Origin of the sequence: Pseudoalteromonas sp. P80D2 (assembly GCF_036680945.1) — a bacterium.
GTDB lineage: Bacteria > Pseudomonadota > Gammaproteobacteria > Enterobacterales > Alteromonadaceae > Pseudoalteromonas > Pseudoalteromonas shioyasakiensis.
The window spans coordinates 230,686-288,356 of sequence record NZ_JAZDAR010000037.1 but is presented as its reverse complement, the minus strand read 5'-3'; the positions used below and the strand labels follow the sequence as shown (position 1 = coordinate 288,356).

The 57,671-nt window shown below is 43.0% G+C and carries 41 protein-coding genes and 1 tRNA gene (2 of these 42 only partly in view); 19 read left to right on the top strand and 23 right to left on the bottom strand.

What is annotated here, in order from left to right; translation table 11 throughout:
* From VRK28_RS11515 to VRK28_RS11495, 5 genes are all read right to left on the bottom strand, one after another.
* A protein-coding gene (locus VRK28_RS11515; RefSeq protein ID WP_332393963.1) for a multifunctional CCA addition/repair protein crosses the window boundary here: on the bottom strand, positions 1-289 show its 5' end (the start). Its footprint begins 968 nt before the window's first position; the window shows 289 of its 1,257 coding nt (coding positions 1-289); it begins with the start codon at positions 287-289; the stop codon falls past the left edge of the window.
* A gap of 15 nt (positions 290-304) precedes the next feature.
* Positions 305-1,333: an RNA 3'-terminal phosphate cyclase gene (gene rtcA / locus VRK28_RS11510; RefSeq protein ID WP_332393962.1), complete on the bottom strand. Its 1,029-nt coding sequence runs from the start codon at positions 1,331-1,333 to the stop codon at positions 305-307.
* A gap of 2 nt (positions 1,334-1,335) precedes the next feature.
* Positions 1,336-2,562, bottom strand: coding sequence for an RtcB family protein (locus tag VRK28_RS11505; protein ID WP_332393961.1), 1,227 nt, complete (start codon positions 2,560-2,562; stop codon positions 1,336-1,338).
* Positions 2,563-2,590: 28 nt separating this feature from the next.
* Positions 2,591-3,745 carry a slipin family protein gene (locus VRK28_RS11500; RefSeq protein WP_062566370.1) on the bottom strand — a complete coding sequence of 385 codons (1,155 nt, stop codon included), beginning with the start codon at positions 3,743-3,745 and terminating at the stop codon, positions 2,591-2,593.
* 233 nt (positions 3,746-3,978) lie between these two features.
* A tRNA-Ser gene (locus tag VRK28_RS11495) sits at positions 3,979-4,049 on the bottom strand.
* Positions 4,050-4,298: 249 nt separating this feature from the next.
* Here VRK28_RS11495 and rtcR point away from each other — a divergent pair.
* Positions 4,299-5,891 (top strand): RNA repair transcriptional activator RtcR, encoded by a 1,593-nt coding sequence (rtcR, locus tag VRK28_RS11490; protein ID WP_244269409.1) that lies wholly within the window; start codon positions 4,299-4,301, stop codon positions 5,889-5,891.
* A 96-nt stretch (positions 5,892-5,987) separates the two neighbouring features.
* Here the strand turns inward: rtcR and VRK28_RS11485 are convergent, their stop codons facing one another.
* From VRK28_RS11485 to VRK28_RS11475, 3 genes are all read right to left on the bottom strand, one after another.
* Positions 5,988-9,203 (bottom strand): S41 family peptidase, encoded by a 3,216-nt coding sequence (locus VRK28_RS11485; RefSeq protein ID WP_332393960.1) that lies wholly within the window; start codon positions 9,201-9,203, stop codon positions 5,988-5,990.
* 157 nt (positions 9,204-9,360) lie between these two features.
* Entirely contained in the window at positions 9,361-10,746 is a 1,386-nt protein-coding gene (locus VRK28_RS11480; protein WP_332393959.1) for a 5-methyltetrahydrofolate--homocysteine methyltransferase, read from the bottom strand.
* 28 nt (positions 10,747-10,774) lie between these two features.
* Positions 10,775-13,189, bottom strand: coding sequence for a TonB-dependent receptor (locus VRK28_RS11475; protein ID WP_332393958.1), 2,415 nt, complete (start codon positions 13,187-13,189; stop codon positions 10,775-10,777).
* A gap of 138 nt (positions 13,190-13,327) precedes the next feature.
* Between VRK28_RS11475 and VRK28_RS11470 the strand changes: the two genes are divergently transcribed.
* From VRK28_RS11470 to VRK28_RS11460, 3 genes are read left to right on the top strand one after another with little or no spacing between them, the layout of a single operon-like run.
* Positions 13,328-13,831: a ZrgA family zinc uptake protein gene (locus VRK28_RS11470; protein WP_062566365.1), complete on the top strand. Its 504-nt coding sequence runs from the start codon at positions 13,328-13,330 to the stop codon at positions 13,829-13,831.
* On the top strand, positions 13,828-14,295 hold the full coding sequence (locus VRK28_RS11465; protein WP_055198507.1) for a Fur family transcriptional regulator: 468 nt from the start codon (positions 13,828-13,830) through the stop codon (positions 14,293-14,295). Before VRK28_RS11470 ends, VRK28_RS11465 begins: the two co-directional genes overlap by 4 nt.
* Positions 14,296-14,340: 45 nt before the next feature.
* The gene (locus VRK28_RS11460; protein WP_054563008.1) at positions 14,341-14,742 is read left to right on the top strand and encodes a MerC domain-containing protein; all 402 of its coding nucleotides are present in this window, start codon (positions 14,341-14,343) and stop codon (positions 14,740-14,742) included.
* 60 nt (positions 14,743-14,802) lie between these two features.
* Here VRK28_RS11460 and VRK28_RS11455 read toward each other — a convergent pair whose 3' ends face one another.
* A complete protein-coding gene (locus VRK28_RS11455; RefSeq protein ID WP_171037140.1) occupies positions 14,803-15,048 on the bottom strand; it encodes a DUF3297 family protein in 246 nt (81 codons plus the stop codon).
* A gap of 85 nt (positions 15,049-15,133) precedes the next feature.
* Complete coding sequence (locus VRK28_RS11450) at positions 15,134-15,598, bottom strand: energy transducer TonB family protein (protein ID WP_054563006.1); 465 nt, start codon at positions 15,596-15,598, stop codon at positions 15,134-15,136.
* Positions 15,599-15,777: 179 nt separating this feature from the next.
* Here VRK28_RS11450 and VRK28_RS11445 point away from each other — a divergent pair, with 179 nt between their 5' ends.
* Both VRK28_RS11445 and VRK28_RS11440 read left to right on the top strand, forming a co-directional pair.
* Positions 15,778-17,862: a TonB-dependent siderophore receptor gene (locus VRK28_RS11445; RefSeq protein WP_332393957.1), complete on the top strand. Its 2,085-nt coding sequence runs from the start codon at positions 15,778-15,780 to the stop codon at positions 17,860-17,862.
* Positions 17,852-18,997, top strand: coding sequence for a DUF1624 domain-containing protein (locus VRK28_RS11440; protein ID WP_332393956.1), 1,146 nt, complete (start codon positions 17,852-17,854; stop codon positions 18,995-18,997). Before VRK28_RS11445 ends, VRK28_RS11440 begins: the two co-directional genes overlap by 11 nt.
* A gap of 63 nt (positions 18,998-19,060) precedes the next feature.
* Here VRK28_RS11440 and VRK28_RS11435 read toward each other — a convergent pair whose 3' ends face one another.
* From VRK28_RS11435 to VRK28_RS11415, 5 genes are all read right to left on the bottom strand, one after another.
* Complete coding sequence (locus VRK28_RS11435; RefSeq protein WP_332393955.1) at positions 19,061-24,007, bottom strand: S8 family serine peptidase; 4,947 nt, start codon at positions 24,005-24,007, stop codon at positions 19,061-19,063.
* 160 nt (positions 24,008-24,167) lie between these two features.
* Complete coding sequence (locus VRK28_RS11430) at positions 24,168-25,352, bottom strand: ATP-binding protein (RefSeq protein ID WP_332393954.1); 1,185 nt, start codon at positions 25,350-25,352, stop codon at positions 24,168-24,170.
* 6 nt (positions 25,353-25,358) lie between these two features.
* A complete protein-coding gene (locus tag VRK28_RS11425) occupies positions 25,359-26,069 on the bottom strand; it encodes a response regulator transcription factor (RefSeq protein WP_062566360.1) in 711 nt (236 codons plus the stop codon).
* Complete coding sequence (locus VRK28_RS11420) at positions 26,069-26,452, bottom strand: DUF3019 domain-containing protein (protein WP_165385111.1); 384 nt, start codon at positions 26,450-26,452, stop codon at positions 26,069-26,071. The genes VRK28_RS11425 and VRK28_RS11420 overlap by 1 nt, the downstream gene beginning before the upstream one ends.
* Positions 26,452-27,339, bottom strand: a complete 888-nt coding sequence (locus VRK28_RS11415) for a MipA/OmpV family protein (RefSeq protein WP_332393953.1) — start codon at positions 27,337-27,339, stop codon at positions 26,452-26,454. The genes VRK28_RS11420 and VRK28_RS11415 overlap by 1 nt, the downstream gene beginning before the upstream one ends.
* Before the next feature lie 354 nt (positions 27,340-27,693).
* Here VRK28_RS11415 and tkt point away from each other — a divergent pair, with 354 nt between their 5' ends.
* Positions 27,694-29,694 carry a transketolase gene (gene tkt / locus VRK28_RS11410; RefSeq protein ID WP_130167334.1) on the top strand — a complete coding sequence of 667 codons (2,001 nt, stop codon included), beginning with the start codon at positions 27,694-27,696 and terminating at the stop codon, positions 29,692-29,694.
* A gap of 119 nt (positions 29,695-29,813) precedes the next feature.
* On the opposite strand, the gene tal is transcribed toward tkt, so the two are convergent.
* On the bottom strand, positions 29,814-30,767 hold the full coding sequence (tal, locus tag VRK28_RS11405) for a transaldolase (RefSeq protein ID WP_062566356.1): 954 nt from the start codon (positions 30,765-30,767) through the stop codon (positions 29,814-29,816).
* A gap of 231 nt (positions 30,768-30,998) precedes the next feature.
* Here tal and VRK28_RS11400 point away from each other — a divergent pair, with 231 nt between their 5' ends.
* From VRK28_RS11400 to VRK28_RS11370, 7 genes are all read left to right on the top strand, one after another.
* On the top strand, positions 30,999-32,651 hold the full coding sequence (locus VRK28_RS11400; RefSeq protein ID WP_130167335.1) for a ribulokinase: 1,653 nt from the start codon (positions 30,999-31,001) through the stop codon (positions 32,649-32,651).
* The gene (locus tag VRK28_RS11395) at positions 32,648-33,343 is read left to right on the top strand and encodes an L-ribulose-5-phosphate 4-epimerase (protein WP_063528078.1); all 696 of its coding nucleotides are present in this window, start codon (positions 32,648-32,650) and stop codon (positions 33,341-33,343) included. Before VRK28_RS11400 ends, VRK28_RS11395 begins: the two co-directional genes overlap by 4 nt.
* Before the next feature lie 23 nt (positions 33,344-33,366).
* Entirely contained in the window at positions 33,367-34,866 is a 1,500-nt protein-coding gene (gene araA / locus VRK28_RS11390) for an L-arabinose isomerase (protein ID WP_062566354.1), read from the top strand.
* 136 nt (positions 34,867-35,002) lie between these two features.
* On the top strand, positions 35,003-35,587 hold the full coding sequence (locus VRK28_RS11385; protein ID WP_130167336.1) for an HAD family hydrolase: 585 nt from the start codon (positions 35,003-35,005) through the stop codon (positions 35,585-35,587).
* A 215-nt stretch (positions 35,588-35,802) separates the two neighbouring features.
* Entirely contained in the window at positions 35,803-36,870 is a 1,068-nt protein-coding gene (locus VRK28_RS11380; protein WP_240701511.1) for an aldose epimerase family protein, read from the top strand.
* 12 nt (positions 36,871-36,882) lie between these two features.
* Positions 36,883-38,832 (top strand): RICIN domain-containing protein, encoded by a 1,950-nt coding sequence (locus VRK28_RS11375; RefSeq protein WP_240701512.1) that lies wholly within the window; start codon positions 36,883-36,885, stop codon positions 38,830-38,832.
* A 144-nt stretch (positions 38,833-38,976) separates the two neighbouring features.
* On the top strand, positions 38,977-39,126 hold the full coding sequence (locus tag VRK28_RS11370; RefSeq protein WP_165385112.1) for a hypothetical protein: 150 nt from the start codon (positions 38,977-38,979) through the stop codon (positions 39,124-39,126).
* Positions 39,127-39,607: 481 nt separating this feature from the next.
* Here VRK28_RS11370 and VRK28_RS11365 read toward each other — a convergent pair whose 3' ends face one another.
* The 5 genes from VRK28_RS11365 to VRK28_RS11345 all read right to left on the bottom strand — a co-directional run bounded on the left by VRK28_RS11365 (position 39,608) and on the right by VRK28_RS11345 (position 46,453).
* Positions 39,608-40,003, bottom strand: coding sequence for a DUF4019 domain-containing protein (locus tag VRK28_RS11365; RefSeq protein ID WP_332393952.1), 396 nt, complete (start codon positions 40,001-40,003; stop codon positions 39,608-39,610).
* A gap of 173 nt (positions 40,004-40,176) precedes the next feature.
* A complete protein-coding gene (locus VRK28_RS11360; RefSeq protein ID WP_332393951.1) occupies positions 40,177-40,611 on the bottom strand; it encodes a DUF4019 domain-containing protein in 435 nt (144 codons plus the stop codon).
* Positions 40,612-41,166: 555 nt separating this feature from the next.
* Positions 41,167-41,664, bottom strand: a complete 498-nt coding sequence (locus tag VRK28_RS11355) for a hypothetical protein (protein WP_332393950.1) — start codon at positions 41,662-41,664, stop codon at positions 41,167-41,169.
* 52 nt (positions 41,665-41,716) lie between these two features.
* The gene (locus tag VRK28_RS11350) at positions 41,717-45,136 is read right to left on the bottom strand and encodes a LamG-like jellyroll fold domain-containing protein (protein ID WP_332393949.1); all 3,420 of its coding nucleotides are present in this window, start codon (positions 45,134-45,136) and stop codon (positions 41,717-41,719) included.
* Between the two features lie 354 nt (positions 45,137-45,490).
* Positions 45,491-46,453, bottom strand: coding sequence for a glycoside hydrolase family 43 protein (locus VRK28_RS11345; protein WP_054562986.1), 963 nt, complete (start codon positions 46,451-46,453; stop codon positions 45,491-45,493).
* Between the two features lie 598 nt (positions 46,454-47,051).
* Between VRK28_RS11345 and VRK28_RS11340 the strand changes: the two genes are divergently transcribed.
* From VRK28_RS11340 to VRK28_RS11325, 4 genes are all read left to right on the top strand, one after another.
* A complete protein-coding gene (locus VRK28_RS11340) occupies positions 47,052-49,868 on the top strand; it encodes a TonB-dependent receptor (protein WP_063528794.1) in 2,817 nt (938 codons plus the stop codon).
* 272 nt (positions 49,869-50,140) lie between these two features.
* Positions 50,141-51,478 (top strand): MFS transporter, encoded by a 1,338-nt coding sequence (locus tag VRK28_RS11335; RefSeq protein ID WP_054552279.1) that lies wholly within the window; start codon positions 50,141-50,143, stop codon positions 51,476-51,478.
* Positions 51,479-51,555: 77 nt separating this feature from the next.
* A complete protein-coding gene (locus tag VRK28_RS11330; RefSeq protein WP_332393948.1) occupies positions 51,556-54,000 on the top strand; it encodes a glycoside hydrolase family 127 protein in 2,445 nt (814 codons plus the stop codon).
* Between the two features lie 10 nt (positions 54,001-54,010).
* On the top strand, positions 54,011-54,436 hold the full coding sequence (locus tag VRK28_RS11325) for an FKBP-type peptidyl-prolyl cis-trans isomerase (protein WP_054562982.1): 426 nt from the start codon (positions 54,011-54,013) through the stop codon (positions 54,434-54,436).
* 84 nt (positions 54,437-54,520) lie between these two features.
* Here the strand turns inward: VRK28_RS11325 and VRK28_RS11320 are convergent, their stop codons facing one another.
* Positions 54,521-55,495, bottom strand: a complete 975-nt coding sequence (locus VRK28_RS11320; RefSeq protein WP_233999108.1) for an arabinan endo-1,5-alpha-L-arabinosidase — start codon at positions 55,493-55,495, stop codon at positions 54,521-54,523.
* Between the two features lie 133 nt (positions 55,496-55,628).
* Here VRK28_RS11320 and VRK28_RS11315 point away from each other — a divergent pair, with 133 nt between their 5' ends.
* Entirely contained in the window at positions 55,629-56,657 is a 1,029-nt protein-coding gene (locus tag VRK28_RS11315; RefSeq protein WP_332393947.1) for a glycoside hydrolase family 43 protein, read from the top strand.
* Positions 56,658-56,700: 43 nt separating this feature from the next.
* Here VRK28_RS11315 and VRK28_RS11310 read toward each other — a convergent pair whose 3' ends face one another.
* A protein-coding gene (locus tag VRK28_RS11310; protein WP_332393946.1) for a sodium:solute symporter crosses the window boundary here: on the bottom strand, positions 56,701-57,671 show its 3' portion. Its footprint extends 658 nt past the window's final position; 971 of the gene's 1,629 nt are visible here — the last part of the coding sequence; its start codon lies beyond the right edge, outside the window; it ends in the stop codon at positions 56,701-56,703.

The following is a 57,671-nucleotide window of genomic DNA, read 5'->3' as shown; positions in this document are numbered from 1 at the left end:
CTCGTCGCGCAAGGTCGTCTTCTAAAGTTACGCTGGTACTGGCATTCACCGTGAACCCTTTGTAGCCACGACCTTGCTTTCGTTCAGTGCGAGCGAGGGCATATTCTTGCTTGGTGGTTGGATGTAAAAATACTGGAAAATCACTACCAACAGTTTCAAAGCCTAGGGCTAACATGGTTTCTGGTGTTTCACCCACAACAACAAAGTCTTGATCCGCTGCCGCTCTGTTTAGCAATTTGTCGCGAACTGCACCACCGACTAAATAAACATGTTTTAATGTGTTTTCCATTGCCGATCATCCTAATTAGGTATCAGTTAATGATACCTGCCATAGGTTATCATCAAGCTGAGTAAACGTTATCTCTACATGCAAAAGCGTTTTGATGACCTCTGCATTGGTTAAGCTGTGCAAGCTTGGTTCACTGGTTTTGAACTCGCCTTTACCGGCTAAAGCTAATGGCAAGAGCAACTGATCTGCCAGATGTTCTTCTACTGCCGCTGCTGATTGGGTAAATTGTTTAACCTGCTTTACCGCTTTGAGAGCCACCTTTTGTGCTGCAACGCCATGTTGACCAATAACTTCAAAAATACTGTTATGAGTGTCTGATGTTATATGTAGCTGCAAGCTGTTTCCAGCTCCTATACTTTCTACACGAGTTATCGTGGTTTCAGCGCCTGTCCAATCAAGGTATTGTTTTACAGTGCTAATTTCACGCTTCGCAACATGCCCCGGTAACTTGTTAACAAGTACTTTAATCGCCTTTTTGGCATCCTTCGTTGGCTGTGCAAAATGCGCAAAGGGCTTTAATGTTTCACACGGGTAAATGGTTAACTGCCATTTGCCACCACCGGCAGGGTAAAAGCCATACTTGGTAACAGTGAGCTCACAATACACCCCCATTTTTGCTAAAGCTGGCAAATAACAGTGCTCAAAAAAGCACAGTGAAGGTGACATGCCATTATGTGTGCCACCTTCAAAGGTTATGGTAGAGGGCTGCTTTGCTGTCGCTAATGCCAGTAATACAGTTTGGCATACAAGCGTTGTACTGCCTGCTGTGCCAATCGCAAAGTGATAATCACCCGCTTTTATTTGTTTAGGCGCAAAGCGAATATGGTTTGAGCCTAGTTCAACTCCTGCTGTTTCGGCATTACAGATTTGTTGTGCTGCTAACACACAGGTTAGGTGCTGGCGTAACAGGCCAGGCTTTTTTCGCTTGGCCCGAATATTAACAACTTCAATGGCTTGCTTGGTTAACATTGATAAGGTGAGGGCGGTGCGAAGTACTTGCCCTCCGCCTTCACCTTGTGCTCCATCGATTATTAAATAGTTCATTATCATCCTTTTACGCAGACTATTTGCTTTAGTGTATGTACAACCTCAACCAAGTCTTGCTGTGCTGCCATAACCTTTTCAATATCCTTGTACGCATGCGGAATTTCATCAATCACCGCGGCATCTTTGCGGCATTCTATCCCTTGGGTTGCCGCTATTTGATCTTGAATATTAAAGACCTTTTTAGCTTTTGTACGAGACATGACTCGGCCGGCTCCATGACTACAGCTATTAAAGCTATCTGGGTTTCCTAAGCCGCGAACAATAAAAGAGCGCGCTCCCATACTTCCGGGAATGATCCCCATTTCACCTTTTTGTGCACGTACAGCTCCTTTGCGTGTTACAAAACAATCTTTGCCAAAGTGATGCTCACGCGAGATATAGTTATGATGACAGTTAACAGCAAGCTCCGCGGTTTCAAAAGCGATAGGTATTTGCTTTTTAAGCGCTTTGATAGCGTTAAACATCATGATCTCTCTGTTTTTAGCTGCAAAATCTTGCGCCCATTCTACAGCCTCAACATAGTCATCAAAGTATTCGCTTCCTTCTTTCAGATACGCAAGATCCATATCAGGTAAGTTGATTTGATGACGCTCCATCTCTTTTTTAGCCAGCTCGATAAAGTAAGTACCTATGCGGTTACCAACTCCTCGGCTACCTGAGTGCAGCATGACCCAAACAGCATTGTTTTCATCTAGGCAGAGTTCTAAAAAATGATTGCCTGTGCCCATCGTACCTAGGTGATTTACATGATTGCTGTTTTTAATTGCAGGGTGCTTAGCGCAGATTTTTTCAAATCGCTTCTCAAGTTTTTGCCACTCACCTGCAACAAAATCAGGAATATTATGCCAAGCACCTCTGTCGCGAGCCCCTCTACCTCGGCCCGTTCGACCATGTGGTACCGCAGCTTCAAACGCATGACGAATTGCCGCTAGATTATCTGGCAGTTGCGAAGCCGTTAACGTTGTTTTAGTTGCAACCATGCCGCAACCAATATCAACACCTACCGCTGCGGGGATCACTGCATCTACAGAGGGAATGACGCTACCTATTGTGGCGCCTTTGCCCATGTGAACATCTGGCATGACCGCGATATGAGAATGAACTAGCGACATTTGCGCAATATTATTTAATTGAGCAATAGCTGCATCTTCAAACGGTACGCCTTTTGTCCATGCCTTTATAGGTACCTGTCCTTGTTGTTCGATTGTGTTGTAGTTATTACACATAATTTGATTCCTTACTCGTCCTAGCCTGTTAGGCTATTTTTACGACCCCGCTCATTAGCCCTTCAAGGCCGCCATAAACAGTTAAGTTATTTATTTTTTCTGCGACTTTCTCTAATGCCTCTAACTCTTTAAGGCGCATTAGCGTCGGGTTGTTCTCAATTACTTTCGCGGTGTTGTGTAAGCTGCGTGTTGCTGATGTTTCTTCACGTCGCTTTATTACATTTGCCTCAGCTGCTTTTTGCGCTTCGACTACTTGATTTAAAATGGCTTTCATCTCGCCCGGTAAAATAATGTCTTTCACACCAACGCCAGATAGAGCAATACCAATCTCCTTCAGCTGTTCAATCACCAGCTCTTTCACTGTTTCATTGATATACAACTTATCTAATAAGATATCATCGAGCGTTTTTGTACCAACCGCTTCTCTGAGTGCTAGTTGTAGAGTTTTGTAGATGAATTCATCCAATTTATCTACGCTCTTTGCTGCAAGCTCAGCATCCATCAGCTTGATATTGGCAGTCAAATTAATGCGTAGGCTAACACGGTCTTTGCTGAGAATTTCTTGCCCAGATACTTCTACGCTTTGTGTTCTACAGTCATAACATTTCACTTCAATATCATGGTTAAATTGCCAATAGGCATGAATACCAGGCTGCAACTTCCCAATAAAATGGCCGTTAATGTAAAGTAAGCCTACATGCTCTTTCGCGACTTTAAACTCGGCGATCGGTTTGATTGCGACTGTTTTTTCGCTTCTAATTAAGCGAGTTGCGCTATTTGCACCAGCTCGATTAACTAAATTTAATAATTGCTCAGGCACCGCTTGAGTGCTGTTGAGAGTAATTCTTTCAAGTTTTATAGCCCCTGCATCTTGCCAAATATATAAGTGCTCACCAGGAGCGACGATCCCTTGTAGTAAATCATCAACATACAACATACCTAGTTCGTTGTTCTCAAGTTTCCAATGACTTATATGCTGTTGCAAGATTGGATTATTGCGGTACAAACGTTCAGTATTTCGCTCTGAGAAATACAGTGAGTTAATATCAAAGGTGACAAACTCAAGCTGCTTCTGAAAATCCCAATAACGATGCTTTCCTGGCGTTAACACGTCTGTTAGTTGCTGGTCTTTAAAAACGAGCACTCTTTGGTTCTCTGCTACTAATTGTGTTTTTCTTAACATGTTCTATTTCCTTATTGATTGTTAGCAAGTGTGTATTTGTTATCTGAAAAAGGCTTTGGGCGTCGCAATAACAGGGAGCATCCGGCTTGCTGTTATCGTTCATGCTTAAGCGTTTATCAGTCAGCGCAAACAACGACTTACTAACATTTAAAGTTACGATTTTGACTAAGGCGGGATTTGAACCCGCAACATCCAAATTGGTTTTGGTGCTCTACCTGTTTGAGCTACTTATGGTATTAAGATGGGAATCGAACCCATGACCGACGAAATCATTTCGCTGCTCTACCTCTGAGCTACATTAATAGTTTTGTGATTAGGCATACGTGTTCACAGTGTGTAACGCACCAGGGTGATATTTGAATCACTCCTAATTAATCACACTTCTCTATTCCAAGAGCTGTGCCACAACTAAAAAAGAGTGTTTTTTAGTTTCTAACGCACTGATTTTTATGTTTTTATTATATTTTTGTAGTTTGTGTTGGGTGATGAGGTACTTGACGATAGTGTTACTTGGTATTTAAATAGATACAGTTTCTATCTATAAGGATATATTTTGAAAAGTACGATTGTGGTGAGTATTCTCGGAACTCAATTAGACTATGTGGGTAAGCGTGTTGATCGTTGGGCAAGATGGCGACCCAATGTCAGTTTATGTAGTCAAGAAGAGTTCATCGTTAATAAGCTGTATATGATGCATGATACTCATAGCTCGCGTTTAGCGAATAATGTTGCAGTAGATATTGAGTCAGTTTCCCCAGAAACCACGGTATGCCTTGAAAATATTAACTTTATAGACCCTTGGGATTTTGAAGAGGTTTACGCCAAGCTTTATGATTGGTGCCATCAACAGCGTTTTGATGCTGATCAGCACGATTACTTTTTTCATATCACGACTGGCACCCATGTTGTGCAGATATGTATTTTCTTATTAACCGAGAGTGGTCATTTTCCTGGGCGTTTAATTCAAACATCACCCAATAAGCATAATCAAAATAAAGCGACAGGTAAGATTCAAATTATTGATTTGGACTTATCTAAATATGATCAACTTGCCACTCGTTTTGATAAAGAGCATTTAGAAGGTAATGCATTTTTAAAAGGCGGTATTCAAACTAAAAACAGTGCATTCAATAAGTTGATTGCGCAGATTGAAGTTGTGGCTATTCGTTCAGATGATCCTATGCTTCTGACGGGTCCTACGGGAGCTGGTAAAAGCCAGTTGGCAACGAGAATTTATAAACTGAAAAAGAAGCGCGCCATTTTAAAAGGTGAGCTTGTGTCGGTTAACTGCGCCACATTACGTGGTGAAAATGCCATGGCTGCTTTGTTTGGCCACACAAAAGGAGCTTTTACAGGTGCTCAAAAAGAGCGAAGCGGTTACTTACTCACTGCAAATAATGGTGTGCTGTTTTTAGATGAAATTGGCGAGCTTGGTTTAGAAGAGCAAGCAATGCTGTTACATGCCATTGAAAATAAGACCTTTCATCCAGTGGGCAGTGATCAAACTGTTGCGAGTGATTTTCAACTCATAGCTGGCACTAACAAAGATTTAAAAGCCGAAGTCGAAAAAGGGCTGTTTCGTGAAGATTTATTAGCGCGTATCAATTTGTGGAGCTATCAGTTACCGGCATTAAAAGACAGAAAAGAAGATATACCTGCCAATATTGACTATGAAATGGGTTTATTTGAGCAAAAAACCGGGCAGCGAATTCAATTCAATAAAGAAGCAAAGCAGTTGTTTGAGCAGTTTGCTATGTCGAAGCGAGCGGTATGGCGGGGAAACTTTCGTGATTTAAGCTCTGCAATTACTCGTTTATGTACTTTAGCGAGCTCTTCGCGTATTACCGTGACTGATGTTAATGACGAAATCGCACGGTTACAAGACTCATGGCAATCTAATGTGCAACCTAAAGCGTCTAATCGCCTTGCTCACTATTTGTCAGAAGAGCAAATAGCGAATTTAGATCAGTTTGATATTGCTCAGTTAAATTATGTGCTTAGTATCTGTGAGCAGCATTCAAGCATGGCCTCAGCTGGTCGTGAATTATTTGATGTGAGTCGTACCAAAAAAGCACAAGCCAATGACTCAACTCGATTACAAAAATACTTACGTAAATTCAATTTAGCATGGTCTGACTTAGCTTAAATTATTTGTATATACAAGTTAAATGGTAGTTCTTTTAATTAAAAATAAACCCCGCATTGCTGCGGGGTTTTTTGTTTTTTAACAACCAGTTAAGAATTAAAAGTCAGTCGGTGCTGGTGGCACGGTGAGTGGCTTTTTCGGGTTGTCTTTTAGCTCTTTTAATAGCTCTTCTACGGCACGTTCAATCGATGGATCTTTACCTTGGTAGATTAGCTCTGGGCGATCAACCACCTTGATGTCTGGGGTGACACCTTCGTTTTCGATGATCCAGTTGCCATCGTTATCTAAAATGCGGAATGTTGCCGCGATAACTTGGCCGCCATCTACTAGGCTTGGGTTACCCGAAATACCAATTAATCCACCCCAAGTACGGGTACCAATAAGCTTACCTAACCCCGCTTGGCGGAAGTAGTAAGGAATAGCGTCACCGCCTGAACTTGAGTAACCATTGATCAGCATGGCTTTTGGACCATCATGAGCAAATTGTGGTGTTTTCGTAGGCTCAACACCGCGGCGCTTCCAGTAGTTAAGCGGTTTACGAGCAAGCCAAGTGATCATGTGCTCAGGAATAAAGCCGCCGCCATTGTATCGGTCATCAATAATCATGGCGTCTTTGGTGGTTTGCGGCATGTAGTTTTTGAACATGGCGCGGTTACCTTCGTAGGCTGTATTTGGTAAGTGAACATAACCAATACGGCCATTTGATAGCTTATCAACGTAGGCTGCACGAGAGTTAACCCAGTCTAAATAACGCAAACCTTGCTCGCTGGCTACAGGCTTAACGGTAACTTGCCATGCACCTTTGCTGCGCGGCTTACTGTTAAGGACTAGCTCAACTTGCTCACCTTGAGTGTTCTCTAGTAATTCGTAGAAGTTAGCGACGTCTTTTACTGAGCGGCCATTTACGGCAATGATGTAGTCGCCGTTATGTGCTTTTACCCCTGTTGTGCCAAGTGGTGAGCGGAAGTCTTCATGCCAGTTTTCACCTTGGAAGATTTGCTCAATTTTTACGTATCCAGATGGATCGCTGGCAAGTTTTGCACCCAATAAGCCGTGCTTTTTACGCTCTGCTTTAGGCATATCACCCGACTGTACATAAATGTGGCCTGAGTTAATTTCACCTGCGATTTCACTGAGAATGTAATCTAGGTCACTACGGTGTGAGATTGCATCAGCCATAGGTTGATACTTAGCTAAAATTGCGTCCCAATCTTGGCCGTGATGGTTTTCATCGTAGAACCAATCACGTAATGTACGCCAGCCTTCAACATACATTTGCTGCCATTCAATTTGTGGCTCAATTTTTAAGGTCATGTTACTAAGATCTAGCTTATTCGCTGCTAGGTCTTGTTTTGCTTTTGGCTCAATTAAGCTGTAATCGTTACCCACATGTACTAACAGGTGTTCACCGTTGCTCGAAATAGTATAACTACGAACCCCTTTAGCCACGGTTTCAAGCTCGCTGTCGTGAGCTGTGCCTATCAATTGTAGGCCGCCATTAGCCAGTGTTAGCACGCCATCCTTTACAGCCGTTAAACCGCGATAATCTCCAGCCGGCGCATTTAAAGCGGTAACGCGCTGCATAAAGTCGCTGCTTTGCAGGGTATTTTTCGCTTTCTTGTCGTCATCTTTTTGTTTATCGCTTACGATTGCTGTTTCATCACTTTGTAGTGCGATAAGTGGTTTGATGCTGTCATTTACGGCTGCGGCATAAATACGCGTTGCACGATTAAACATGTAGTCAAACTCGTAGCTGCTAAAGGCTAAGTTAAAGTCGCGCTCAGAACTAAAATACAGGTATTGACCATCAGGAGAGAAAGTTGGGTTTTGCTCATTGGTCATTTCATCCGTTAAGCGAGTCACTTTCTTTTTATCAACATTGTAGTGCCACAGCGAGGCATAGCGGTTTTCATTGTTTTTTACATACACAATGTCTTCGCTATTTGGCGACCAAGTATATTGGCGAATGCCTTCTTCATCGTAGATGCTGGTATCAATTTTGTGTTGTTTACCTGATTTTGCATCTATCCACCAGAGTGTGTGGTTTTTATCTGCAAATAACAGTTTTGAGCTATCTGGTGACCAAATAGGTGTAAAACGCCAAATAGTTCCGTTGCTGGTTAGCTGCTTGGTGGCATTATTTTTACTGCGGTCTTTTAAGTAAATTTCGTATTCGCCACTTTCATCGCTCATATAAGCAATATAGCGGCCATTTGGCGACCAACTTGCGTCAATTTCGCGGCCTTTTGCTGTGTAAGATAAGTTACGTGTTGGGCCTTGTTTAACCGGTACGCTAAATAGCTCACCGCGGGCAGTAAAGAGTGCACGTTTACCATCATGAGAAATCGACATTGAGTCGATAAAGTCACTCACATTTTTTGTGTACGGCATTGCGTATTGACGCACACCAGCAATGTTAATACTTAGCTTGCTACTTTTTTGAGTTTTTGGGTCAAAGCGATAAAGGTAACCACCATTTTCATAAACAACAGCATTTGGGCCAGCTGATGGCCACAGTACGTCAAAGTCTTTATGGTTGGTTAGCTTTTTCGGCTCAGCGCCTTTTTGGTATTGATACAAGTTAAGGGTGTAATCTCGGTCAGATACAAAGTAAATGTTGTCGCCAACCCAGGTTGGTTGCTGATCGGTAGCGCGGTTAGTGGTTAGCTGCTCTGAGGTATTGTTTTTTAGATCGTAAACCCAGACATCTTGTGCACGACCGCCACGGGTGCGTTTCCAAGTACGAAATTCACGGTCAATTGGCGTGTAAACATATTTACTACCATCTGGCGAAAGCATACCGCCGCCGGTTTCTGGAATAGCCAGAGCCTGCTCAAGGCCTCCGTCAGCAGGAACCATGTATGGACGACCCATACGCTTACCCCACGGTGTGCGGTTAGCACGAAATACCACATTTTTACCATCTGGTGTCCAATCGAGAACACGATAATCAAAACCGCCGCGTGGTGGCATTGGGCCAACATCGTTGTAATAAGTCAGTTGCTTTAAGCCAGAACCATCGCTGTTAATTACATAAATTTGGCGGCTGCCATTGTACTCGGCTGCAAAGGCAATGCGTTTACCGTCAGGTGAAAACTTAGGGAAGGTTTCAAAGCCAATATGGTCAGTTAAGCGTTTGCTTTCGCCTGTTTGCGTATTAGCAATGTAAATATCGCCACCGTACACAAAGGTAACGTTTTGGTTATGAATATCTGGAAAACGCAGTAAGCGTGTGTCTTTTGTTTCGTAAGCTGATGCCCAAGGTGCCAGTGTCGCAGCCATGGCCAGTGCCAACGTTGTTAGTTTTTTCATGGGATTACATCCTATTTTGGGAACTGTTACATCATAACTATTCAGTTTCAAATAGCGATGCTGATGCGATGAAAGTCTGTTACAAAATATGAATAAAAAAAGGTTGGCAGTAAATGCCAACCTTTGCGAGCTATGTCATACCATAAAACATAACTTCTTAGTGGTCGTGATCGTCACTTTCTTCTGCGATACCTAACCAAGTGATGGCGCTTGGTGCAAAAGTCATTTCAAGATCACCTTCAATTTCAAGGTCTTCGATATGTACTTTAAGTACGTGCTGAGCGATAGGGTCAGCAACGTAAGCAAACTCACTATTTTGTGACACAGTCATGCTGAAGTTCATGCCCTCTGGCATCATTGTTACGTCTTCTTCAGTGATATCTACTTTACCGGCAAGTTCCCAGTGCATGTGGCCGTCGTGCTCATGGGCTTCAAGCACGTTTAAAAAGCCTAAGCTATCAAGTACTAAAAAGTGCTCACCGCTTGCTGAGAATGAGTAAGATACAGCACTTGCGCCTTCATCAAGTTGCCACTCAAGTACTTCCATTTCAGCTTCGCTTGGATTGATATTTACAAAAACTGCGGCTCCGCCACCATGGCCTGATGCAACGCCAATAAAGCTGTCGCTTGCTTCATGACCATATAAAGTACCGATCCTCAAATCGCCAACCGCTTCAATATTTGCGATTTTTTCTGCATGGTATTCATCGTCATGTTGGTGGGCTACCAGTACACCGTCACCACAACCAAATGCTACATAATCATGGTTTTGCGCTGCACCGTGTAAATCTGGGCAAGTAACTTCAAATGTTTGTTCAAGCTCATATTCACCGTCATGAAGATGGAAAACACCCACTTGATCCGGCAGGATTTTAGCGTTTGAAGTGCTTTCGCTATCAGCACGACGCAAGGTTGCAACTAGGTGCTCGCCACGTGGCTCTGCAACACCGTGCATATTGATGTCGTACTGAATACCAGTAAGTGTCGCGGTTTCGTTTGTAATATCGTTATCAGTTAACACTTCTACAGAGGCAACTGTACCTGCATCGGCATTACCATCGTAAAACACGGCCATTTGACCATCATGTTTAACTATGTGAGTAGGGCGGCTGCCCGTTGTTAGCTCGTAGTCACTAAATGCAGGGCCTTGTTTATAATCATGTAAATGCTCGCCATGATCTTCACGCCATAAACCGCCATCGATAAAGCCTAAGTAATCTTGGCTGCGGTTAGCAATAACTGCATAACGGTAGCTTGGTGAAACATTTAGTGAGCTTGAATCATGGATAAGCGAAAACGTTTCTAGTAATGAGTCGTCATCTAAATCAAAGATATTCGCTTCGTTGCTATCAGCTGCTAAAACCGCTAAACGGCCCATTGAGTCAATGGTATAACCGTCATCATGATCATGGTCATCACCACTGTCGTCTGGAACCTCGATAGGGTCTTTCTCAACAATATTTGTTTCTGCGTCACCACATGCGGTGATCAGGGGGCTACTAATTGCCAGTGCCAATAGTTTTAATCTAAATAAATGTGTCATGTAGGTTTCCTTTATTTGTAATCTTGTTTTAGAAGTAGCCGCGAACACCAAGCGCAAAACTACGCCCAGGACGTGGTGCAATATTTTTTAAGAATGAGCTATGAACGCGGGCTTCTGTGTCCGTTAAATTTGTGCCTTTTAAATAAAGCGATAGGTCTTGGTTCAATACCGATAAGTCATAAGAAATACTGGCATCAACAAGGGTATAGCCGTCTGTTGTGGTTTCTTGTTGTGCTATGCGGTCTTGTTCTTGGTAGCGCGTAACGTGAATATTTGCCGTTAGATTTTCGGTTTGATAGCTAAACTCAGTACCAAAACGCAGTGGTGGAGTGCGTGGTAAATCTCCACCGTCTTTTAATCGCGCGCGTACATAATCAGAGAATAAGTCGACTTTAAATTCGTCGCTTAGCTGCCAAGCAACTTGCGCTTCAAAACCATGCAAAATCACATCGTCTGTTTTAAATAAATAAACCGGTAGTTCAGATGAATGATCGTGCTCTTCTTCGTGATCATGTTCGTCGCCATGGTCGTGATCATGACCGCTTTCAGCGTATAGGCCTGTGTTGATCTGGTAATAATAGTTATCTACTTGGTTGTAAAAGGCATTGAAGATAAAGCCAACATCACCCTCGGTTTTACGGAATGTCAGGTCGATATTGTTTGCCGTTTCTAAGTCGATAGCCTCTTCTGATAGCTCAAAATGACCATCATGAGTGTCGAATAGCGCACCAACTTCATAAGTTGCAGTACCAATGTGTGGGCCAAAAGATAACAGCTCAGAAGCAGACGGAGCGCGCTCAGAACGCGATACCGATAAACCTAGGTTATAACCCGGTGTAAAATCCCATACCACACCTGTTGATAAACTGACCGGTGTAAACTCTTGGGCAACATCAAATACACGTGTGTAACCGGATTCTTCGTGGTCATGATCATGGTCGTGCTCATCACCGTCTTCATCATGTGCATGGGCATCGATCTCAGGTAACAGCACATTGTTAGCATCAATAGTAACTCGCTCAACACGGCCACCTAATTGCACTAAAAAGTCGCCAAAATGCTTTTCTTCCATAATTGCAAAAGCAATACTTTCAGTAACAGAAGGAGGGGTGAATGCTTCAGAACCTTGTGCTTCTACATCACTTTTTTTGTAATGAAAGCTAACGCCACCATTCCACTCATCAAATTGGCTATGCAAAATGTCAACGCGCAGCTCATTGGTTTCGTTTTTGAAAGTTGTGCCTACAGCACCGTGCTCGATTTCAGCGTGTTCGTAGTCAGTGTGGCCTGCACGTAAGTTAATTTTGCTTAGCCACTCACTGTCGATATTGTATTCACCAAGTAGCTGGACTTTGGTTTGTTCAAGATCAGCAAAAACAGCTTCTTCTTCGCTGTGCTCCTCTTCGTGATCATGCTCTTCTTCTTCACCATGAGTATGGCCAGGAATACCGTATTGGCGGTTAAATTGCTCAACCGCAACACCAAGGTAACCTTGCTCAAATAAGTAGCTAGTACCAACAGTAAAGCCATCTGAGTCTTCATTACTGTTTTCTACTACGTACTTTGAGCTGTGCTCTGTGTCGTCAATATCGGCGGCAACAGGTACTTCGTAATCGTCTGATTCACGCCAGAATGCATCAGCATAAAAGGCAAATGACTCTGTCCCTGTGGTGGCATTAAACGAAGCAACTTTTTGCTCATCTACAGAGTTATGTTCTAGGTTCCACTCACCGCGTGTTGTGCTATCTGTTGGTACTCGGCTGTCAACTACGTTGACGACACCACCAATTGCACCGCTGCCATAAAAAAGAGTTGCTGGGCCACGTAATACTTCAATTTGCTGCGCTGTTGATGCTTCCGATGCCACTGAGTGATCAGGGCCAACACGTGACACATCACTTACATCTAAGCCATTTTGCGTAATTAAAACACGTGGGCCGCTCAAACCACGGATCACAGGCGTACTGGCAACCTTGGCATGAAAGTTTGTGTTAACGCCCGGCAGCTTTTCGAGGCTATCGCCAAGCGTTGATGCTTGTTGGCGTCTTAATTGTTCGCCAGATAACACACTAACAGGTGAGGCAGATTCCATTGCCGACATATGAATCGGCGTTGCTTCAACATCAATCACTTCAATCGGTGAGCGTTTTAGATTAAAGGTTGCGCTGTGGTCTTGGTCATTGGCAAGTGTGATATCTCGATGTAAGTGAGCATAACCTGGCGCTGAAATATGTAGCTCTTTTAAGCCGTTATTTAAGCCGCTGATTTCAAACTCACCTTTGTCGTTAGTTGTTACTTTTTGATCAGACCCTTCAAGGTCAACTGTGGCATTAGCCACCGCTTTACCTTGGTTATTTAAAACAACGCCTTTGATCGATTGTGCCAAAACACTGGCTGGTAATAACGCTGCTATGACGACAGCCACTCTTGAGATGTTATTCATTATTCACCATTATGGATATGTTATAATGTATCAATTGTGCTTTAATTGTTATAATGTATCAAGTGTGAATCAATGAATGAGTTTTATTCTTTTTTGTAACAGCATGTTTAAAGTGAGGTAAATGGAGTGATTGGGGTTATGAAAGCAGCAAAATTAGCAGTGATATGCTTTATGGTTGGATGTATCTTTTCAGCTCAAGGGCATCAACACCATCATCATTCACATGGTGAGGGAGTGCTTTTTGTGGTTCATGATCAAGACAAGTGGCAGGTTAAATTCATTTTACCGGCTGGAGATATTTTTGGCTTTGAGCATCAGCCCGAAACAGCTGAGCAAAAGCAAACTATTAAACAAACGTTAGCCCAATTAGCAAATTCACAGCAGTTAGTGACATTTAACGGCGAATGTAAGCTTACTCAAGCAAATTTTGAAAACCCATTTGAGCATCACACTCATCATGCACATCAAGACTTAGAAGTTGAATACTCGTTTAGCTGTGATAAGCCCGTCTCTAAAGTCACAGTTACTTTATTTGCATGGGCTGAAGCAATATCTGTTATCGAAGCACAGTGGATCACAGAGCAAGCGCAAGGGATAGCAGAGCTGACAGCAACAAAACCTTATATTGAGTGGCCGCTATGAATAAACAGCGATTAACCAGCACACTTAATAAAGCGAAGCAGGTTTGCCTTGAGCATGGCAGAAAGTTCACCATTCAGCGCAAGCAAATACTGCAAATATTACTAACCACAGACGTGCCGCTATCGGCCTACGAATTGGCCAGTTGCTACAAGCTGCGCACAAGTTCAAGTGTATCTGTTATGTCTGTTTATCGAATCTTGAGCTTTTTGGAGTCGGTAAACCTTGTTCGCAGGCTTAATAGTGCTAACAAATATATCGCTTACGGTACCGACAGTGAGGTTTTTAAGCGTGAGACTTCTTTGTTTTTAATTTGCCGTCATTGCCAAAAAGTTGAGACTTTAGCGGTTTCACACAGTGATGTTGCAAAGCTTTTCCCGCATTTTGATGATGCAGGTTTTACCTCACAAACAAAGCAATTTGAAATGTTGGGAGTATGCAATGAGTGCCAAGCAAAACTTGCTTGATGCACTTTTTATAATTCATGTGTTCAATTTTGTAGGAATTATTCAGTGAAATTACAAGAAATAATGGACAAGTTTGCCATCGGGTTATCAGCTATGTGTGCTATTCACTGTTTAGCTGTGCCTGTGTTATTGGTTTTATTACCAAGTGCTGCAGCACTGGGTTTAGGTAACGAGCAATTTCATTTTTGGATGTTAGTTGCGGTACTGCCAAGCAGCTTATTAGCACTATTTTTAGGGTGTAAAAAACATAAACGTTATCGATTATTGATGCTAGGTGGTGCAGGGCTGGTGTTGTTGTCTGCAGCGGTGCTGCTTGGCGAAAATGTTATTGGTGAGGCTGGCGAAAAAGTACTTACTTTATTGGGTTCGCTCTTTGTAGTCACCGGGCATTGGTTTAACTTTCGCTTGTGTGGGAAAAAACGAGGGGCTGAGTGTCTAAGCTCGTAAAGATATAAACTTGTTGACCAACCATTGTGTTGGCCAACAAGCTAATTCAGCAAAACTGAATTACTTGTAGAATACTTCTACAGTGCCTTTTACTTTTAATAGTAAAGGTTGGCCGCGGCGATCAAGTGCTTTTGGAGAAGCGACTTTGATCCAGCCTTCGCTGATATTATATTCTTCAACGTCAAAACGCTCTTTGCCGTTAAGTTTTACACCAATTTCATGCTCGAAAACTTCTTCCACATAAAATTTACTACGTGGATTGATAGAAAGTTGGTTTGGTAATTCTGGTTTTTGTGTATCAGTCATAGTTGCGATCTGCATTGAATAAATTGTGCGCCATTGTAGGCAATAGCTGGCATTGGCTCAAGTATCTACACGGCAAATTTATTGTTTACTCGCAGGCTTGTTCTGAATGCTCAACGCACATGGCAACGGCTTCACTCTTTTTATCGAAGTCGTGCGTTAAGCAGTAATCAAAACGCATGGTTAACTCAATTACTTGTTCATCCGTGCGCTCTGGCCATTGCCAGTCTCTCACTATTTGCCTTGCTGCCTTTCTAACGTCTTTACTAAAGCGCTTAGGTGCTGAATTTTCAATATTTAAGTTTTTCACATCGCCTTCTGGCGTTACCTGAAAGTTGACAATAGCGCAGCCACTGCCTTGTCGATTTAGCAGCCCTGTCGGGTATTGTACATGGTGCATTGGTGGCAGCCGTTGCCAGCTAGGCTTATCTGTAGTGGTATCGAGTACCTGCGCTTGAATATCAACAAATGGAAATTTACGTGATAAATCAGGGTTTGCGAATGAGCTGATTGATGCGCATACGAGCGTTAATGCTAAAAGTGATTTATACATAGTTTTCCTTAACTTGTTTGTTTTTTAATCTACCCCAAATTTAGCGTTAAAAATTATCTTTGTAAACTAGAGGCTTGGCTAAAATTTAAGGGATAAATGTATTGTTATACTATAACCTATTTTTTATTTATGTTATTTTATAACAAATCATTTCTCTTAACTTTTTACAATCAGACCTTATGAAGTACTCAACTCTTAGTTTAGCCTTAGCTGCGGCGTTTGCAGCGAATACACACGCAGCTGATAACAGCGATATCGAAACGATCACCATTGAACATAAACAGGCGTTTCGTGGTGATATTCCAACAAAAGATTTACCGCAATCGATCACTACATTAAGTAAAGACATGATGACTGATAACGGTATTACAAAGTTTCGTGATGCACTGGATTTTTCTGCCAGTATTACTCGTAAGAATAATGGTGGAGCACTGTGGGATAGCTATTCAATTCGTGGTTTGTCAGGTAACGAAAATATGCCGTCTGGGTACTTAGTTAACGGTTTTAGTGGTGGTCGCGGCTTTGCAGGCCCACGTGATGTATCAAACATTGAATACATCGAAGTATTAAAAGGACCTGGCTCGGCACTCTATGGCCGTTCGGAGCCAGGTGGTACAGTAAACATTATTACTAAAAAGCCACAGTTTTATCAGCAAGGGCAACTTCAAGCTGAGTTCGGTAGCGATGATCACAAGCGTATTCAAGGTGATTACACTAATGGTTTAAGCGATGATTTAGCATTTCGTATCAATGGCGCATGGCAAGACAGTGACAGCTTCAGAGACTATGTACACCACGACAAATTCGTGATTACGCCTTCGCTTTATTATCAAATCAACGATAACTCATCGCTGACTTATGAGTTTGAGTATGTTGATCAACAGCAAATGTATGACCGCGGTATTGTGGTGTTAAATGGTGATTTTGATACCGTGCCTGAGTCACGCTTTTTAGGTAACCCAAATGATGCACCAACCAAAGTGCACTCACGCGGCCATCAATTAAATTACAGCAACGACCTTAACCAAGATTGGAGCTTGTTATTAGGTGCTAGTTACCGTACTGCAACGTTAACGGGTTATTCGTCAGATGCTGAGCTTTCACCATCGCGTCAGTCATTATTTGATGATGGCAGAACTTTAACTCGCCAGCACAGATACCGTGACTATGAGTCTGATGATTTATCGCTGCGTTTTGAATTAAGCGGTCACTTTGATGTTGCCGGTATTACTAACCATGTATTGATTGGTGTTGACGGTTACGACTATGAGCTGCGCACTGGGCTTTATCGCTACCGTGGTGGTAATGGCACTTACACCATTGATATTTATGATCCAGAGTACAGCACTACAGAAGGCCCTGAAGTGGGCATGCAGTACGAAAATAACGAACAGCAAAATGCGTACGGTATTTACCTGCAAGACCAACTAGATCTAACCGATAACTTAAAAGTGATGTTAGGTCTGCGTTTTGATGAAATTGAGCAAGATATCTTTGAAACTAAGTCTGGTGTGGCATCAAACAGCAAAGAAAACCGCATTAGTCCACGTTTTGGTGTGGTTTACGCACTTAATGACGACATTAACCTTTACTCAAGCTATTCAGAAGGCTTTTTACCACTGAGTGGCACCGATGCAGAAGGTAATCCATTCGGTTTTGAAGAAAGTGACTCGTTTGAAGTGGGTGTTAAATTTAGCTACGCCAATATCAGCGGTACGCTTGCTTATTTTGATGCAAGCAAGAGCAACATGCTGGTGGCAGACCCAGTAAATGTGGGTTATTCAACACCTGTAGGTAAAGCAAATAGCACAGGTTTTGAGTTAGATTTAACAGGTTCATTGGATGACAATACCGAGTACAACCTATCTTATGCCTATGTTGATGCCGAGACTGCAACAGACAGTCTAAATGTTGATTGGTTAGTGCCAATTCCTAAGGGCAGTCCACTTGTGAACGTACCAAAGAATAACCTTTCGATTGGCTTAAACCATGACCTAAATCTATTCGCACAAGACATAAAGATTGGTGGTCATTATCAATATGTGTCTGACCGTTTGGGCGACCCAGCTGATCTTACCTTCCGTTTACCGAGTTACCAAACTGTTGGTTTATTTGCTAAATGGCGAGCGACTGAACGTACTACGGTATCATTAAATGTCGATAACGTGTTTGATGAGCAGTATATTGCTAGTTCTTACAATGCATTGTGGGCCTACCCAGGGGCGCCGACGCAATTTAAACTTGGCGTAAGTTATGACTTCTGAGCAAGTTAAAAGCCGTATTCACAGTATCGATATCATGCGTGGTGTCGTTATTCTGCTGATGCTACTTGATCATGTGCGAGAGCGATTTTTCTTGCACATGCAGGTGGCCGATCCCATGGTGGTTGATACCACTTCGCCAGGGCTTTTTTGGAGCCGCTTTGCTGCGCACTTTTGTGCGCCAACCTTTATCTTTTTAACCGGTTTGTCGGCGTGGCTTTATAGTCATCCAGCAAGTGGCGTGGCGCGCTCAGCACGAAGCTTTTTAATCAAGCGAGGGCTTTTTTTAATCGCCCTCGAAGTGACCCTGATTTGTTTTTCGTGGATGGGTTACTACCATACCATTTGGCTACAAGTGATGTGGGCGATTGGCCTTTGTATGCTGGTGTTAGCAGCATTGATTAAGCTGCCACGCAACCTATTGCTGGTGCTTGGTTTAGTTATTGTATTTGGTCACAACTTACTGACTCCAATCAGCTTTACTCCCGATGAGTTTGGCTACTCGCTGTGGACGATTTTGCATGACCGAGGCTATCTATCACAAGGCGGTTTAATCGACGTCAAAATTAGCTACCCAGTGCTGCCTTGGATTGGCGTAATTTTGTTGGGTTACTATGCAGGTCCTTTATATGCACACACTCAATCGGCAGATTCGCGTAAACGAGCATTACTACTGTTAGCCCTGTTATGTGTGGGATTATTTGCGCTGCTGCGTGGTTTTAATATCTATGGTGAAACCTTGCCGTGGCAAACGTTTAGCACTACAACCGAAACCATGATGTCGGTGTTTAACGTGACTAAGTACCCACCGTCACTGAGCTTTTTGCTGATCACGTTAGCAGGCATGTTTGTTGGCTTATGGTTATTTGAAAGACCATTAAACCGCTTTACTAATGCGCTACGTGTATATGGCTCTGTGCCTATGTTCTTTTATATTTTCCACCTCTATGTACTGCTATTTATGTATCAAATAGGCATGCTGATCTGGGGGGCAAATCAAGGACAATATTTAGGAGTCAGTGATATATCAGGTATTTGGTTTATTACTTTGTTGTTGGCAGTAGGGCTTTATTGGCCAACCAAGAAGTTTAGTGAATACAAGCGTAAGGCTAACAAGGCTTGGTTAAAGTATTTATAACGAAAAATGCCGATATGCTAAGCATATCGGCATTACCTACTTACTATCCTAATTAACTAGTCCTTAGTTAATTCGAGATTTTTTACGACGAAGTGCCATCAGTGGTGCAACAGCTAGTAGTAACCAGCCGAATGAACCGCTTGATGATTTCTTGTCTTTTTCAATCTCAGCTTCTGGAGTCACTGCCTCAGGGAAAGTACAGCTACCATCATCAGTATTGGCGCTTTCATCATAGTTAGATGCTGAACTGTCAGTACAGCCAAGCTCTTCACCATCAGACATCACCGATAATACAAATGAACTCATTGCTGCATCAGTTGGGTTAACGCTGTCGCTAACTTTTACTGTTACATCAATATCACCATGGAAGTGCGCCGCTGGCGTGATAGTCACAGTGCTACCTGATGTGTGACCAGATACTTCATAAGTGAAGTTTTCGCCTAACACTTCGATTTGGTTGCTCACTTGGTTTTCGTCAGCATAAAGCACGTCAAAACTAATCGTTTCGTTCTCTGCCACCGACATATCAGTTAAGGCTGCCATTTCTAGGTTACCGATAACTTCTAGGTCAAGGGTGATGGTTTCATCATCTGCGCCAACTAAACCATTTGTAAGTGATAGTTGATGCGTTTGATTCGCCGCTTGCTCACCAATGTACGCTTGGAATTTCACGTCAAACTTAGAAATCTCAGGACCTGTGTAGTCAAGACACACAACCAGTTTGTCGTGTAGTACTTCGTCCATATTGTCGAAGCCGTACTTGTTACCGATGTTTAAATCGATTGGAATATCACCACTGATAAAGCCACGACCATCAGCAGCTTTCAAGCCGATAGAACCTTGTGCATCAACTAAGCTTAGGTTGTCGTAAGCAAATAGTAGCTCGTATTCACCTGGCTCATAGTCAATGCCCATACGCATGAACATTTCAACATCAACTGATTGGCCTTCAGTTCTTGAGCGCTGGATATTATCCCACTCAAGTACTAACCACTCACGCGATACCGTGTAAGTTGGTGTGATACCGGCGTTGGCGTCATAGTTACCGTAACCACCATCAACACGCTCTGGGATAGTGTTGTCACCAACCCAGAATGGTGCGATTAGGTAAGGCGGCGGTGGCGGCTGAGTGTAACCTTCTGGCAGTTCAACGTGGAATGGCGTTGTACGGCCTTGCGAACCAAATGTGACTAAGCCAGCTGGGTTAAGTTTAATTGAGTCAAAGTGGTACTTATTAAAGAATGGGAATGACACATCAAGGTTAGTGTTCATGATTTCTTTAAATGTGTACTCAAACTCGTTGTAGTAACGACCTTCAACACCTTCTAGTGTACGCCAGCCAAGCTCACGTAGTTCTAGGTAGTGAGGATCTGGTGAATGCGCCGATGTTAATGAACACATTTCGTCTGTGATGTTGGTGGTAATGTTATAATTACGCTCAACATTTTTAGTCGTCTCTTGAACACCAACTAGTGCTAGAGCGTTGCTATCTAACATTGGTGTTACTGGCGTTGAGTTAGATGCGACAATGCTGTCAGGAACAATGTCTACGCCCGCAGGAAACTCAGTGTTTAGTGCAAATTGACGCGCTTCATCTTCGTTATTAGCAATAACGCTGATTTCGAAGTCAACTAAATCACCCACAAATGCTTTGTCTTTGTTAGCTGTAAAGGTCACGTCTTTATCAACTTGCTCGATGATCACTGGCACAAAACCAAGATTACCCGCATCTTCTGGGTTGCTACCAATATCAAAGCCACCAAAGTAGATATCGCCAACTTCCATATCAGGTAGGTTATAAGCAAGGTCAAGCTCAAGCTGGTCATAACCCGGTACGCTGCTTGGGCCTGTTACGGTTAATGAACCATTGTCTTCAGTGGTCACCGCTGTCGCAAATGATACTTCGATACCTTCATCAACTTCACCATACGATAGAGTCTGTAGGCTCATGTATAGCGTAAAGTATTCACCCGCTTCAGGGTCAACAATATTACAGAAGTTAGTTAGGGTGTAGCTCGTTGACATACATAGCGTTTCTTCATAAGACGCAATGCCATCACCGTTACTATCTTTACCCATGAACACAAGTACACGTGACGTGTCGTTCATCACGCTTGCGCTTAGCATTTTTGCGCCTTCTGGCACTGTCGTCCACTGAATGTGGTTGTTGTTCACAGCTTCGCCTTCACCTACAACCTCTACGCTATCGAATGGGTCGCCTGGTGTGGTGTCGTTAAATAGGTGTACTGTTTCAACTTGGCCTTTTACTAAGCCGTACGATTGTGTGGTTAGGTTGCTAATTTCATCAGTATTGAATGGACCCACTTTCATCGTTGCAGAACGGCGGTGAGCATCAATTTGAATATACTCAGGTAAACCGGTATCACCAGCGAAAGTCCATACAGGCATTTCTAAAATTGGTGATTCAGGATTGCTTGAGGTCATTACGATTTGACCTTGGTTACCTGTGTAATCAACAATTTCTTGTGGTGTTGCTTGTTGGCTTGCTTCAACCGTAACAACAATGCTTTGTGTCTCACCTGCTTTAATATCAAAGTTGCTTGGCTCAACACTAATTTTGCTATTACCAATCCAGTTTTCTGTATGAAGTGTCCAGCTTGCGTCTTCTGTCGCCGTAAAGGTTCTGATAAACGTACACTTAAAGCCACAGTCATTATCAACCATGTAAGCTGTGTTTAGTGCTTTTTCACGGCCACCAAGGCTTGGGTTAGCAGCACTCATGTTAGCAATGGTTTCATCAAGCAATAGGCCTGCTTTATCAGCACGCTCAACTTGCATTTTACCCGAACCCATTTCAGCAAGGGCAGCATCAAAGCCATCATCGGTGTAGTTGTTTAGGTACTGTGCTAAAGCAACTTGATTGTTTGCAGTTAACATCAATGCTGATTGAATTTGCATTGGTGTCCAATCAGGATGAGATTGTTTTAACAATGCTGCCGCACCCGCAACGTGTGGGCTTGCCATTGATGTACCAGACATAGATTGCCAGTCTGAAGTTGCAGGGTTGCTAGTAAATGGTTGATCGTCAGATGATGGCGCATAGATATCAACACCCGGAGCCGCAACGTCTACAAGTAAGGTGTCAAAACCAAAGTATGATGGGCCACGGCCAGAGAAGTAAGCAATGCGGTCTTTATCTACAGCATCTACAGTACCTTCGGTTGCTTCAATGGTACCCATGTGGCTGTCGCCTGTGCTTAGCCAGTCAAGTAAGCTCGTACCATCGACGTTTTTAATGTGAATGGTAGGGATAGGGTAAGTGACTGAAGGAATCGTGTAGCGATCGTAGAATGATACATGGTTATAAATAATTAAACCTTCAGCACCACCTGCCTCTACGTTTAGCGATTTAGAGTACAGCGGGTAAGAACTACGTTTACATACGACAATCACATCTTGCGCACTTTCGTCGATAGCGGTTGCTGGGTCATCAACTAAATCAAATGTCCCTTCAGGGAATGGCTTGTCACAGTTGGCAAGCGCATAGCTTGAGCTTTCATTTGGATTTTCAAAGTCAGTTGCGGCAACGATTAAACCTGTTAGCTCGTTAAAGTTTACACCTGCACCAGCAAATGGTCCTGGCGCTGCAGTATCGCCACCAGTTAGGTTTTTAAGTTGTTTGTTACCAAAATTGACTTTAGTTGAAGGCGTATGAGCTGCAACTGTGGTTACCCAAGGTGAAGAGTGGTCAGCCGTTGAATATTCAGGGCCGCTGTTACCTGCCGCTACCGCCACAAATACACCGCTTTCAGCCGCATTCATGAACGCTTGCTCAATTGGGTCGCTCCATGGATCTTCTTCAAGGCCACCTAATGAAGCATTCAGTACGTCAACATTATCAATCGCTGCTTGTTCAACAGCAGCTAAGATTGCGCTTGTTGGACAGCCTGCATAAGGGTCACCAGAACCACCCGGCCAACATACTTGGTATGAAATGATATTAGCATGTGGCGCCATACCTGATACTTGCGGGAAAGTTACATTGGTTTCTAAACCAGATGATTGGCTTTCATACTCAGTCAGTTTGTAAGGAATATCGTAAAGGATATTACCTGCCGCTGTACCTGCAACGTGTGAACCATGGCTATGATAGTCTTCACCATTTTCTGGGCGAGTCTCTTCAAATACAGAATCCACATAAGCTGCGGTGATCTCAGGGTATGAGTACACACCAATTAGCTTGTCGTTACACAGATCAGCAAATTCAGCGGTTGCACAGTCACCTAGGTACTTGTCGCCTAGAGGGTTGGTGTGAGTGTAGCCATCGCCGCCTACTGCTGCGAATGATGGGTGATCGGTATTGATACCCGTATCGATGATACCGACAACCGTGCCTTCACCTTTGTTGCTACTAGGGTTGCTAGCACTTGCGCTCCAAAGAGCAGAAGCACCGGTTTGCTCAATGGTATTAAAAGTATTTAGGCTGTAGATTTTTGAGCGAGTGATCTTCTTAACACCAGCCACTTTAGCAAGGCGCTTCGCTTCATCTTGTGTCATTTGGGTGGTGAAACCGTTTAATGTCACATTGAATGTGCGCTCAACATTTAGCTGTAAGCCTTGCTGACTCATCGCAGTACTCAGTACTGATTGGCGCTTACTTGCTAGGTGGTTAGCGTAAGTTGCGATAGCAGGCTGCGCCATATTAAGCGTTGAGCGTGTTGTTGCTTGTTGCGTCTGCATTACCACATCTTTAGTGCTCGCAAGCCCTTTAACACCACCTTGGTAAGTTGAAATTGGTGCATCGTCCAGTTGCACGATATAAGTTTGAATACCACTAATATCTTTCTCTGGTGTGAAAACGCGGCTTTGTTTTTTAACTGTGTTATTAACCTTGTCTTCCCACACAAATTCATTGGTAACGGTTTGCTTTGGCGCATAGCCTGCTGGCTGTTCTGGCCATGCCTGGTCATTTAGCGCAGCAGCAGACGTACCTACACCTAAGTAAAGTGCAGATGCGACCATCACTGATACTTTTTTCATATTGAACATGTGATCTAACTTCCCTCGAAGGATTATAATTATGAGCTCGCGCTAGCGGCGAACGGTTGTAATCAGTAGGGATAGTGTTGAGTTGTGACTATAACATCAATGAAATGTAAACAATTGGCACACACTGTTACAGCTTGGTACATTTTTACCGAAAAACTGTTTATCGAAACAAGATGCTTGCTCTTGCTCCGCTTAAGGTTTGTGCGTTATCTAGGCTAAACTTTGCGTTATTCCATAGGCACAGTTGCTTAACTATTGATAAGCCAAGCCCAACACCTTGGTAGCCTGTTTGGTGCACCGAAGCGGTTTTTGAAAATGGCTGCATGAGGCTGGCGCGCATGTGTTCTGGGATCCCTGGGCCATCATCTTCAATCACTAGCAAAGTGCCGTTTTCGCATTGTGAAAGCCTGATATGAATTTGCGTTTTAGCAAAGCGAACCGCGTTGCCGAGTAAGTTTTGCAATAAGCGTTGAAAGCTTTGTTTATCAACGCTTATTGCTGTTAATTCGCAGTCAAGACGAATAGCCAAAGGGCTATAGCTTTTAAACTTAGTAATGCAGGGCTGTAATAGCTCTTCTGGGCAGTAGTCTTTCACTAACAAGGTGGGTTCGCATTGTTCAAGCTCGGCATAGGTTAAAAACTCTTCGACTAAAAGCTCAAGTTCAATAATGTCTTGCAACACACTGTGCCGATAAGCGTTGTTATCAACGACTGCTTCGAGGGCGAATTTAGCCCGCGATATAGGCGTTAAAAAGTCATGAGAAACAGCATTGATCAATTCGCGTTGGCTTTGATTACGGTTATGAAGCGCTAATGCCATGTTATCGAAGGTATCGCCAATGCTCTTTAGCAAGCTAAAACGTGTGAAGTGGACTTGTGCTGTAAAGTCGGCATTAGACATTTTACTACTGGCTTTGCGTAGCTTATTTAAGTCAAACAGCAGTGGGCCTGTAAAAATCACCACAGCTAAGGCAAGGCTAGAGTAAAATAGAAGGCTTACTAAAGACTGATAGCCCTGATCAGCAGGCTGGCTGTAGGGGCCAATGCTTAATAAGGTCTGTCTATCATCGGCAAGTTTATGAAAGTAAAGGTTGTTATTGGCATCGTTAACACTAATTACCTGACCTGCTAAAAGAGATGCCTGTAATTGTTCACCAAGGTAAAAGTTCGCCAGAGGTGTGTGTTTAATATCAGGGTTATTGGGGGCAATACTCAAGATGTTTTCTGCTAACTGCTGCTCTGTACTGTAACTCGGTGGGTTTGGAAAATAGGTTTCTAGTAACCAAGCGGCACTTCCTAGACAAACTGCGAGGGTTAAATACAAATAACAAAACAGGCGTAGCAAACTGCATTAACCCCACGCTTGTGGAGAAAAAATATATCCTTTACCCCAAACAGTGACGATTTTTTGTGCCGGCACCGCTTCGTCACCGAGCTTTTTGCGTAAGCGACTAATGCGGCCATCGATAGTGCGGCTTTGACCATCGTATTTACGGCCAATAGTGCCATCAAATAACTGATCTCGACTGACCAACTGACCCGCTGATTGAGCTAGTTGGATCAGTATTTCGAACTCTGCACTGGTCAATTCAAGTGGCTGGCTATGCAGGTAAGCCTCGCGCTGAATAGTATTAATACTTAAAGAACCAAAGCGAATATTATGGGCGTTATGGGTGGTACTTGTTGGCTTAACAGCATGGCTGCGGCGAATGGTATTGTTAATTCGCGCTAATAAAATGGACGGGGAAACAGGTTTGGTTAGGTAATCATCGGCGCCTAGCTCAAGGCCAGTAATATGATCGACTTGGCTCTGCCTTGCGGTCATAAAAATAATTGGCGTATCTTGATATTGTTTTAGTTCTTTAAATACCTCAAAACCATCTTCTGATCCTAATCCGATATCAAGCAAAATTAGGTCGTATTTTTTGCAGCTTGCTTGGTAACAGGCATGGCAACCACTTTCAAAGTGCTCAATGGTATAGCCATGGTCAGTTAAATAATTAGAAACTAGCTGGGCAAGTTTTAAATCATCTTCAATATATAAAATAGTATGCTGGCTCATCAAAAAATACTCCATGCGATATCACGTCGGCGTTTTTTAACATGCTGGTGGAATAAACTAATTTCAGTGCTTTCTAATGGCTCTAGCTGTTCGCTAAGTAGCTCTAATACAATGTTTCGATTGTTTTGCACTGTGATTGCAAAGTTCTGCCCTTGATTTGGCTTTTGGCAGAACAGCCTAATTTGTTGATCAGTAACGCGAATGCACACCGTTTCGCTGACTTCGGTATACCAATTAATCGATACATCCATCACGCAGTCTTGCTCTATCGTTACACAGTTTTCTGGTGTTGCCTCGATATAACCTGCTTGTGCGAATGTACTGCCAACAAACGCGAGGCTACAAATGAATAAGAGTGAAAAAAGCTTCGTACGCAACATCATCAGTAATTCCATGCAAAGCCAGCATAAAAAGACAGTAAGTTGCTGTCATCGATAAGGGGGCTATCGGCAATACCCGATGATAAGCGTTGGTATTTTATATCGCTGATAAATTGCCATTGTTGATTAAACTGATATTGGTAACTGGCTTTTAGATTGTACTTTTGACTAGAGTGACCTAAAAAAGGGCTAAATCCGGCTCGTATCTCTTGTTGTGCGCTGCCATAGTAGTAATCCACTAAACCAGCACTTAAATGTTGTATTTCTGCGCCAAGCAAAACCAGATGCTGATCAAACAAAAACAAGCGCTGTGCAGACAATGCGCCTTGCAACCCTTTGTGATAGTTGGTGAGCTCCATTGACCAATACGCGCTAAAACGCCAGCTTTGCCAGTCAACAATAGCTTCAATACCGCTCATGGCAGACAGTTTACGTTTTGATATTTTAGTAATATCACCGCGGCGCTTTGTCAGCGCTGGTGTTTCGATACCTGAACCGGGTGGTGGCGGCGTCATTGAGGGGCGGCCGCCGGTTGTTCTAATCGCGGTCAGTGCTGCTGAGTGTTTAGCAAAATACAGCCCATCTTCATTAAGTTGGGTGAATAACGACACTTGATAGTTATCGCCCCACACGGGTGTCCAAGCAAACTGAGTATTTGCAAATGAAAAGTCACCGGCAAATACCTCAATGCGCGGTAGGGCATAAAGAGGAATGTCGTCTTTTTTATAAACCGGGTTGTCGAGTTGGCCATAACCTAAGCTTAAACCAAGGCTTACTCCTTCATCTGCTAAATACGCAGAGTCAGTGCTACTTGCCATTGGTGAAAGGCAAAATGCACTAATTAGAAATAAAACTCGTAGCCCAAGTGAGCAACTACCTAGAACAGTCACAAATAAACAACCTTAATGAAAAATCTTGTTAACATTAAGTTGTTATTAATGGCTTGAACAATGAAATAATGTACCAAATTGTAGCAAGGTCTGGTTTTTGTAACCTAAATTAGTTAAGGAAATTGCTTGATAAATAAGTATATTTCACTAATTTGGTTCGGTTATTTTGAGCGGTGTCGTCATTTCTTTAGTTAGAAAAAGTTATTAACAATAAAATGGTGTTAAAACCTGCGCTTAGCGGTACAAAATGGCCCTAAATACACGTCATTACTGGCATGGCGGTTTATTAAGTTGCTATTTGGGTGAGTTTTTGCGATATTATTTATATTATAATATTAACAGGAAGCTAATAAGATGACTCTGCCTAGTTCTCAATCTGCAAATGCTATTCGCATACTTGCTGTCGATGCCGTTCAACAAGCTAACTCAGGCCACCCAGGTGCGCCTATGGGTATGGCTGATATTGCAGCGGTATTGTGGCAAAACTTTCACCGCCATAACCCATTAAATCCAGACTGGTCTAACCGTGACCGCTTTGTGTTATCAAATGGCCATGGTTCAATGCTTCAATATGCATTGTTACACCTAAGCGGTTACGACGTAAGCATTGAAGATATTAAGCAATTCCGTCAGCTTCACTCTAAAACACCGGGTCACCCAGAATATGGTTATACTCCGGGTGTTGAAACAACTACTGGCCCATTAGGTTCTGGTATTGCTAACGCAGTTGGTATGGCAATCGCTGAAAAAACTTTAGCAGCACAATTCAATAAGCCAAAGTTTGATATTGTTGATCACTTCACTTACTGCTTTATGGGTGACGGCTGTTTAATGGAAGGTATCTCGCACGAAGCATGTTCACTGGCAGGTACATTAGGCCTAGGCAAGCTAATCGCATTTTGGGATGACAATGGCATCTCTATCGATGGTGAAGTAGAAGGTTGGTTCACCGACGATACGCCTGCACGTTTTGAATCTTACGGTTGGCAAGTTATCCGTGATGTTGATGGTCACGATATGAATGCAATTGCGGGTGCAATCGAAACGGCACAAAGCAACACTACGCAACCAACACTAATCTGTTGTAAAACAGTGATTGGTTTTGGCTCGCCAAATAAATCAGGTAGCCACGACTGTCACGGTGCACCACTGGGTCACGACGAAATCGCAGCAGTACGTGAGCAGCTAAACTGGCCGCACCCTGCATTTGAAGTTCCACAAGAAGTTTATAACGAGTGGAATAATCAAGCTAAAGGCCAAGAGCTTGAAGGTGCATGGCAGCAAAAGTTTGCAGCTTATAGCAAAGCACATCCTGAACTTGCAAAAGAATATACACGTCGTGTTCTCGAAAAAGCATTACCAGCTAACTTCGCTGAATTAGCTGATGAGTACATTGCTAAATGCCAAGCCGATATGCAAAACATTGCGACACGTAAAGCATCACAAAATGCGATCACTTTCTTTGCTAACCAGCTTCCAGAATTAATGGGTGGCTCTGCTGACCTTGCAGGTTCTAACTTAACGTTATGGCCAGAAGCAAAAGGTTTACAAGATGCAGCTGATGGTAACTACGTATTCTATGGCGTACGTGAGTTTGGTATGAGCGCAATCATGAATGGTATTGCATTACATGGTGGCTTCATTCCATTTGGCGCAACTTTCTTAATGTTTATGGAATACGCACGTAATGCAGTACGTATGGCAGCATTAATGAAAGCGCAAAGCATTTTTGTGTATACCCATGACTCAATCGGTCAAGGTGAAGATGGTCCAACTCACCAACCAATCGAGCAAATCGCTAACCTTCGCATGACACCAAATATGACTGCATGGCGTCCGTGTGATGAAACTGAAACAGCAGTAGCTTGGCGTCAATCGTTATTAAAAGAAACTGGCCCAAGTTCACTGATCTTCAGCCGTCAGGGTACCAAAGCGATGGCACGTGATGCACAGCAAGTTGCTGATATTGCAAAAGGGGGTTATGTACTTGTTGATAGCGAACAAGCCGCAGAGCTTATCCTTATTGCAACGGGTTCTGAGGTAGAGTTAGCTGTGAATGCTGCTGCTGAGCTAAAAGCACAAGGCAAGCAAGTTCGCGTGGTATCTATGCCATCAACAAATCAGTTTGACAGCCAAGATAAAGCATATCGTCAAAGCGTGCTACCAGCGGGTACACCAAAGATTGCTGTTGAAGCTGCACACCGTGACTTCTGGTTCAAGTATGTTGGCCAAGATGGTGATGTACTAGGCATGGACACATTTGGTGAGTCAGCGCCAGGCGCGGTATTGCTTGAGCATTTTGGTTTCACAGTGGCAAATCTAGTTGCAAAAGCAAACGCATTACTTGCTGAATAATGTGACTGGTAAAAAATTATCGTAATCGCAACACGATAAGCCTGCTTTTACTAAAAGGCAGGCAATAAAAAAGCCCGCAAACTTTGGTTTGCGGGCTTTTTGCTGCTTAAACAATCGGTTTAAACTAATTCGCTTAAGATTGACTCTAGTTTTTCTTGGTCAATTGCGAACTGACGAATACCTTGGCTTAGTTTTTCAGTAGCCATGGCATCTTCATTCATTTCCCAGCGGAAAGCTTGCTCAGTCATTGCAGCTGGCGCTTCTGCTTTTTCTGTTGCTGGTAATAGTTTTTGAGTTAATGGTGCGTCAGTTGCAGCTAGTTCAGCAAGTAACTTAGGGCTGATAGTTAAACGGTCACAACCTGCTAATTCTTGGATTTCACCGATGTTACGGAAGCTTGCGCCCATTACAATCGTTTCGTAGCCGTGCTTTTTGAAGTAGTTGTAGATATGCGTTACTGACTTAACGCCCGGATCGTTAGCACCGTCGAAATCAGCGCTTGCATCTTGTGCTTTGTACCAGTCAAGAATACGACCAACGAATGGTGAAATTAGGTAAGCACCTACTTCGGCACAAGCGCGTGCTTGAGCAAATGCAAATACCAGCGTTAGGTTACAACGGATACCTTGCGCTTCAAGTACCTTGGCTGCTTGAATACCTTCCCATGTTGAAGCAATTTTGATTAACACGCGTGATGTGTCGATACCTTGCTCTTTATATAAAGCAACAAGCTCAAGTGCTTTATCAACAGTTGCTTGAGTATCAAATGATAAACGCGCATCCACTTCTGTTGAAACTAAACCTGGCACTTGCTCCATTAATTTAGAGCCAATTAATACCGCTAGCTTGTCGGCTGCTTTTGTTACAACTTCAGCTGCGTCACTGCTTTGTGCTTTTGCCCATGATACGGCTTCGGCAGCAAGTGGGCGATATTTCTCAATTTGAATCGCGTTTAAGATTAGTGATGGGTTTGTTGTTGCATCTTGCGGTTTATATTCGTTGATTGCTTCAAAATCACCCGTGTCAGCAACAACGGTTGTTACTGCTTTAAGTTGTTCTAATTGACTAGACATAGTTATCCCATTCTTATCATACAAAAGTTAATGTAGTGGCTTTAACCTATTATTTGTGCTGAAAAAACAATCTAATCTACCAGAGAAACTGCGCAATAAATCGCCCGCCAGCAGCAAATAATCCTGTTAATAATATTTTTATAATACCTTTACAATCTGGTATTGTTGATATTATCATACAAATAAAGATAATGACTAACAATGTTAGTAAGCAATTAGTGAAAGGTAATTATGTCTCGTTATACGTTGGGATTAGACTACGGGTCGGACTCGGTAAGAGCATTACTCGTTGATGTTGCGACTGGTGAAGAACTTGCCAGCCATTTAGTAAACTACCCGCGCTGGGCACAAGGTTTATATTGTGACCCTAGTAAAGATCAGTTTCGTCAGCATCCACAAGACTATATTGATAGCCTTGTAGAAGTAGTTAATGGTCTTTGGTCACAAGTTCCAGCAGGTACTGCAGACAAAGTAGTGGGTATGAGCTTTGATACGACAGGCTCAACACCTGTAGCAATTAATAGCCAAGGTACACCACTGGCATTAACTGAAGAATTTGCAGAAAACCCAAATGCAATGTTCATTTTGTGGAAAGACCATACGTCTATTAAAGAAGCAAGTGAAATCACTGAAGCTGCAACTAACAATGATGTGAACTACCTTTCACACATGGGCGGTATCTACTCTTCTGAGTGGTACTGGGCCAAAGCATTACATATTTTCCGCGTTGATAGCAGTGTTAAAGCAGCCACTTATTCATGGGTTGAGCACTGCGATTGGATGACCGCGCTAATGTGCGGCACAACACACCCTGAAGCATTAAAGCTAGGTCGTTGTGCAACGGGCCACAAACAAATGTGGAACGAGCAGTGGGGCGGTTTCCCACCAAACAGTTTCTTCAGCAATATCGATCCACTATTAGATGGTGTTGTTGATACGTTAAATGCAACGACAGAGCCAAGCGACCAAGTTGCTGGCAACTTAACTGCAGAGTGGGCCGAGAAGCTAGGTTTACCACAAGGTATCGTAATTGGTTACGGTGCATTTGACTGTCACATGGGCGCAGTAGCAGCCAATGTTCGTCCTGGCGTTCTAACTAAAGTAATGGGTACTTCAACGTGTGACATCACAGTAACGTCTAAAGAACAACTAGGTGATACTTGCGTTAAAGGTATTTGTGGTCAAGTTGATGGCTCAGTAATCCCTGGGTTAATTGGCTTAGAAGCCGGTCAATCTGCATTCGGTGACTTATACGCATGGTTCAAAAACCTAGTACTTTGGCCAACTAGCCAACTTACAAATCTATCTGACGCTGAACAAGCGTTAGTTAACAAGTTAGAAGATTCAATCTTAGTTGATCTATCAAAAGCAGCGGCAGCACTGCCTGTAACAAGCAACGATGTAACTGCGCTTGATTGGGTAAATGGTCGTCGTACGCCAGATGCTGACCAAAGCGTTGCCATGGCATTAACAGGCTTAAAAATGGGCACTGATGCACCTAAGTTCTTCAAAGCACTTGTTGAAGCAACTGCCTTTGGCGCACGTGCTATCACTGAGCGTTTCCGTAGCGAAGGCGTACCAATCGAGTCAGTGGTTGTTATCGGCGGTATTTCTAAAAAATCAGACTACGTAATGCAAACTTGTGCTGATGTTTGGAACTGCCCAATCGACGTTTTAGAAAGTGAGCAAAGCTGTGCATTGGGTGCGGCAATTATGGCTGCGGTTGCTGCGGGTGAGCACGCAACAGTGGCAGATGCTCAAAAAGTTATGGCGTCGTCTGTATGTCATCAGTATTTACCAAACCCTGAGCGCGTTGCTGTGTATGACGAGCTTTATGCCAACTACCAAGCACTTGCAAGCTATGTAAACGGAGACAAAGCATGAGTTTTACTGAACTAAAACGTGAAGTCTATGAAGCGAACATGGAGCTGCAACGTCGTGGCTTAGTAATTTATACCTTTGGTAACGTATCGCAAATTGACCGCGACAAAGGCGTAATTGCGATTAAACCAAGTGGTGTATCTTACGACCAAATGAAAGCCGACGACATGGTGATCGTCGACCTTGAAAACAACATTGTTGAAGGGTCTATGCGTCCGTCTTCTGACACTAAAACACATGTTCATTTATATCGCCACTTTGATTCAATTGGCGGTGTAACACACACGCATTCGACCTATGCAACTGCATGGGCGCAAGCAAAACAAAGCATTCCTTGCCTTGGCACAACTCACGCTGACTATGTACACGGTGACATCACCTGTACTCGTGAGTTAACCGATGAGCAAGTGAATGGCGATTATGAATTAGAAACCGGTATTCAAATTACTGATGCGTATCAAGACCGCGATCCGAAAGCTGCACCTATGGTGATTGTTGCGGGTCATGCGCCTTTCACGTGGGGTAAAGATGCCGCTCAGTCTGTATACCATGCCGCGCTACTCGAAGAGATTGCACGCATGGCGTATTTAACACGCACTTTAGATCCACACGCAGCTGAACTTAAAAAAGCAGTGATGGATAAACATTATCTACGTAAGCACGGTAAAAACGCGTATTACGGTCAGAGCAAATAGCAAGAATTTAGAGGATTATTAACATGACGACGATGACGAAAGAAGTCTGGTTTGTTACCGGCTCACAACATCTTTATGGTCCTAAGGTGTTAGAAACGGTTGCCAAAGACAGCGAAGCAATTGTAGCGGGCTTAAACAGCGAAGCTAATCTACCAGTAAACTTGGTATGTAAGCCTACCGTTAAGTCACCTGAAGAAATTCACGCTGTTTGCCAAGCGGCAAATACGGATCCTAACTGTGTTGGCTTAGTATTATGGATGCACACTTTCTCACCTGCGAAAATGTGGATTGCTGGCCTAAGCGAATTACGTAAGCCTTGGTTACACCTTCATACTCAGTTTAATGCAGCCCTTCCTTGGTCTGACATCAACATGAACTACATGAATACGCACCAAAGTGCACACGGTGACCGTGAGTTCGGTTTCATCGGTACTGTAATGCGTAAAGAGCGTAAAGTTGTTGCAGGTCACTGGCAACGTGCTGACGTACAACAGCAGTTAGATGACTGGTGTCGTGCGGCAAAAGGTTGGGCAGAAAGCCAAACACTTAAAGTTGCGCGTTTTGGCGACAACATGCGTCAAGTTGCAGTTACCGAAGGTAACAAAGTTTCAGCGCAAATTACTTTTGGTTATGAAGTACACGCCTTTGGTGTCGCTGAGCTTGTAAAAGTGGTTGATACTATCACTGAAGAAGAAGTTGATGCACAGTTAGAGCTTTATAAGCAAGACTACGTAATTGCTGACGAAACTCTACAAGACGATTACGCAGTGAAAATGCTACGCAACGAAGCACGTTTAGAGCTTGGTATGGAGCGTTTCTTAGAGAAAGGCGGCTTTAAAGCATTCACTAACTGTTTTGAAGACTTATCAGGTCTTTCTGGTCTTCCAGGTCTTGCTACACAGCGCCTAATGTCGAAAGGCTATGGTTACGGTGGTGAGGGTGACTGGAAAACAGCTGCTATGGTTCGCATCATGAAAGTAATGGGTGAAGGCCGTGAGGGCGGTTGTTCATTCATGGAAGATTACACTTACAACATGGGTGAGACTGACCAAGTACTTGGCGCGCACATGTTGGAAGTGTGTCCTTCAATTGCAGCACAAAAACCACGTCTTGAAGTTCACCAGCACACTATCGGTGTTAAATGTGATGTAGGTCGTTTATTGTTTACTGCAAAACCGGGTGCTGCAATCAACGTATCACCAATTGATATGGGGAACCGTTTCCGTATTCTAATCAACGAAGTAGATACAGTGGCTCCGCCAGCTGATTTACCTCACTTACCGGTTGCTTCAGCGCTTTGGGAACCAAAACCAAATCTATCTGTAGCATCAGCTGCATGGATCCACGCCGGTGGTGCACACCACACTGCATACAGCCAAGCAGTAACAACCGATATGATTATCGATTTTGCTGAAATGGCTGGCGTTGAAACTATGATCATCGATAACGATACGACGATCCGTGGTTTCAAAACAGAGCTTCGTCATAACGCAGCTTACTACATGCTAAAACGTGGCCTGTAAGAATTAGTACTTTATGTACTAGAACGTGCTGTGTGTGAGCACGTTCACCCCAAATTTTGTTGTCGATTAAGCCAGTGATGAGCCTCGCTCTTCGCTGGCTTATGCTATTGTGAAGCGAAACATTTTAGGAGTAGATATGATCGATTTAAGCGCCTACCAAGGCATTATTTTTGATATGGATGGCACCTTAATTGACTCAATGGGCAGTCACTTACAGGCATGGCAAAAAGCTTGCGAAGCCTATGGCTACCCATTCGATTACGACTACATGTACAGCTTAGGTGGCATTCCGACCGTTAAAACAATTGAAATGCTTAACGAAAAATTTGGTTTAGAACACGACCCTCTAGTTGTGGCAAAAGATAAACACCAGTTTTGGGTTGATTTACAGCACCAACCGCTAGTAATTGACGAAACCGTCGCAGTACTTGAAAAGTACCATGGTGTATTGCCTATGGGCGTTGGCACAGGCGCTGACCGCGAGCATGCAATTGATCATCTAACTGATACCAATTTAATAAATAAAATTGGTGCGTTAGTGACTGCCAGTGATGTAAGTAAAGGCAAGCCAAACCCAGAAACATTCTTAAAAGTAGCAGAGCAATTAGGTGTTGAGCCAAGCCAATGTGTGGTATTTGAAGACACGCAAATTGGTTATCAAGCTGCCAAAAGTGCGGGAATGGATTGCATCATGGTGAAAGACGGAAAAATCCAACTTTAGCGATTAAAGTTGCAATGACACCCTTATTTGTATTATAAAACTATAAATACAATTACAAAAAGGTTATTCGTATGTCATTGCAATGTGTTTTCCAAGGTTTAAAAACAACTCATCAAACAGCCAGTTCGAACACGAAAAAGTCGCGCGGGCTTTATGCATTGTTGGTGACATGTGGGATTGCCCTTACACCAGCTTGTGCTCATCAAGGAGACAATATGACTACTTCCCCTTCAGCATCAATGACGGCCTATGGCGTACTTGCTGATCAAACGCCAGTTAATCAAGTAACGCTGACTAACAGCAATGGTATTAGCGTTGATGTAATCAACTACGGCGGCATAATCACGCGTATTGAAACACCTGATGCAAAAGGCGAAATGGGTAATATTGTACTGGGTTTAGATAACCTAGAAGCATACACAAAAGCGACAACTTACTACGGTGCAATCATCGGTCGTTTTGGTAACCGTATCGCAAACGGTAAATTCACGTTAAATGGCACTGAATACCAATTAGCAACTAACGATGGTGACAACCACTTACATGGTGGTGTGCAAGGTTTCGATAAGAAAGTATGGAACATGACACCGTTCACGACGCAAAACAGTGCCGGTGTTACCTTAAGCTTAGTGAGCCCTGATGGCGACCAAGGCTACCCGGGTGAAGTGACGACTGAAGTAACTTACACGCTAACGAACAACAACACGTTAGATATGCAGTTTATTGCTACAACAAGCAAGCCTACCATCATCAATATGACGCAACACAGCTACTTTAACCTAGCGGGTAAAGGCGACATTCTTGATCACCAAATGCAAATTAACTCAAAAGCAATTACCCCTGTGGATGGCGGCTTGATCCCAACGGGTGAGTTGATGGATGTTGCAGGCACACCGTTTGACTTCCGCACAGCGAAAGCAATTGGTCAAGACATCAAAGCTAGCAACGAACAACTGAAACTTGGTAAAGGTTATGACCATAACTTTGTGCTTAAAGACACGCCAAGCAATGAACTTATGGAAGCGGCGACGGTTTACGAAGCAAATTCTGGCCGTACGTTGACAGTTTACACAGAAGAGCCTGCTGTACAGTTTTATTCAGGTAACTTCTTAGACGGTAGTACTCAGCAAGCGTCTGGCTTAGTGCATAATTTCAGAAGTGGTTTTTGTTTAGAGCCACAGCATTTCCCTGATGCACCAAATCAGCCAACGTTCCCAAGCACAACATTATTACCGGGTGACGTGTATTCAACACGCATCGTGTACGAATTTGGTACAAAATAAAGGAACACAATCGTGAAAACAACAAAGCTTAAAAGCGCAATGCAAAAGGCTGGCTTAGCCAGCGTATTTGCCTTGTCGTTTGGTGCACTGACTGGTTGTCAGACTACAGCTGAAGACAACACAGCTAAGAAAGCTGACGTGGCAGCCACAGAAAAAGCGCCAATCCAAGATAATGGTATTTTTACCAACCCACTTTTTCCTAATGGCGCCGATCCATGGCTTAAGTACTGGGATGGTAACTATTACCTAACCACAACAACATGGACATCTGAGTTAGTGATGCGTAAATCACCAACACTAGCTGGCCTTGCTGATGCAACACCAGTCAATGTTTGGTCTGATTCAAATCCTGAGCGCTGTTGTAACTTCTGGGCGTTTGAGTTCCACCGCCTAAAAGGACCAAACGGCTACCGTTGGTACATGATGTATACAGCTGGTACTGATGGCACTTTAGATAACCAACACTTAAACGTACTAGAAAGTGCTGGTGACGATCCTATGGGTCCATACGAATACAAGGGCGCATTAATGCCTAACGTATGGAACATCGACGGTAACTACCTAACATACAAAGACAAGCTATATGTGATCTACTCACAATGGCAAGGCGATCAGCAATTAAACATTATTGCAGAAATGGAAGATCCGTGGACACTGAAAGAGAACTCACCGCATACGGTGATCACGCGTCCTGAGCTAGATTGGGAAATCAGTGGTCGTAAAGTAACTGAAGGTGCTGAAATTTTACAGCACAATGGTCGTACGTTTATGACGTACTCAGCAAGCTTCTGTAATACCCCAGATTACAAACTAGGTATGCTTGAACTTGTTGGTGACGATCCGCTTAAAGCGAGCAGCTGGAAAAAATACGACAAGCCAGTATTTGAGCGTACAGAAGAAGTGTTTGGCCCAGGTCACAACGGCTTTTTCACATCGCCAGACGGCACAGAAGATTGGTTAGTTTATCACGGTAATGATTCGGTAGAGCACGGTTGTAGTGCGACTCGTTCATTACGTGCGCAAAAATTCACTTGGAACGACGATGGCACACCAAGCTTTGGTAAACCATTAACACCAGGCGTTGAAGTAGCTCCACCATCAGGTGAATACGGTCCACTGGTAACGCGAGTACAAGGTCAGCGCTATCAATTAGTGAATGCAACAAGTGGCTTATGTTTAGACATCGCAGCTGATCCACAAGATGCACGTGCAGTTCAACGTCAGTGTGCAAGCACCAATGGTCAATGGGTTATTGATGCAACAACAGATGGTTTTGTTCGTTTAGCTAACCGTGAAGACAGCAAGTTCTTAGAGCTCGAAAGCTGTAATGACGCAGATAACGCTAAAGTACAATCTGCAGCATGGCGTAATAACTTCTGTCAGCAATGGAAAGTAGCACCAAGCACAGATGGTAATGTATCTATTACTAACCGTTACACAGGCAAGCCGTTAGCGGTTGCTGGTTGTTCTGCGGCACAAAACCAAGCGGTTTTACAGCAAAGCGACGCAACAGCGTGTGGCGACTGGCAATTACGCCCTATGGGCAGTGTTGTCGTATTAAGCCAACAAAGTGGTAAAGCACTTAGCGTGGCAGATACAGTTAAAGCAGGCACCAATGTTGAGCAACAAGCTTACACGCATAAAGATGCACAGCAATGGTTCTTCACACCAACAGATACAGGCTATGTAAGCCTTAAACAAAGCGCTGATAGCGAGTTCTGTGCTGCGGTAGCTGATAACGCCTTAGTACCAGGTGCCAACGTAGAAATGGCGTCTTGTGCAGCGAAAACAGCACAGTGGCGTATTGCTCCGGTAGAAGGCGGTGGTGTTATGCTGATCAACCGCTACACAAAACAAGCGCTTGGTTTAAGTAACTGTGGTTTAGCTGAAAACACTAACTTCGCACAACAACCTGATTTAGGTAACAAGTGCCAAGTGTTCCATCTGCGTGAACCAAATTAAGTTATAAGTAAAAAATCGACTCAACCAAAGCCACTTCATTTATGAGTGGCTTTTTTTATAGCCTTCAGCCTTCAGCTGTCATTTTTTAGATGAGCGGTGGAGTATGTTGGTGATATGTCAGTCTGCTCGTAGGGTGTTGATTTCATGACGCGCCAAGCAAGCGTGACGCCTACGACATTACTTGCCCTACTCAGTCTTCGGGTAGGTTGGTTTGAGCGAAGCGAAACCCAACATAATCCATCAAAACCTTCTCATGCCTCTGCATTGCATATAAAACCCCACGTGTTGTTGTAGGCGTGAAATTTATTTCGCGCGTTGTGTAGGTGCTGTCATTTTTTAGATGAGCGGTGGAGTATGTTGGTGATATGTCAGTCTGCTCGTAGGGTGTTGATTTCATGACGCGGCAAGCAAGCGTGACACCTACCGCATTACTTACCTGTTCATTCTTCGGGTAGGTTGGTTTGAGCGAAGCGAAACCCAACATAATCCATCAAAACCTTCTCATGCCTCTGCATTGCATATAAAACCCCACGTGTTGTTGTAGGCGTGAAATTTATTTCGAGCGTTGTTTAGGAGCTGTCAGCCTTCAGCTGTCAGTTTTTAGCTGAGAGGTGGGGTATGTTGGTGATGTGTATGTCTGCTCTTTGGGTGTTGATTTCATGACGCGCCAAGCAAGCGTGACGCCTACCACATTACTTGCCCTTCTCATTCTTCGGGTAGGTTGGTTTGAGCGAAGCGAAACCCAACATAATCCATCTAAGCCTCTGCAAATCCCCTAATTAATAAAATAACCTAAAGGTTGCCACTGGCCACTATTTTTACTTAGGCTAATTGTTTCAATGGCTTGCTCTTTATTCATGAACTGGCTTTGAAACTGAATGATCACGTATTCGCCATCAGGTGTTCCGGGCAAAGAGTCGTAATTCATCAGACTTAAATTTTTACGTAATATAACCTTGCCAAGCGGTACCCGAACTTGTTTTAACGCTTTGATCCAGTTGCTTTGAGGCATTTTTTGTTTAAATAATGAGTCTGCTTGCTGCCAACTTTGCTGATACTGACCGTTGTCGATTAACGTAAGCCAGCTTTTAGCGCGATGAATAACTTCGAGCTCTTCAGCATTTGCACAAAAGCAGCTTAAAAAAATGATTAGTAAAAGCGTTTTTCTCATAGCAATTCCATTTACTAGTTGTTTATTGAATTCGTCTTGAAGTGTTTTTATGTTACGGCGACGAACAATAAATACTATTCATCAATTGTGCGGTTTATTTTCCCGCAGATAAGCATTTTGACTGCCGATAAGTTTTACAGCACATAGCTCAAGGCGCTTTGTGCTGCTCTAAATTAATCGATAAGATAACCTAATGAGTGCCAGCCATCGGCGGCTTTGCTAAGGCTGAGCGTTTCAACTACAGCCTCTTTATTCATAAACTCGGTTTGAAACTTGACCACTAAATACTCACCATTTGGCAGGCCGGGTAATGAGTTATATTCTGCTGTGCCAAAATAGGTGCGAGACATAACTCGGCCTAAAGGAACGCGTATTTGATCTAAGGCTGTTTGCCAGCGAGCTTTTGGCGTGGTGTTTTGAAAGACCTGATCAGCTTGCTGCCAGCTCTCGTGGTACTCTCCTGAATCGACCAAGGTTAACCATGCTCTCGCTGTTGAAATAGGGCTTGTTTCTTCAGCTGAGGTGAAAAAGCATACCAATAATGATGCCAGTAAAAACAGTTTTTGTAGCGTAAATCCATTTACAGAAAGTAATAAAATTTGACGCATAAGACGCCCTCACTTCGTTCATAGGGTGAATTCATAATACGAATGAGTTGGTTGATTTCTATACTGAAAAAGTGCTAGGGAAGGCTTTTTAGCGGGATTTAAGTGCTGTCTTTTATTTGAGCGATCTTTGCAACTGAGTTCGTAAAGTGGCGATGTAGATTAAATTGTTAAGTTTATACTGTTGATTTATTGAGCAAATTAATTCGTTTTAACAGCTGCTAAATGTAACGACAATGACCCTAAATAGCACTTATTTTTACTGCTAAGGAAGTTTCGTATTTGCGTGCTCGATATTTCAGAGCCCGCATAGTTACTAGGTTTTTGACCCTTTTTTGGGTTTTTGAGAGAAGTTAGCGAGGGTAAAGTTGCAAGAGTAAAGTGAGTATGAGAGGGAGTTAGCGAGGGTAAAGTTGCAAGAGTAAAGTGAGCATGAAAGGGAGTTAGCGAGGGTAAAGTTGCAAGAGTAAAGTGAGCATGAAAGGGAGTTAGCGAGATGAAAGAGACAAGAGTAAAGCCTGAGACTTAAAGCTTACAGCTCAAAACTTACAGCTTCCATCACACCAATACACTCATTAGCACTCCAGGGTCGCTAATACCAGCTTCTTTTAGCGCATCGCTAATTGATTGGCTAAGAGTCATTACTTGCGTTTGGATTTCCATAACCATCTTGGTCTGTATTTCAACTTGCACTTTTACAGCTTCATCTTCTTGGTTTTTGAGTGCTTGCAGTTTGGCTAATTGCTCTTTGGCAAGTTCGAGTTGTTCTTTGAGCTTTTCGAGTTGCTCAACCATTTTGCGAATATGTGCGGGGAGTTCGCTAGATACTTCTTCTTTTTGGGCGGGCTCTACTTCACGACCAGAGAGTTTGTTCATCTCTTGGCTGCTGAGTTTGTAGCCTACTTTTGAGTTGGTATTACTGACTGCTGTATCTGCGTTTGAGATAGTTAACGCACTTACTAATGAGTTAATAGCCATAATGAGAGCGATGAAAGTGAATGATATGTATGTATCTGCAAGGGGTACTAAAGCTTTAGAAAAAAGCCGGGTTTTCACCCGGCCTTTCCAGACAACAAATAGTTGAGGTGAGGCAGCTCACCTCACTTTGTTACTCTTGTGCAGCAGCTGCATCAAAGAGTGCTTTTATTTCTTCAGCGCTAATCGCACCGTTGAAAATTTTCAGTTCATCGATAGCACCGTTATAAGGTGTATCCCAGTAGTTAACACCGAGTGCAAACTCATTTGTTTCACCAGGAACCGTGAATACACGCGGGAAGCCATCGGTTTCTAGCTGTAATTCGCCGTTAACATACATCTTCAACACATCACCATTCGTACCATCAACAGTGAATGCAACATGTGTCCATTCTTTTGCTGGAATACGGCTATCTAGTTCTGCATTATCGAAGAAGGCACCGTTATTTGCCCATAAACGAGTTAGGCCTGTACCTGCCATAGATGGCACATAACTTAACCAAGAGCCTGCACTTGCACCTGCGAAGAACGCTGTAGTGTAATCAGTGAAGGTTTCAGGTTTTAACCACATAGATACTGAGTAATCATTGGTCGTGATTAAGTTATCCGGTAGACGAACACCTGAACCTTCAAGGAATACTGCTTGACCCATGATACCGTCAACAAAAGTTACGTTACCACCAGTATTGTTGATGAAACCACCCGTTGGTTTACCCGCTGCATACGCACCGTTTAATGCACTTAGGTCACCTTCGAAGCTGTATTCAGCAGGTGCAAGTGATTTTAAGGTTACATCGAATGACTTAGTATCAGTAAAGTCTTTGTACTTAATAGTTGCAGTTAATGTCACTACTTGGTCGCCAGCAGAGGCGCTAGGTTGAGTAACAACAGCTGTGCCATTAACCGGTTTTAAGTACTCTTCGTTGTTTGACGTCCAGCTAATACCAGATACAAATGGACCTACACGCGGTAACTCAAAGCTTTCACGTACTGCCGATACATCACCTAAATCAAGCGCATCAGTAATGAAGCTCTCAAATTTAGTCGGATCTGTCAGGTTATTGATAGCCGCACCATTAATATCTAGGCCGTTTAGCGCGTAGTCATAAACGATGAATTCATCAATTTGACCTTGGAAAGGTAAGTCCCAACCGTAGTTCACACCAAGGGCAAAGTTACCTGTTTGTTCGCTAAAGAAGTCAGGGCGAGGCATCGAACCTGCACGTACACCATCACGATAAAGTGTTGCAGTGCCATTAGCATAAGTGATTGCAATGTGATTCCAATCCATTACCGCTGGAGAGTCAGAAATGATTTGGTTCCACATATCAGTGCCATCATCAGCTAAATAACGGCTCCATAGCATTGGTGTTGACGTAAAGTGTGTACTACCTGGGATCAAGCTCATCCAACGTGCATCAGACGTTGATGCGAAGAATGTAGGCGTAAAGTTAGTTAGTACTGTTGGCTTAAACCAATACGAAATAGTGTACTCATCGCCTGTTACTAACTCATCAGGTAAACGTACACCCGTTGCACCGTCAAAGTTAAATGCTTTACCTGTTTGACCTTCTGCGTATGCAGCTGTACCAGCACCCACATTTAACATGTTGTTATCTGTTACACCCGCATCATCTAGGTTACCTAAACCATCACTGAGTGAATCTTCAAATGCATAGTGTGCAATCGCATTTTTAAACTCTGGGCGCGCTTCTAGATTTACATTAAATGTCTTGGTTGTGCTCTCGCCGTTTAAAGAGATATTAGCCGTTAAAGTAACCGCTTTGTCACCGCGATCTGGCGTTGGAATGAATACTGAGCCTTCACTGGTGATGTAGTATTCATCACTGCTTTCCCAGTTAATTGCAGCACCATCTTTACCTTTGGTTGGTAATGAGTAGCCTTCGTCAGCGATTGATAATTCAGTTTTAATATCTAGCGCTTCTTGAACAGTGCCTAACACGTTAGCCGTGTCTGTGATTTCATCACGTTTACTTGCCCAAATGGTAGCGCCTTCGCTTGATGTAGCTGATACAGTTACAGCCATTGCTTTAGTTGCATCATCCCATTGCCATTTAGCCACGCCAAAGTAAGTACCTGAATCTAACTCAAGTTTAATATTTGAGTCATCAATCATGTACCAGATACCTGGATCATCACCGGTTACTGAGTGATCTTCGTTTAAAGCAATATGCATTGAGCGAATAGCATCTGTATTTACATCATTGCCATGGTTGATAAATTTGTAATAACCATAAAGTTCATCTGCCACAACCATGTTGTCGCCTTCAAGCGGTACATAGCGCTGTGGTGAAGCCATAGGCCAGCCTAATGAGTTTATAAACATTTCATGTACGCGAACTTGGTGCGCTTCTGAAATGGTTGGGAACTCAGTCGATGTTTGCGGGAAACGCGTGTGCGTAACTAAGATATGACGACCTGTTGCTCCATCGTAGTAAGCAGAGTTATGGCCCGGTGATTGGTAGCCCCATGCTGGTGCTGTTTCGCCAAGTTCTTGCGTGTACTCAAAGCCGCCCATTAGTTTTTCGCCGACCTCCAGGCCGCCGATAGCTGCAATGTCATTACCTGCGTTATCTAGATAAGGGCCATCCGGTGTTTTTGAGCGAGCAACACGAATGTTGTAGCCACCATTAAGATCAAAACCAGCAACAGAGAAGAATAGGTAGTAGTATTCACTTTCTGGGCTGTACATTACAAATGCACCTTCCATTGCACGGAAGTCACCGCCTACTAGCTTTTTACCATAGCCTTGACCAGCTTCTGGCATACCTGTTTCTTCATCCATTGCTAGCACGAAAATACCGCCAGAGTATGAACCGTAAACCATCCAAAGTTTGCCATCAGCATCATAGAAGGCTGCAGGGTCAATGGCGTTAGGATCAACGGCACCATTCCATGTTGTTTGGCCATTATCAAGTGGGTAAGCTGCAAACTCAGCTTCTGTGCGATAACCGCTGCGTAAGAAAATACCTTTGTTTGTATAAGGACCTTCAATATTGTCAGCTTCAGCTAAACCAAGATAAGAGCGGTTCCAGCATACTTCATCAACAACATCTGGTGTATCTGGGTTATCTTGTGCACAGTGGTTATAGTAGAACCAAAATTTACCATTTGGCGCTTTGATTACATCGGCAGCCCAGTTTCCTGTAAAACCGTCTGTCCATTCAATACCTTCGGCAATTTCACCTGTGTAGTTGTAATCAAATAATGGGCTTTCATTAACGGCTGCGTTAGCTGAAAGGCTAGAAATCATTTCCCAGTTCAAGAGATCAGTTGATTTAGCGGCAGCAAGGTGTGAACCAAAAATATAATAAGTGTCGTCAACTTTAACGACAGAAGGATCGTGCACGCTTACATTGGTAACCATTACGCTACCTGATTCAGTGTATTCAACACTGCTGCTTACTGTCGGTTTCGCACTTTGCGGGTCGGCAACCGCTGGTGCTGTGTCAAGCTTAGTACCATCTTCTTTGCCACAACCTGTAACAGCCAAAGAGCAGGCTATGACCATGGCTAATTTATTTAATTTCATTTTATGTGTCCTCTTGAAACTGGGATTCATTTTTTTATTCGATTGTTGTCAATAAAATTGCCGCGCGCCTATATCAAACTAATAAGAACGTAGTATTGTAATTTTATAGTACGATTTAAAATGTGCAAATACTTTTGCAAAGGTAATTGATATGTAAACACGAAGTGTCAGTGTTTACAATATGTACAGCGTGATTTTAATTTTTTCAAGTTGCCAGTTTTAGTGTTTTTTTCGCTATTTTTGCTCTATTAGGGAAGTTTTTTGCTGATCTGCAAGTGAGGATTTTCCGGTAAATTTGTTTATTTGTATTACATTTGAGCACTAAAAAGGGCTCTTAAAGAGCCCTTTTTAATATTACTTGTCTTGTTTACTTAGACCTTCAGTGGTCATGATAATACGTTTAAGTGTGCCATCTTCGTTGTAATAAAGCGGCTCAATCGCCACTGAACGGCGAAAACGCCCGCCACTTGGTTTGCCATCAATTGGTGGTACGGCACCAGTATGGTAAATAAAGTAGTCTTTACCTTTGTATTCGATAATTGATTGGTGGTTGGTTTCGCTGTTACCTGCGATCTCATTCAAGATACCTTTATATTCCCACGGGCCATGAATGCTTTTGCTCATGGCATAACAGATCTTCTCAGGGAACTCACATGCGTACGATACATAGTAGTTGTCGTTTTTCTTATGAACCCATAACGCTTCGGTAAAGTTAGGTAAGTCTAGCGTTTTAATTTCACCATCAAGAGACAGCAAGTCGTCGCTTAGCTTTACGTATTTTGGCATTAAGTTACCAAAGAACATGTAAGTATCGCCGTTTTCTTCTGTATAAATAGCAGGGTCGATGTCGTCCCAATCATTTGGTGTATGCTTGGTCATGTCATCGGTAACCAGTGCGTGACCAATCGCATCTTTGAATGGACCTGTTGGTGACTTAGAAGTTGCAACACCAATTGCAAAACCTGGTTTTGTGTCGTTGTGACGAACGGTTGTAAAGAAGTAGAAAGTGCCATCACGCTCAATCATGTGTGAAGCCCATGCTTCACCTTTAGCCCATTTAAAGTCTGTTGCTTTCATGATTGGGCCGTGTTTTTTCCAGTTCACCATATCTGTTGATGAAAAGGCTAACCAGTCATGCATTTCAAAAAACACGTCATTATTAGGTGCTTCATCATGGCCTGTATAAAGGTATACGGTGTCATTGTGAACAAGTGCAGCAGGGTCTGCAGTAAATACATCGGTAAATAATGGGTTTTGTGCAACAGCTAAGCTGCTAGAAAAAAGTAATGGTAGCGCTAACGCTTTCAATTTCTTCATGAGTGTCCTTAGTAACTAATAATTGTTGTTTGAACTGCAGCTTTTTCGACCCAGAGCTCTCTCTAAGTGACCAGATAATACACTGTGTACGCCTGATTATACTGAGTAACTGATTGTTTACATCGAAACAAACTAGTAAAAGTGCAGCAAAAAATAACTCTATATTGTATTATTGTATTTTAATCATAGTAGCATCAAAATACGCTGGGTAAATAACTTGTTAGCCCTTTTTTGTTGCTCTGGATGAGTGAAAGACAAATTAAATAAGCAAACGAACAATCGCTAAGTGGCTGATAATAATGGGTCTTAATAAATTCCCAAAACAAAAACGCAGCATGCTTTGAGTTTGTAACATGCTATAATTGCAACGTTTTTTGTAAACATAATGGCAGTTATTTTAATTTAGCTTTTTGAGTTGACTGTTAAATAATCATACAATATGATTAAAGTTCAGGCAGCAATGTATTAACATAAAAATATAGACACACTCGCGCACCGTTTTGACAACACACGATGCACAATGCAGTGGTCACTCTTCGGTAACTGAATGGGGAAAGTTCAGCGGACCGATATAACTATAATTTGGAGAACACCGCTTATGTTTAAAAGAACACACATAGCCAGTGCTGTAGTTATGGCATTTACCTGTCAATTTGCTTTTGCACAGGAGGAAGCACCAAACACTCCTGAGAATAACGTCGATGAGATGGAAGTTATTCAAGTATCAGGTATTCGCGGCAGTTTAAACAAAGCGTTAGATGAAAAACGTGCAAGCGTTCAAATCGTGGATGCAATTGTTGCTGAAGATATTGGTAAATTCCCTGATAATAACGTAGTTGAAGCATTACAACGTGTAACGGGTGTACAAACAACTGGCCGTGGTGCTGGTGAAGTAAGCGCGGTTTCAATCCGTGGTCTTACTGATGTTAATACCACAGTTAATGGTCGCGCTATCTTTACAGGTGCGGGTCGTGATGTGGCGCTGCAAGACATTCCTGCAAGTTTACTTTCAGGCGTAACAGTTTATAAAACCCGTTCGGCGGACCAAATCGAACGCGGTATCGCAGGTGCGATTGATATTAAAACTCACCGTCCTTTCAACTTCGAAGGTGAAAAAGTTGTTTTAGCGGCACGTGCGATTTACTCAGATCAACCAGATGAAGTTGATCCAAATATCAGTGCATTACTCTCTAACCGCTGGGAAATTGACGGCGCAGGGGAGTTTGGTGCATTAGTTAATCTTTCATACGCTGAAACACATTACCGCGATGACACCATCACAGCGGGTGCTGCATTCCCATTCTTTACTGATAAGCCACAATACAACTACTCACCGTATTCACGTGTTCCAAATGAATTCTGGACTCAAGGTACTGAGTTAGGTCTACCTACTGCGGCTGGTTCTACTTTAGACGTAAATGGCGAGCCAACAGAATACCTACTTGCACGTGATGCTATTTTTGGTACTTCATATACAGGTCTTCGTAAGCGCCCGGCTGCGTCTGTATCTTTACAGTGGGCACCAGATGAAACCCTAGAAATCACAGCTGAAGGTTTCTACACAGGTTACGAAAACGAATCGCAAAACGCGATGTGGTTCTCAAATACGTTTGAAAATGGTAACGGCTTTATTGAAACACCAACTGTGTTTGATGGCACTAATGTAATTAAAGAAAAGCAAGCGATTGGCGCTGGCGGTTTCCAAAGTGGTGACTTTTCATATGGTAAAACAGATAGCTACTTATATGCGCTAGGTGCAGAGTGGCAAGCAAGCGATTACCTAACTATTAATACAGAAGTTGTTTACCAAGACAGTGAGTACGAAACAGATTTCTTCGCAATGCGTTTTGATCGTGTAGCGACGGGTCTTGACGTTGATTTTAATGATAAAGACGGCGTACCAGGCATCGCGTTTTGGGATGATCCAAACACAGCGGTAAACGAAGCTGATATGGCTGCTATCGAAAACTGGAATGCTGGCACTATTTATGACAATGGCGGCGGTAACGCGGGTGATGCATTAACTTTCACATTTGATGCTGAATACCTAATTGGTGGTACTTATTTTGATAAAGTGAAATTCGGTGGTCGCTACGAAAAACGAACTGCGCAAGAGTACACACGTGGTCAAGATACTGGTATTGCCAACACATCTGTAGCTAGCTTAATTGAGCAATTAGCTGCAGCTGGGGCATCTGGTGATGGTTCTGGTATTGTGTTCCAAGTTGATGATTATTTCGATGGCCGTGCTGACGTCTTTGACAGCTTTGTAACTGCTGACGGTGGTTACATGCTAGATAACGGTGATGCTGTTCGTAGCGTATACGGCCTTGAAGCTGAAGACGTATACAAAACATTTGATATCGAAGAAAACTCATACGCGCTGTATGCAACAACTAACTTCTTCTTAACGGAAGATATTAGCGGTGAGTTTGGTTTACGTTATGTAAGCTACGAGCAAGACATGGACTTTGTTGCTGAGTCTGGTGGCATGAACTCAAATGTATTTGAAGAAAGCTCAGCAAGTGCAGATAGCAGCGCATTACTACCAAGCTTAGTACTTAACTGGAACATCACTGATGATGTAGTGGGTCGTGTTGCGTACACAGAAACATTACGTATGCCTAACTTTGCTGACTTGAACGCGCTGCAATACTGGTACGATCCATTAACAGAAGGTGCTACATACGGTACAGGTAATGGTGGTAACCCAGAGCTTAAACCAACAGAGTCAAAGAACTATGACGTATCACTTGAATGGTACTTCGCAGATACAAGCTCACTTTACGCGGCTTACTTTTACCGTGAAATCGAAGGCTTAGTTGTTGCAGGTCGTAAGCAAGTTGTGCGCGAGGGCGATGATGGCGTAACACGTCCATACGTATTGAGTGCACCAGTGAATGCTTCAAACGGTGAACTGTCTGGTTTAGAAGTTGGTTTAGTTTACTTCCCTGAAAACCTACCAGAGTACTTAAACGGCTTTGGTGTGCAAGCAAGCTACACGATGCTTGATTCAGAACAAGATACACCAGAATTCAATGAGCTAGGTGAAATTTCTGGTTATGTAGATTCGCAAATGACAGGTGTTTCTGATGAATCTTACAGCATCGTAGGTATCTACGAGCGTGATTCATTCGACATGCGCTTATCTTATGTATGGCGTTCTGAGTTCTACACAGGGAACGAAGCAGCAATCTTTGCTAACCCAATTCAGTTCTGGAATCGTCCTGAGCAAAGCTTAGATTTCCAATTTAGCTACAATGTGAATGATGACTTTGTTGTAACCTTTGATGCAACGAACATCCTAGATGACGTATATCAGAGCTACTACGGTGAAGGTAACGACAACCTATTTAACTTTGGTAACGGTATCTACTCACGTACATTCGCACTAGGCGCACGTTATTCTTTCTAAATTTCTTTTATAGACCTAAAAACCCCGGCTTTGCTGGGGTTTTTTATTGGTTTTTATAAACCAAACCATCGGTCGAAAAGAGTTGCGATTTAATAAGTATGATAATACTATTAATTAGATTAGCATTAAATTTACAAAAATAACGAACGCAATGGCCAAGCTGTGTAATATCTAGGGCTATAAATTTATTTGATACGCAATGTTGAAAGCTTTTTAGCATTGCTTGAAATAGTGAGCGGCGGCTCATTATTGACCAATTAGGGTGTTGTTGTATGGAATCTCAAAAGTTATCCGTTGTAGAAAAGGTCGGCTTTGGCGCCGGCGACATGGCAGTAAATGTCATGGTTGCAGCGTTATTCTATTTTATGTCTTTCTTTTACACCGATATCTACGGACTTGATCCGGTTGATATGGGTGTGTTGTTCTTAGTGGCGCGTTTTGTTGATGCCTTTACCGATCCATTAATGGGGGTGATCACCGACAAAGTGAAAACCCGTTGGGGTCAGTTCCGTCACTGGTTCTTATTTTTATCTGTGCCTTATGGTTTATCGGTCGTACTGTTATTTACCACGCCTGATTTCGACTACAACATGAAGTTAGCGTGGGCTTATGCCACGTACTTGTTTGCGACCTTGATGTTTACCGGTGTTGCTATTCCTTATATCTCTTACATTGGTGTATTAACTGCCGATCCAAAAGAGCGTTTGTCAGCTAATGGTTACCGTATGTTCTTCGCTAAGATTGCTAATGTAGTGATCGTATTTTCAGTGCCGCTACTTGCCTCATATTGGGGAGATGGCAGCTTGTCGTATGGTTATAAACTGGCAATGGCATTGGTATCGGCATGTGCCGTAGCACTATTTTTGTTTTGCTTCTTTACTACTCGCGAACGTATTACCCATGAGCCACAAACCGAAGGTGTACTTACGCAATTAAAAGTACTTATTAAAAACGACCAATGGTTACTACTGTGTGCAGCATGTGTACTTGGTACGCTTGGTTATGCGATTCGTGGCAGTGTTGCTATGTATTACGCAACCTATTACTTAGGTGTACCAGATTTAGCAGGTGCCTTTACCAGTGCGGGTATTGCAGCATCTATTGTCTCAATGGTGGCAAGTACGTGGATCACCCAGCGTTACTGTAAAATGAAGCTATTCCGTCAATCACAAATCGCCGTGCTATTTATTTCATTGCTAATGTATTTTGTAGTGCAACCGGGCGATGTAATGATGGCGTTTGTGCTTTATATCATCTTGTCATTTGTGGTTGATTTACATGCGCCAGTGTTCTGGTCTGCAATTGCTGAAGCCGTTGATTACGGTGAAATTAAAGACGGCGTTCGTGCATCGGGTCTATCGTTTGGTGGTATTTCATTCTGCCAAAAAGCCGGGGGCGGTTTAGCGGGCTTAGCGGGTGGTTTATTACTGGCATTTTTTGAGTACAAGCCTAACGTTGAGCAAACTGAATTTACCCTTATGGGCTTAGCACTGATGCTAACTATCATTCCGGGTGTTTTCCACGCCTTACTAGGTCTGATTTTGAAAAAATACAAAATTACCGATGAGTACTATACGGATATGGTTATTCATAAGCGTCTACCAAAATAACCACTCTTTAAACGCACACACTAAATAAGTGTGTGCGCTTTGCTCTTTAAAATAACAATTTGCTGGGAGACAACAGTATGAACACATTCAAGGTTAGCTATTTAGCAAGCGTTTGCGCTGCAATTTTAACTGTGTCCGGTTGCAGTGAAATGCCAACAGACAGTAAACAAGCCGCTTCAGTGGAGCATGCTGAACTTACCAGCGAACAACATTTATTTGCCCTAAATCAAGTAAGTTTAAGCGCCAGCCCGTTTTTACATGCGCAGCAAACGAATGTGCGTTATTTATTAGCTCTTCGTCCTGATCAGCTGCTTGCTCCTTATCTGCGTGAAGCCGGCCTTGAACCAAAAGCGCCTAACTATGGCAACTGGGAAAGTACTGGCCTTGATGGCCATATTGGCGGTCATTATCTTTCAGCCTTAAGCCTTGCGTGGGCAGCCACAGGTGACGAAGAATTAAAGCAGCGTTTAGATTATATGCTAAGCGAGCTAGATCGCGCCCAGCAAGCCACTGGTGGTTACTTAGGCGGTATCCCAAATGGCGATGAAATGTGGCAGCAGATTGAAAAAGGTGAAATCAAAGCCGATTTATTCAGCTTAAATGACCGCTGGGTACCGCTTTATAACATAGATAAAATTTTCCATGGCTTGCGTGATGCATACGACGTAGCAGGCAGTGATAAAGCCAAACAAATGCTATTTAAGTTAGGCGAATGGTTCTTAGCGACCACTGCCAAGCTAACTGATGAACAAGTTCAACAAATGTTGTATTCAGAGCATGGTGGCTTAAATGATGTGTTTGCTGATATGTACTTTATCAGTGATGATGAGCGCTACTTAAAGCTAGCCCGTCAGTTCTCTCATAACATCATCATTGAACCCTTATTACACAAAGAAGATAAGTTAACTGGCCTACATGCCAATACGCAAATTCCAAAAATTATTGGTATGTTGAAAGTAGCAAATGCCAGCGATGACAAAGCATGGCAGCAAGGTGCTGACTTTTTCTGGAAAACAGTCAGCCAAGAGCGCTCAGTATCAATTGGCGGTAACTCAGTACGTGAGCATTTTCATGATAAAAGTGACTTCACGCCAATGGTTGAAGATGTTGAAGGTCCAGAAACCTGCAACACTTACAACATGATGAAACTGAGTAAGTTATTATTCTTAAAAACCGGTGATACGCGTTATTTAGACTATTATGAGCGCGCCACATATAACCATATTTTATCGTCACAACACCCAGAGCATGGCGGTCTTGTTTACTTTACCTCAATGCGCCCTGGGCATTACCGCATGTATTCGTCAGTGCAAGATTCAATGTGGTGCTGCGTAGGCTCAGGTATTGAGAATCACAGCAAATATGGTGAGCTGATTTATAGCAATACCGGTAAAGAGCTATGGGTGAACTTGTTTATTCCAAGCACGTTAAATTGGCAACAGCAGGGTTTGCAGATCACGCAAGACAGCCAATTTCCAGATGATAACAAGGTTTCACTGACCGTGAATCGTTTGTCTGAGGGGCAAAGCACTGAGTCGGTAATTCATATTCGTAAACCGTCTTGGCAGCAAGGTGAGCTGAGCTTTACTTTAAATGGACAAGCTGTAAGCGCAACCGAAAAAGACGGTTATTACAGTATCAGCCATGCATGGCAAAGCGGTGATAAGCTTGCCTTTGAGCTTAGTCCTAAGCTTTATACTGAGCAGCTACCTGATGGCCAGCATTATTACTCTGTGATGTATGGGCCTGTTGTAATGGCTACCAAAGTACAAGCATTTGCAAATGAGCAGCTTAACTTTGTTGCCGATAATAGCCGCATGGGCCACATCGCCGCGGGGCCGACTTGTCCGCCAGAAGCTCTACCAATCATGCTGAGTGAGCCAGAAAAATTTATTGCCGATCTTACTCGTAAACCGGGCCAAGAGCTCGCATTTATCGCCGATAAAAATGTGGCGATTGCCAAGCAAGGTATCGATAACACTAAGAGCACAGAGCTAATTCCGTTCTTCCGCTTACACGATAGTCGCTATCAAGTGTATTGGCCGCAGCAAAGCGAAGCAGAGTTCACGCAATTTGTTGCCGATGCAAAAGCGGCTGAGCAAGCGAAAGAACAGCTTCGTTTATTAACCGTTGATCAAATTACGCCGGGTGAGCAACAACCTGAAGTCGAACACGACTTTAAAGGTGAAGGAACCCGTGCAGGTGTTAATAATGGTCATCACTGGCGCGATGCGACAGGTTGGTTTGAGTATCAGCTTAGTAACCCAGAACAAAAAGCGGTTGCTTTGCGTGTTCGCTATTTTATTGGCGATGTAGATCGTCATTTCTCTATTAATTTAAATGGTGAGCAATTAGCTGCAGTTAGTTTGCCTGTAGGTAAACCAACGGATGAGTTCTACACCATTGATTACCCATTAACAGAAGCAATGAAAAAGTCGAAAACGCTTACCTTACGTTTTGCTGCCGACAAAGATTCTGTTGCCGGTGGTATCTATGGTATTCGTTTAATCAACGCACAATAAAGAGTTGGCTATGTTAAGCAACAATGTGTTTGCGACGGCTAAAGAGCATGTTTTACCGTCGCTTTTAGATAACAGCGCTGAGCAACACAGTTTTTACCAAACGCCGACAGGGCTTGGTTATAGAGTGATTGAGCAAGGTCAGGGGGATAAACCTAGTTGGGATGCCACTGTGACTGTGCATCAACGCGTTACCCTTACAAATGGTCGGGTGTTGTTTGATACTCGAAAGCAAGGTGCTGCTGTAGAGTACGAAATTGCAGAGGCGATTGTGGGCTTGCAAGAAGCGTTGCAACTAATGAATAAAGGCAGCCGCTTTGAGGTGCTAATACCTGCGCATTTGGCGCGTGATGTGTACAGCGCATTTATTGAAGAAAAGCATCAGCAAGGCTGCCAAAGCCCCATGCTCGTTGATATTACCTTGGTTGATTTTAGTTGATAACACCTACTTTCAACCTCAAACGAGGTCATTAAAGAAAATAAAAAACCTGCAATTTTGCAGGTTTTTTTGTGTGTTGAATAATTACTTTTTAAGCTTGGTTTTAAGCTTATTTAGGTCGGCTGGGTTAACAACCGGCCAATCGTTTTTCCAGCTCATAGGTAAAATACGTAGCTTTTGCACGCCGTTATCGGCTGTTTCGTAGGCGTGTAATACTAAATAGTCTTTACCATCAAAGGTGTACGCAGCATTATGACCAAGAGCAGCCCAGTCTTTGTTACCTTCAATCACTAAACTGCCACCGCCATCAACCATAGAGCGACCTTGTTGATCTAAGTATGGGCCTTCGATGTTTTTACTGCGACCTACGCGTACGTTGTAAGTACTCTCTACGCCACGGCAGCATTTATCAAACGACACAAATAGGTAGTAATAGCCGTTCTTTTTAAAGATATAAGGTGCTTCAATCGGGCCATGTTCCGTGTTTGGACGACTCGCAATGTGATGCCACTTTTCAGGTTTTGCTAAGCGCACCATGTCATCATCAAGTTGTACTAGTTTAAGGCCGCCCCAGAACGAACCAAAGCTCATCCATGGTGTGCCATTGTCATCTTCGATTATTGCAGGGTCGATAGCGTTCCAATCGTCACGTTCAGGCACTGATTCAACCACTATGCCGTAGTCAATCCACTTGTAATCAGGTGATGATGGGTCAAGGGTTTCGTTAACCGTTACACCAATTGCCGAAGTGTTTTTGCCAAATGCAGAGACTGAGTAATAAAGGTAAAACTTACCATTTTTCTCATACACATCAGGTGCCCATAAGTGGCCATCAAAGCTTGGTGAAATACGCTTTGCCCAACTTGGCTCGTCTTTAAAAACGCGGCCTGTGAGTTTCCAGTTGGTTAAATCTTTCGATTCATAATAGGTAATACCAGGGCCTGTGCTAAATACATAGTACGTGTCGCCCTCTTTGGTCATCACCGGATCGTGTACTTCAACTTGCTTTGCAGAAACGGCTGCGGCAGAAAAAAGTAGCCCTGTTGAAAGCCACTTCATTGCGTGTGTCACCTTACTTACGGGTCTCATGCTTGAATACCTTTTGTTGTTTTAACTCTTGTGTTCATTCAGCTACTATATAATATGTAATACAATATTAACAATAAAATCGAGACGAAATACAGGACACATTATGCTCAAAAAATTATCTCGGCTAACGCTTCTTAGTGCGTTAAGTGCCTCGCCATTGTCAGCCCTTGCTGATGCTAATAGTAGCAAGACTTTAGCGCCAATTGATAACCCCATTGTACTCAAACGTGCTGATCCTTGGTTAGTTCGCGATGATAAAAGTGGCTGTTACACGTTTATAGGTAGTTCGCCGAAATTTGATGAAATTGAGCTGCGCCAAGCTTGTCGTTTAAACGATTTAAAATTAGCTGAGCCGAAGGTTATTTGGCAAAAGCGTGATAAAGGCCCAATGAGTGTCAATATTTGGGCCCCTGAGCTACATAAGATTGATGGCAGTTGGTATATCTACTTCGCCGCAGGTGATATCGAAAAGCCGTTCAGTATTCGCATGTATGCACTTAAAAACGACAGTGCTAATCCGATGCAAGGTGAGTGGCAAGAAATGGGGCAAGTAACTAGCCACCTTGATAGTTTTTCGCTTGATGCCACAAGTTTTACGCACAATGGTAAGCGTTACATGATTTGGGCGCAGCAGAACCAGCCTGCAACTTATAACTCGGCTTTATGGTTAGCTGAAATGGACTCTCCAACATCAATTAAAGAACCCATTATCGCGATTACTGAGCCAACCCTTGATTGGGAAGTGCAAGGCTATAAGGTGAACGAAGGTGCTGCAGTAATCACCCATGGCGATAAAATATTTGTCACTTATTCAGCCAGTGCCACCGATCATCGATATGCGATGGGCTTGCTATGGGCAGATGTGAATGCTGATTTACTTGATCCTGCTATCTGGCATAAAAAGGCTGAGCCGGTGTTCACCACCAATGCTGAGCTAGGTCGTTTTGGCCCTGGGCACAACAGTTTTGTAAAAGCTGAAGATGGTGTAACCGATTTAATGATTTATCACAGTCGTGACTATAAAGAGCTGAAAGGCACACCGCTTACAGACCCAAATCGCCATTCGCGAGCACGCATTATTACGTGGGATAAAAACGGTTTTCCTGTGTTTTCACCAGAACTCGCTGATTAAAAAAGGGCGCCAATTGGCGCCCTACAACTTTGGGAACGAACGATTACCAGAAGCGGTAGTAAATAAAGGCAGTAATACCAATAATACCCGCGGTATGAATGTAATCCCACTTATCTAAGCCGGCAGCTACTTCTTTCATAGTTGCTTTATCTAGGCTTGAGAAAGTAAGACCTTTCAATTGTTCTTCGTCTGCTTGTTTGGTGAAAATACTTACCACAATCATAATCGCAACGACCACGACAAATAGCAGAATACAGTAATATAACCAGTTCATTGTGGTGATCCACGCAAATGATGAACCTGTTAAATCATCTTTAAATGGCAGTAATACTAAGCGGATCATACCAAGCACAAAACCTGATACTAAGCCCACAAAACCCGCTGTTGGAGTGATGCGTTTACTACATAAACCTAGTAAAAATACCGCAGCAATACCTGGTGCAATAAGAGACTGCACACTTTGCAGATATTCATAAAGCACATCGGCAATTAAGCTCATGACGGGTATCCACAGAAGACCTAATACAACAATCACGATAGTGGCAATACGGCCTACTTTCAGAAGGTGCTTCTCAGATGATTCTGGTTTGAATTTCTTATAGAAATCAATGGTAAATAAGGTTGCTGATGAGTTAAATAATGATGCTAAAGAGCTCATAAGAGCTGCTACTAAACCACCAATTACAATCCCCTTAACGCCGGCTGGTAATAGCTCAGCAACTAAAGTTGGGAAAGCTTGGTCAGCACTTTCATAGCTAATAATACCTTTAACATTCAATGCGTATGCAATCATGCCTGGTACTAAGAAGATAAATACAGGAAGTAATTTTAGGTAACCAGCAAACATGGTACCGCGACGCGCTTCTTTAATGCCTTTTGCAGATAAAACACGTTGTACGATGTATTGGTCGGTACACCAATACCAAAAACCAATAATGAATGAACCAAATACAATGCCAGGCCATGGGAACTCAGCATCTGAAGCACTGCGAATAAGGTGCATATTAGCATCGT

What these genes read in the sequence shown, in the direction of transcription:
- rtcA (WP_332393962.1), bottom strand. Translation starts at nt 1,333, where the DNA reads ATGAACTATTTAATAATCGATGGAGCACAAGGTGAAGGCGGAGGGCAA.
- VRK28_RS11505 (WP_332393961.1), bottom strand. Translation starts at nt 2,562, where the DNA reads ATGTGTAATAACTACAACACAATCGAACAACAAGGACAGGTACCTATA.
- VRK28_RS11500 (WP_062566370.1), bottom strand. Translation starts at nt 3,745, where the DNA reads ATGTTAAGAAAAACACAATTAGTAGCAGAGAACCAAAGAGTGCTCGTT.
- VRK28_RS11485 (WP_332393960.1), bottom strand. Translation starts at nt 9,203, where the DNA reads ATGAAAAAACTAACAACGTTGGCACTGGCCATGGCTGCGACACTGGCA.
- VRK28_RS11480 (WP_332393959.1), bottom strand. Translation starts at nt 10,746, where the DNA reads ATGACACATTTATTTAGATTAAAACTATTGGCACTGGCAATTAGTAGC.
- VRK28_RS11475 (WP_332393958.1), bottom strand. Translation starts at nt 13,189, where the DNA reads ATGAATAACATCTCAAGAGTGGCTGTCGTCATAGCAGCGTTATTACCA.
- VRK28_RS11470 (WP_062566365.1), top strand. Translation starts at nt 13,328, where the DNA reads ATGAAAGCAGCAAAATTAGCAGTGATATGCTTTATGGTTGGATGTATC.
- VRK28_RS11465 (WP_055198507.1), top strand. Translation starts at nt 13,828, where the DNA reads ATGAATAAACAGCGATTAACCAGCACACTTAATAAAGCGAAGCAGGTT.
- VRK28_RS11455 (WP_171037140.1), bottom strand. Translation starts at nt 15,048, where the DNA reads ATGACTGATACACAAAAACCAGAATTACCAAACCAACTTTCTATCAAT.
- VRK28_RS11450 (WP_054563006.1), bottom strand. Translation starts at nt 15,598, where the DNA reads ATGTATAAATCACTTTTAGCATTAACGCTCGTATGCGCATCAATCAGC.
- VRK28_RS11445 (WP_332393957.1), top strand. Translation starts at nt 15,778, where the DNA reads ATGAAGTACTCAACTCTTAGTTTAGCCTTAGCTGCGGCGTTTGCAGCG.
- VRK28_RS11440 (WP_332393956.1), top strand. Translation starts at nt 17,852, where the DNA reads ATGACTTCTGAGCAAGTTAAAAGCCGTATTCACAGTATCGATATCATG.
- VRK28_RS11435 (WP_332393955.1), bottom strand. Translation starts at nt 24,007, where the DNA reads ATGTTCAATATGAAAAAAGTATCAGTGATGGTCGCATCTGCACTTTAC.
- VRK28_RS11425 (WP_062566360.1), bottom strand. Translation starts at nt 26,069, where the DNA reads ATGAGCCAGCATACTATTTTATATATTGAAGATGATTTAAAACTTGCC.
- VRK28_RS11420 (WP_165385111.1), bottom strand. Translation starts at nt 26,452, where the DNA reads ATGATGTTGCGTACGAAGCTTTTTTCACTCTTATTCATTTGTAGCCTC.
- tkt (WP_130167334.1), top strand. Translation starts at nt 27,694, where the DNA reads ATGACTCTGCCTAGTTCTCAATCTGCAAATGCTATTCGCATACTTGCT.
- tal (WP_062566356.1), bottom strand. Translation starts at nt 30,767, where the DNA reads ATGTCTAGTCAATTAGAACAACTTAAAGCAGTAACAACCGTTGTTGCT.
- VRK28_RS11400 (WP_130167335.1), top strand. Translation starts at nt 30,999, where the DNA reads ATGTCTCGTTATACGTTGGGATTAGACTACGGGTCGGACTCGGTAAGA.
- VRK28_RS11395 (WP_063528078.1), top strand. Translation starts at nt 32,648, where the DNA reads ATGAGTTTTACTGAACTAAAACGTGAAGTCTATGAAGCGAACATGGAG.
- araA (WP_062566354.1), top strand. Translation starts at nt 33,367, where the DNA reads ATGACGACGATGACGAAAGAAGTCTGGTTTGTTACCGGCTCACAACAT.
- VRK28_RS11385 (WP_130167336.1), top strand. Translation starts at nt 35,003, where the DNA reads ATGATCGATTTAAGCGCCTACCAAGGCATTATTTTTGATATGGATGGC.
- VRK28_RS11380 (WP_240701511.1), top strand. Translation starts at nt 35,803, where the DNA reads ATGACTACTTCCCCTTCAGCATCAATGACGGCCTATGGCGTACTTGCT.
- VRK28_RS11370 (WP_165385112.1), top strand. Translation starts at nt 38,977, where the DNA reads ATGACGCGCCAAGCAAGCGTGACGCCTACGACATTACTTGCCCTACTC.
- VRK28_RS11365 (WP_332393952.1), bottom strand. Translation starts at nt 40,003, where the DNA reads ATGAGAAAAACGCTTTTACTAATCATTTTTTTAAGCTGCTTTTGTGCA.
- VRK28_RS11360 (WP_332393951.1), bottom strand. Translation starts at nt 40,611, where the DNA reads ATGCGTCAAATTTTATTACTTTCTGTAAATGGATTTACGCTACAAAAA.
- VRK28_RS11350 (WP_332393949.1), bottom strand. Translation starts at nt 45,136, where the DNA reads ATGAAATTAAATAAATTAGCCATGGTCATAGCCTGCTCTTTGGCTGTT.
- VRK28_RS11345 (WP_054562986.1), bottom strand. Translation starts at nt 46,453, where the DNA reads ATGAAGAAATTGAAAGCGTTAGCGCTACCATTACTTTTTTCTAGCAGC.
- VRK28_RS11340 (WP_063528794.1), top strand. Translation starts at nt 47,052, where the DNA reads ATGTTTAAAAGAACACACATAGCCAGTGCTGTAGTTATGGCATTTACC.
- VRK28_RS11335 (WP_054552279.1), top strand. Translation starts at nt 50,141, where the DNA reads ATGGAATCTCAAAAGTTATCCGTTGTAGAAAAGGTCGGCTTTGGCGCC.
- VRK28_RS11330 (WP_332393948.1), top strand. Translation starts at nt 51,556, where the DNA reads ATGAACACATTCAAGGTTAGCTATTTAGCAAGCGTTTGCGCTGCAATT.
- VRK28_RS11325 (WP_054562982.1), top strand. Translation starts at nt 54,011, where the DNA reads ATGTTAAGCAACAATGTGTTTGCGACGGCTAAAGAGCATGTTTTACCG.
- VRK28_RS11320 (WP_233999108.1), bottom strand. Translation starts at nt 55,495, where the DNA reads ATGAAGTGGCTTTCAACAGGGCTACTTTTTTCTGCCGCAGCCGTTTCT.
- VRK28_RS11315 (WP_332393947.1), top strand. Translation starts at nt 55,629, where the DNA reads ATGCTCAAAAAATTATCTCGGCTAACGCTTCTTAGTGCGTTAAGTGCC.